At 60.7% G+C, this 56355-nt stretch carries 56 protein-coding genes (2 of these 56 cut by a window edge); 29 read left to right on the plus strand and 27 right to left on the minus strand.

What is annotated here, in order from left to right:
* A protein-coding gene (locus J2X43_RS27545) for a pilus assembly protein TadG-related protein (RefSeq protein WP_310300325.1) crosses the window boundary here: on the plus strand, nt 1–471 show its 3' portion. It extends 819 nt beyond the left edge of the window; the window shows 471 of its 1290 coding nt (coding positions 820–1290); its start codon lies off the left edge, out of view; it ends in the stop codon at nt 469–471.
* A gap of 3 nt (nt 472–474) precedes the next feature.
* Here J2X43_RS27545 and gor read toward each other — a convergent pair whose 3' ends face one another.
* From gor to rpiA, 3 genes are all read right to left on the minus strand, one after another.
* A complete protein-coding gene (gene gor / locus J2X43_RS27550) occupies nt 475–1860 on the minus strand; it encodes a glutathione-disulfide reductase (protein WP_310300160.1) in 1386 nt (461 codons plus the stop codon).
* 118 nt (nt 1861–1978) lie between these two features.
* Complete coding sequence (locus J2X43_RS27555; protein WP_310300163.1) at nt 1979–2620, minus strand: DUF2059 domain-containing protein; 642 nt, start codon at nt 2618–2620, stop codon at nt 1979–1981.
* Between the two features lie 16 nt (nt 2621–2636).
* A complete protein-coding gene (gene rpiA, locus J2X43_RS27560) occupies nt 2637–3335 on the minus strand; it encodes a ribose-5-phosphate isomerase RpiA (protein ID WP_112387201.1) in 699 nt (232 codons plus the stop codon).
* 177 nt (nt 3336–3512) lie between these two features.
* Here rpiA and J2X43_RS27565 point away from each other — a divergent pair, with 177 nt between their 5' ends.
* Nucleotides 3513–4238, plus strand: coding sequence for an HAD family hydrolase (locus J2X43_RS27565; protein WP_310300169.1), 726 nt, complete (start codon nt 3513–3515; stop codon nt 4236–4238).
* Nucleotides 4239–4302: 64 nt separating this feature from the next.
* On the opposite strand, the gene J2X43_RS27570 is transcribed toward J2X43_RS27565, so the two are convergent.
* The gene (locus J2X43_RS27570; protein ID WP_310300172.1) at nt 4303–6177 is read right to left on the minus strand and encodes a L,D-transpeptidase family protein; all 1875 of its coding nucleotides are present in this window, start codon (nt 6175–6177) and stop codon (nt 4303–4305) included.
* 392 nt (nt 6178–6569) lie between these two features.
* On the opposite strand from J2X43_RS27570, the gene fumC reads away from it, so the two are divergent.
* The 4 genes from fumC to J2X43_RS27590 all read left to right on the plus strand — a co-directional run bounded on the left by fumC (nt 6570) and on the right by J2X43_RS27590 (nt 12757).
* Entirely contained in the window at nt 6570–7961 is a 1392-nt protein-coding gene (gene fumC / locus J2X43_RS27575; protein WP_310300175.1) for a class II fumarate hydratase, read from the plus strand.
* A gap of 492 nt (nt 7962–8453) precedes the next feature.
* The gene (locus tag J2X43_RS27580; protein ID WP_112387197.1) at nt 8454–9551 is read left to right on the plus strand and encodes a porin; all 1098 of its coding nucleotides are present in this window, start codon (nt 8454–8456) and stop codon (nt 9549–9551) included.
* Between the two features lie 149 nt (nt 9552–9700).
* Nucleotides 9701–11308 (plus strand): fumarate hydratase, encoded by a 1608-nt coding sequence (locus J2X43_RS27585; RefSeq protein WP_310300180.1) that lies wholly within the window; start codon nt 9701–9703, stop codon nt 11306–11308.
* 381 nt (nt 11309–11689) lie between these two features.
* A complete protein-coding gene (locus tag J2X43_RS27590) occupies nt 11690–12757 on the plus strand; it encodes a GGDEF domain-containing protein (RefSeq protein ID WP_112387195.1) in 1068 nt (355 codons plus the stop codon).
* A 21-nt stretch (nt 12758–12778) separates the two neighbouring features.
* Here the strand turns inward: J2X43_RS27590 and J2X43_RS27595 are convergent, their stop codons facing one another.
* Together J2X43_RS27595 and J2X43_RS27600 are read right to left on the minus strand one after the other, a co-directional pair.
* A complete protein-coding gene (locus J2X43_RS27595; protein WP_310300182.1) occupies nt 12779–13390 on the minus strand; it encodes a pyridoxamine 5'-phosphate oxidase family protein in 612 nt (203 codons plus the stop codon).
* Between the two features lie 50 nt (nt 13391–13440).
* Complete coding sequence (locus J2X43_RS27600; protein WP_310300185.1) at nt 13441–14394, minus strand: alpha/beta fold hydrolase; 954 nt, start codon at nt 14392–14394, stop codon at nt 13441–13443.
* A gap of 45 nt (nt 14395–14439) precedes the next feature.
* On the opposite strand from J2X43_RS27600, the gene J2X43_RS27605 reads away from it, so the two are divergent.
* Nucleotides 14440–14907, plus strand: a complete 468-nt coding sequence (locus J2X43_RS27605) for a MarR family winged helix-turn-helix transcriptional regulator (protein ID WP_112516060.1) — start codon at nt 14440–14442, stop codon at nt 14905–14907.
* Nucleotides 14908–14910: 3 nt separating this feature from the next.
* Here J2X43_RS27605 and J2X43_RS27610 read toward each other — a convergent pair whose 3' ends face one another.
* Nucleotides 14911–16101, minus strand: a complete 1191-nt coding sequence (locus J2X43_RS27610; protein WP_310300188.1) for a low temperature requirement protein A — start codon at nt 16099–16101, stop codon at nt 14911–14913.
* Nucleotides 16102–16126: 25 nt separating this feature from the next.
* Complete coding sequence (locus tag J2X43_RS27615; RefSeq protein ID WP_112516058.1) at nt 16127–16501, minus strand: gamma-butyrobetaine hydroxylase-like domain-containing protein; 375 nt, start codon at nt 16499–16501, stop codon at nt 16127–16129.
* Between the two features lie 134 nt (nt 16502–16635).
* On the opposite strand from J2X43_RS27615, the gene moaA reads away from it, so the two are divergent.
* Nucleotides 16636–17682, plus strand: a complete 1047-nt coding sequence (moaA, locus tag J2X43_RS27620) for a GTP 3',8-cyclase MoaA (RefSeq protein WP_112539286.1) — start codon at nt 16636–16638, stop codon at nt 17680–17682.
* Nucleotides 17683–17711: 29 nt separating this feature from the next.
* On the opposite strand, the gene J2X43_RS27625 is transcribed toward moaA, so the two are convergent.
* Nucleotides 17712–17903, minus strand: coding sequence for a hypothetical protein (locus J2X43_RS27625; protein WP_112387188.1), 192 nt, complete (start codon nt 17901–17903; stop codon nt 17712–17714).
* A gap of 216 nt (nt 17904–18119) precedes the next feature.
* Between J2X43_RS27625 and J2X43_RS27630 the strand changes: the two genes are divergently transcribed.
* The 3 genes from J2X43_RS27630 to mobB are packed head-to-tail and all read left to right on the plus strand — an operon-like array spanning nt 18120 to nt 20187.
* Nucleotides 18120–19028, plus strand: a complete 909-nt coding sequence (locus J2X43_RS27630) for a DMT family transporter (protein ID WP_112539287.1) — start codon at nt 18120–18122, stop codon at nt 19026–19028.
* A gap of 8 nt (nt 19029–19036) precedes the next feature.
* Nucleotides 19037–19669 (plus strand): molybdenum cofactor guanylyltransferase MobA, encoded by a 633-nt coding sequence (gene mobA, locus J2X43_RS27635; RefSeq protein WP_310300194.1) that lies wholly within the window; start codon nt 19037–19039, stop codon nt 19667–19669.
* Nucleotides 19666–20187, plus strand: coding sequence for a molybdopterin-guanine dinucleotide biosynthesis protein B (gene mobB, locus J2X43_RS27640; protein WP_310300197.1), 522 nt, complete (start codon nt 19666–19668; stop codon nt 20185–20187). Before mobA ends, mobB begins: the two co-directional genes overlap by 4 nt.
* Before the next feature lie 50 nt (nt 20188–20237).
* Here the strand turns inward: mobB and J2X43_RS27645 are convergent, their stop codons facing one another.
* On the minus strand, nt 20238–22526 hold the full coding sequence (locus tag J2X43_RS27645) for an OmpA family protein (protein ID WP_310300199.1): 2289 nt from the start codon (nt 22524–22526) through the stop codon (nt 20238–20240).
* Between the two features lie 319 nt (nt 22527–22845).
* Between J2X43_RS27645 and J2X43_RS27650 the strand changes: the two genes are divergently transcribed.
* The 9 genes from J2X43_RS27650 to J2X43_RS27690 all read left to right on the plus strand — a co-directional run bounded on the left by J2X43_RS27650 (nt 22846) and on the right by J2X43_RS27690 (nt 29982).
* The gene (locus J2X43_RS27650) at nt 22846–23616 is read left to right on the plus strand and encodes an ABC transporter substrate-binding protein (protein ID WP_112387471.1); all 771 of its coding nucleotides are present in this window, start codon (nt 22846–22848) and stop codon (nt 23614–23616) included.
* A 112-nt stretch (nt 23617–23728) separates the two neighbouring features.
* Nucleotides 23729–24532 carry an ABC transporter permease gene (locus J2X43_RS27655; RefSeq protein ID WP_112387183.1) on the plus strand — a complete coding sequence of 268 codons (804 nt, stop codon included), beginning with the start codon at nt 23729–23731 and terminating at the stop codon, nt 24530–24532.
* On the plus strand, nt 24529–25359 hold the full coding sequence (locus J2X43_RS27660; RefSeq protein ID WP_310300202.1) for an ABC transporter permease: 831 nt from the start codon (nt 24529–24531) through the stop codon (nt 25357–25359). The genes J2X43_RS27655 and J2X43_RS27660 overlap by 4 nt, the downstream gene beginning before the upstream one ends.
* Before the next feature lie 161 nt (nt 25360–25520).
* Complete coding sequence (locus tag J2X43_RS27665) at nt 25521–25787, plus strand: usg protein (RefSeq protein WP_112387181.1); 267 nt, start codon at nt 25521–25523, stop codon at nt 25785–25787.
* 94 nt (nt 25788–25881) lie between these two features.
* Nucleotides 25882–26694 carry a methyltransferase gene (locus J2X43_RS27670; protein ID WP_112539292.1) on the plus strand — a complete coding sequence of 271 codons (813 nt, stop codon included), beginning with the start codon at nt 25882–25884 and terminating at the stop codon, nt 26692–26694.
* A gap of 87 nt (nt 26695–26781) precedes the next feature.
* Entirely contained in the window at nt 26782–28392 is a 1611-nt protein-coding gene (locus J2X43_RS27675) for a hypothetical protein (protein ID WP_310300209.1), read from the plus strand.
* Between the two features lie 92 nt (nt 28393–28484).
* Entirely contained in the window at nt 28485–29177 is a 693-nt protein-coding gene (locus J2X43_RS27680) for a glutathione S-transferase family protein (protein WP_112539294.1), read from the plus strand.
* Complete coding sequence (locus tag J2X43_RS27685) at nt 29174–29509, plus strand: metalloregulator ArsR/SmtB family transcription factor (protein ID WP_310300212.1); 336 nt, start codon at nt 29174–29176, stop codon at nt 29507–29509. Before J2X43_RS27680 ends, J2X43_RS27685 begins: the two co-directional genes overlap by 4 nt.
* Nucleotides 29506–29982: an SRPBCC family protein gene (locus tag J2X43_RS27690; protein WP_310300215.1), complete on the plus strand. Its 477-nt coding sequence runs from the start codon at nt 29506–29508 to the stop codon at nt 29980–29982. The genes J2X43_RS27685 and J2X43_RS27690 overlap by 4 nt, the downstream gene beginning before the upstream one ends.
* Nucleotides 29983–29987: 5 nt before the next feature.
* Here J2X43_RS27690 and J2X43_RS27695 read toward each other — a convergent pair whose 3' ends face one another.
* The 4 genes from J2X43_RS27695 to J2X43_RS27710 are packed head-to-tail and all read right to left on the minus strand — an operon-like array spanning nt 29988 to nt 33848.
* On the minus strand, nt 29988–30809 hold the full coding sequence (locus tag J2X43_RS27695; protein ID WP_310300218.1) for an ATP-binding cassette domain-containing protein: 822 nt from the start codon (nt 30807–30809) through the stop codon (nt 29988–29990).
* Nucleotides 30810–30819: 10 nt separating this feature from the next.
* Nucleotides 30820–31656 (minus strand): ABC transporter permease subunit, encoded by an 837-nt coding sequence (locus J2X43_RS27700; protein WP_310300221.1) that lies wholly within the window; start codon nt 31654–31656, stop codon nt 30820–30822.
* A 25-nt stretch (nt 31657–31681) separates the two neighbouring features.
* Nucleotides 31682–32851 (minus strand): FMNH2-dependent alkanesulfonate monooxygenase, encoded by a 1170-nt coding sequence (gene ssuD, locus J2X43_RS27705; RefSeq protein ID WP_310300224.1) that lies wholly within the window; start codon nt 32849–32851, stop codon nt 31682–31684.
* A gap of 28 nt (nt 32852–32879) precedes the next feature.
* The gene (locus J2X43_RS27710; RefSeq protein ID WP_310300226.1) at nt 32880–33848 is read right to left on the minus strand and encodes an aliphatic sulfonate ABC transporter substrate-binding protein; all 969 of its coding nucleotides are present in this window, start codon (nt 33846–33848) and stop codon (nt 32880–32882) included.
* Nucleotides 33849–34110: 262 nt separating this feature from the next.
* On the opposite strand from J2X43_RS27710, the gene J2X43_RS27715 reads away from it, so the two are divergent.
* Nucleotides 34111–34980 (plus strand): NAD(P)-dependent oxidoreductase, encoded by an 870-nt coding sequence (locus J2X43_RS27715; RefSeq protein WP_310300229.1) that lies wholly within the window; start codon nt 34111–34113, stop codon nt 34978–34980.
* Nucleotides 34981–35153: 173 nt separating this feature from the next.
* Here the strand turns inward: J2X43_RS27715 and J2X43_RS27725 are convergent, their stop codons facing one another.
* The 3 genes from J2X43_RS27725 to J2X43_RS27735 form a co-directional block, all read right to left on the minus strand.
* Nucleotides 35154–35642: an Lrp/AsnC family transcriptional regulator gene (locus J2X43_RS27725; RefSeq protein WP_112387170.1), complete on the minus strand. Its 489-nt coding sequence runs from the start codon at nt 35640–35642 to the stop codon at nt 35154–35156.
* Nucleotides 35643–35709: 67 nt separating this feature from the next.
* Entirely contained in the window at nt 35710–36333 is a 624-nt protein-coding gene (locus J2X43_RS27730; protein ID WP_405049650.1) for a uracil-DNA glycosylase family protein, read from the minus strand.
* Nucleotides 36324–36872: a thermonuclease family protein gene (locus J2X43_RS27735; RefSeq protein WP_310300237.1), complete on the minus strand. Its 549-nt coding sequence runs from the start codon at nt 36870–36872 to the stop codon at nt 36324–36326. The genes J2X43_RS27730 and J2X43_RS27735 overlap by 10 nt, the downstream gene beginning before the upstream one ends.
* Nucleotides 36873–36977: 105 nt before the next feature.
* Between J2X43_RS27735 and J2X43_RS27740 the strand changes: the two genes are divergently transcribed.
* Entirely contained in the window at nt 36978–38513 is a 1536-nt protein-coding gene (locus J2X43_RS27740; protein ID WP_112516042.1) for a HAMP domain-containing sensor histidine kinase, read from the plus strand.
* A 2-nt stretch (nt 38514–38515) separates the two neighbouring features.
* On the opposite strand, the gene J2X43_RS27745 is transcribed toward J2X43_RS27740, so the two are convergent.
* The 3 genes from J2X43_RS27745 to cobT form a co-directional block, all read right to left on the minus strand.
* Entirely contained in the window at nt 38516–39586 is a 1071-nt protein-coding gene (locus J2X43_RS27745) for a hypothetical protein (protein WP_310300242.1), read from the minus strand.
* A 97-nt stretch (nt 39587–39683) separates the two neighbouring features.
* Nucleotides 39684–40076 (minus strand): diacylglycerol kinase, encoded by a 393-nt coding sequence (locus J2X43_RS27750; RefSeq protein WP_310300245.1) that lies wholly within the window; start codon nt 40074–40076, stop codon nt 39684–39686.
* Between the two features lie 131 nt (nt 40077–40207).
* Nucleotides 40208–41224, minus strand: a complete 1017-nt coding sequence (gene cobT, locus J2X43_RS27755) for a nicotinate-nucleotide--dimethylbenzimidazole phosphoribosyltransferase (protein WP_112387164.1) — start codon at nt 41222–41224, stop codon at nt 40208–40210.
* 155 nt (nt 41225–41379) lie between these two features.
* On the opposite strand from cobT, the gene J2X43_RS27760 reads away from it, so the two are divergent.
* The 5 genes from J2X43_RS27760 (at nt 41380) to J2X43_RS27780 (ending at nt 46358) form a co-directional block, all read left to right on the plus strand.
* Nucleotides 41380–42162, plus strand: coding sequence for an adenosylcobinamide-GDP ribazoletransferase (locus J2X43_RS27760; RefSeq protein ID WP_310300248.1), 783 nt, complete (start codon nt 41380–41382; stop codon nt 42160–42162).
* Between the two features lie 18 nt (nt 42163–42180).
* A complete protein-coding gene (locus J2X43_RS27765; protein ID WP_310300251.1) occupies nt 42181–42393 on the plus strand; it encodes a DUF1289 domain-containing protein in 213 nt (70 codons plus the stop codon).
* A complete protein-coding gene (locus tag J2X43_RS27770; protein WP_310300254.1) occupies nt 42390–43091 on the plus strand; it encodes a TIGR02281 family clan AA aspartic protease in 702 nt (233 codons plus the stop codon). The genes J2X43_RS27765 and J2X43_RS27770 overlap by 4 nt, the downstream gene beginning before the upstream one ends.
* Before the next feature lie 90 nt (nt 43092–43181).
* Nucleotides 43182–44684, plus strand: a complete 1503-nt coding sequence (locus tag J2X43_RS27775; protein WP_310300257.1) for a UbiA family prenyltransferase — start codon at nt 43182–43184, stop codon at nt 44682–44684.
* Between the two features lie 21 nt (nt 44685–44705).
* Nucleotides 44706–46358: a hypothetical protein gene (locus J2X43_RS27780; protein ID WP_310300260.1), complete on the plus strand. Its 1653-nt coding sequence runs from the start codon at nt 44706–44708 to the stop codon at nt 46356–46358.
* Nucleotides 46359–46777: 419 nt separating this feature from the next.
* On the opposite strand, the gene tet is transcribed toward J2X43_RS27780, so the two are convergent.
* A complete protein-coding gene (gene tet, locus J2X43_RS27785; RefSeq protein WP_310300263.1) occupies nt 46778–47953 on the minus strand; it encodes a Tet(A)/Tet(B)/Tet(C) family tetracycline efflux MFS transporter in 1176 nt (391 codons plus the stop codon).
* 76 nt (nt 47954–48029) lie between these two features.
* Here tet and J2X43_RS27790 point away from each other — a divergent pair, with 76 nt between their 5' ends.
* The gene (locus tag J2X43_RS27790) at nt 48030–48644 is read left to right on the plus strand and encodes a TetR/AcrR family transcriptional regulator C-terminal domain-containing protein (protein WP_310300266.1); all 615 of its coding nucleotides are present in this window, start codon (nt 48030–48032) and stop codon (nt 48642–48644) included.
* A gap of 7 nt (nt 48645–48651) precedes the next feature.
* Here the strand turns inward: J2X43_RS27790 and J2X43_RS27795 are convergent, their stop codons facing one another.
* The 5 genes from J2X43_RS27795 to J2X43_RS27815 all read right to left on the minus strand — a co-directional run bounded on the left by J2X43_RS27795 (nt 48652) and on the right by J2X43_RS27815 (nt 54272).
* Nucleotides 48652–49413: an ABC transporter permease gene (locus J2X43_RS27795; RefSeq protein WP_112387159.1), complete on the minus strand. Its 762-nt coding sequence runs from the start codon at nt 49411–49413 to the stop codon at nt 48652–48654.
* Nucleotides 49410–50336, minus strand: coding sequence for an ABC transporter ATP-binding protein (locus tag J2X43_RS27800; RefSeq protein WP_310300270.1), 927 nt, complete (start codon nt 50334–50336; stop codon nt 49410–49412). Before J2X43_RS27800 ends, J2X43_RS27795 begins: the two co-directional genes overlap by 4 nt.
* Nucleotides 50337–50722: 386 nt before the next feature.
* Complete coding sequence (locus J2X43_RS27805; protein WP_310300272.1) at nt 50723–50971, minus strand: hypothetical protein; 249 nt, start codon at nt 50969–50971, stop codon at nt 50723–50725.
* Between the two features lie 65 nt (nt 50972–51036).
* Nucleotides 51037–52326: an extensin family protein gene (locus tag J2X43_RS27810; protein ID WP_405049651.1), complete on the minus strand. Its 1290-nt coding sequence runs from the start codon at nt 52324–52326 to the stop codon at nt 51037–51039.
* 125 nt (nt 52327–52451) lie between these two features.
* Nucleotides 52452–54272, minus strand: coding sequence for a methyl-accepting chemotaxis protein (locus J2X43_RS27815; RefSeq protein WP_310300274.1), 1821 nt, complete (start codon nt 54270–54272; stop codon nt 52452–52454).
* 567 nt (nt 54273–54839) lie between these two features.
* On the opposite strand from J2X43_RS27815, the gene J2X43_RS27820 reads away from it, so the two are divergent.
* Nucleotides 54840–55226: an acyl-CoA thioesterase gene (locus tag J2X43_RS27820; RefSeq protein WP_112516033.1), complete on the plus strand. Its 387-nt coding sequence runs from the start codon at nt 54840–54842 to the stop codon at nt 55224–55226.
* 11 nt (nt 55227–55237) lie between these two features.
* Here the strand turns inward: J2X43_RS27820 and J2X43_RS27825 are convergent, their stop codons facing one another.
* Nucleotides 55238–56355, minus strand: the 3' portion of a protein-coding gene (locus J2X43_RS27825; protein WP_310300279.1) for a DUF1501 domain-containing protein. 55 nt of this gene lie beyond the right edge of the window; the window shows 1118 of its 1173 coding nt (coding positions 56–1173); its start codon lies beyond the right edge, outside the window; its stop codon occupies nt 55238–55240.

Genomic DNA, 56355 nt, shown 5'->3' on the forward strand with positions numbered 1-56355 from the left:
CTGATGTCGATCCCTTTTCAGGGATACAACAACGACCAGCAGACCAGCTTCGACAACGCCCTGACACAGATGAAGACGATCATCGGCAATCAGGGTGACGGCAACAGCCAGACCCAGCCGCAGAAGATCCTGTTCTTCGTATCTGATGGTGTCGGCGACAGCTACAAGCCGTCAACCTGCACCAAGGCGACGACAGGCGGACGCTGCCAAGAGCCGATCGACACATCCTTCTGCAAGCCGCTGAAGGACAAGGGCATCAAGATCGCGGTCCTCTATAAGACCTACCTGCCGCTTCCCAACAACAGCTGGTACAATAGCTGGATCAAGCCCTTCCAGAGCCAGATCCCGACCAAGATGGCAGAATGCGCCTCGCCCGGGCTCTATTTCGAAGTGACGCCGACCGACGGTATCGCTCAGGCGATGAACGCCCTGTTCCTCAAGGTCATCCGCATGCCGCGCATCACCAGCTGACGATCAGACCTTCTGGCCGTCGACGATGCGATAGCTCGGCGCATACATGGTGACGAGTTCTTCGGCGGCGGTCGGATGAACAGCCATGGTGCGATCGAAATCGTCCTTGGTGCAACCCGCCTTCAACGTAATGCCGAGGATCTGCGCCATCTCCCCGGCATCATGGCCGAGAATATGCGCACCAATCACCTTGCGGCTGGCGGTATCGACGATCAGCTTCATCAGCATCTTCTCGCCACGGCCTGACAGCGTTGCCTTCAGCGGCCGGAACTGGGCGCGATAGACCTCGATCTCGCGGTATTTCTTCGCAGCCGCTTCTTCCGTCAAACCGACAGTGCCGATCTCCGGCTGCGAGAACACCGCCGTGGCGATCAGATCGTGATCCGGTTTGGTCGGGTTGTTCTTGTACTCGGTCTCGATGAAGCACATCGCTTCGTGGATGGCGACCGGCGTCAGCTGTACCTTGTCGGTGACATCGCCGAGCGCGTAGATGTTATCGACGCTGGTGCGCGAATAATCGTCGACGACGATCGCGCCCCGCTCGTTGGTCTTCACGCCCGCTGCCTGAAGCCCGAGGCCATCGGTATTCGGATCGCGGCCAAGCGCCAGCATGACGACACCGGCGTTCAGCGTGCCGTTGTTCTTGGTCTCGACAACGAGGCCTTCACTGCCCTTGGAGACCTTCTCGATCAGATCGTGGCAAAGAATGCGAATGCCCTTGGCCGTCATCGCTTCGTGCAGGCCGCGGCGCAGATCGTGGTCGAAGCGCGAGAGGATCTCCGCGCCGCGATAGATCAGCGTCGTCTCGACACCGAGGCCATGGAAGACATTGGCGAACTCGACGGCAATATAGCCGCCGCCGGCAATGACGATCGATTTCGGCAGCACTTCAAGATCGAAGGCTTCGTTGGACGAGATGCAGAGCTCGTGGCCGGGAAGCGCTGCATGCGCATTCGGCTTGCCGCCAGTGGCGATCACGATCGTCTTGGCCGTCACCGTCTTGCCGGTGTTGATGAGCCGAATGGTATGATTGTCGACAAGCTCGGCGCGGGTCTCCAGAATCTCCGCGTTGGCGGTGGAAAGTCCCTTCTTGTAGAGCCCTTCCAGCCGTGAAATCTCGGCATCCTTGGCCGCGATCAGCTTCTTCCAGTCGAAGCTGGTTTCACCAACGGTCCAGCCGAAGCCAGCCGCATCCTCGAAATGCTCATGATACTGAGAAGCATAGACAAACAGCTTCTTCGGCACGCAGCCGCGGATGACGCAGGTGCCGCCGTAACGATACTCCTCCGCGATCGCCACCTTCTTGCCGAGCGAAGCCGCCACGCGCGCGCTTCTTACGCCTCCCGAACCGCCGCCAATGACGAAGAGGTCGTAATCATATGCAGACATGAGGAAATGCTCCGGTTGGGAATCGGGAGGGAAGGCTGACAAAGCATATAGTATCGGTGGCCACGAAAACAAAAGCCCGGCGCGAGCCGGGCTTTCGTCATGGTAATCGTGAAACCGCTTATTGCGGGGTCTGCAGGTTGAGGGCCGGAGCAGCCGGAGCCTTGGCAGGTGCCTTTGCCGGAGCCTTGGCGGGCGCCTGCGCCGGAGCGGCGGAAGCATCGGCCGGTGCTGCCGGCGTGTCGAGCTGAACCGGCTCGACCTTAATGATCTTGCCAAGTTCGTCGCTGGCATTCTTCTGCAGGTCGCGGGCAATGCCCTGAGCCCAGATATCGGCCGCACGGTTGGTCTCGCGCGAAGCAATCGGGCCGTCCTTGAGCAGCTTCTTGCCGACGTCGGAGCCGTAGAAATCGGCAATCGCCTTCAGCTCTTCAACGGTGAAAGCCTTGGCATAGTTGGTCGCAGCTTCCTTTTCGAGGTCAGCGCGGCGCGGCGCCAGGGCGAGAGCGGTCGCATCGACCGTCTGCGAAATCTGGTCTTCGTAGTTCGGCGAGTCCTGGATCAGGCCGGCCTTGAGGCGCTCTGCCAGACCCGGCAGGATGTTGTCGAACTGAGCGGTGGCGCCGATCGCAGCGATTGCCGCGCGTGCTGCCTTCAGTTGCGCTTCCGTGACTTCCTGAGCCTTGACGGCAGTACCGAAAGCGAAGCTGGAGAGAATTACGGTCGCAGCGGCGATGCGGCCAAGACCTGCAAATGTCTTCATGAGTTCAATGCTCCTGTTATCTGTTCGCTTGCAGCGTGCGGGCACCGGATGGACCAGCAATGATCGCAAGTGCCGCCATATTGAGAAAAAGCCCGTGTTCAACGACACCGGGTATTGAATTCAGCTCGCTCGAAAGCGCCTCTGCATCAGGAATGCGGCCAAATGATGCATCGATAATGTGGTGGCCGCCATCCGTGGTAAAATCTCCGTCACCCGATCGGCGGATCGCAAGACTGCCGCTGAGGCCAAGCTTCGCGGCGACCTTCTCGATCGTAATCCGGGTCGAAACCAGACCGAACGGATTGACTTCGATCGGCAGCGGAAACTGGCCGAGCGTCTCGACCAGCTTGCTTTCGTCTGCAATGACGATCATCCGTCCGGATGCTGCGGCGACGATCTTTTCACGCAGCAGCGCACCGCCACCACCCTTGATCAGACGCAGCGCGCCATCCACCTCGTCGGCGCCATCGATGGTCAGATCGAGTTCCGGCAATTCATCGAGCGATTTCAGGGGTACGCCGAGTTCGACGCAAAGCCGCGCCGTGCGTTCGGATGTCGGAACGCCCTCGATCTTGAAGCCGCCTGCGACCTTCTCCGCCAGCAGCCGCACGAACTCTTCAGCCGTGCTCCCCGTGCCGATACCGAGGCGCATGCCGCTCTCCACATGGGTCAGCGCAACCGCGGCAGCCTTGATCTTCATCTCGCGGGCATCCATGCGCCGCTTACTCCGATTGTTTCGTTGGATGTGCTGTTAACACGGCTCGCATGCCAAACGAAAGTCAAAATAACCGAAGCAAACTGAAAAGCAAAAGCATCGCGGCGGGCCCGAAACAGGCTAGTCTTGACGTTGCTTTTTCACCGCCCTTCGCCTACTCCGGACCGACCCATTTTCATGAAGAGGCAACAGACCTTGACCCCTGCCCTTGTCGTATTCGATCTCGATGGCACGCTTCTCGATACCCATGCCGATCTCATCGAGAGCCTCAATCACTCGATCGGCTCGATCGGCCTCGGGCCGGTCAGCTATGACAACCTGACCCATCTCGTCGGTCACGGCGCCAAGGTGATGATCGAGCGCGCCTGCAAGCTACGCGGTCACCCGCTGACCGAAAGCGAGGCGCCGGTGCTGCTGGAGCGCTTCATCGCGCATTATACCGAAACGATGCCCGGCCAGACCAAGCCCTATCCGGGCCTAGTTGCCGCGATGGACAACCTGAAGACCAGCGGCTTCAAGCTGGCAGTCTGCACCAACAAGCTGGAATCGCTGGCGCGCACGCTGCTCGAAAAGCTTGAGCTGACCCACTATTTCGACGTGATCACCGGCGGCGATACCTTTCCGGTCCGAAAGCCCGATGCCCGCCATCTCCTCGGTACGATCGAAAAGGCCGGCGGCACGCCTAAGCGGAGCATCATGGTCGGCGATAGTTTTAACGATATCGCCGTTGCCAAGAACGCCTCGGTCGCCTCTATCGGCGTCCCATTCGGCTATTCCGACGTGCCGATCGAGAGCCTGGAACCCACCCGCATCATCCAGCATTTCGATGAACTGACGCCCGATTTCGCCAACGCGCTGATCCGCGATTATGCGGCAGGCAACAAGGCCGTACAGACCGCCTGAGCCCGCCAGCATGGCAAACAAAAAAGGCGGCCACCGGCCGCCTTTTTCATGACTATTAAAACGCTCAAATCTGAGCGCCGCGCGCCTTACTGGTGATGTCGAAGGCCTTCATCGTGTAGGTATCGCGATCATAGACGTCGTTGAAATATTCAACATTGCCGTCCTTGTTCGGCCAGGCCGTGAAGTAGGCGATATAGATCGGGATCCGCTGCGGCACCGAAACAGCCTTGTTCTGGCCACTGGCGATCTGCTTGGCGACATCATCGACCGTCGTGTTCAGCACGGCAGCCGCCATCGCCCGCGGATCGGCAAGACGCACACAGCCATGGCTCAACGCGCGCATATCACGCTTGAAGAAGCTCCGCTGCGGCGTGTCGTGCATGTAGATCGCATGCGAGTTCGGGAACAGAATTTTCAGTTCGCCGAGCGCATTGTCACCGCTCGGTGGCTGGCGCACGGAAACGTTGGCGGTCGAACCGTACCAGTCGACACTCGAAGACGGAACGGCACGGCCGTTGACGGCGACTTCATAGCCCATGCGGTCGAGATAGTTCGGATCGGCGCGCAGCTTCGGCAGCATCTCGTTGATGATGATCGACTGCGGCACGCCCCAGAACGGATTGAACTCGACGGTTTGGATCTCATCTTCGAAGAAATTGGTCTGATGCGTCGGCTGGCCGACGACCACGCGCATCGACAGCTGTTCCTTGTTGTCGTTGTGGTAATAGACCATGAAAGCAGGCTGGTTGATCATCACGTAACGCGAGCCGAGATCTTCCGGCAGCCAGCGGGCCTGCTCCATCGCGACGACGAGCTTGTTGATCTTCGCCGTGTTGCTGTCGCCGCCGGTCATGACGCGGACGGTCGCCTGACCGATGACACCATCAGGCTTCAGGCCATGCTCCTTCTGGAAGTCCTCGACCAGTGACACCACCTCGGGCGAATACTCCGAACCGCCGGTATAGGCAGCGAGCATCGCGGCATGCTGGGTCTTCAGTGCTTCCGAACCATGTTTGCCGACCGCCTTGACGATATTGGCGATCTCCGGCGAGCTGTCGCCCGGACGCAGCAGGCCGTTGAGCGAGATGGTGATCTGCTCCTGGTCGCCGCCTTCGGCCTTCAGCTTGGCAAGCTCCTTCTTCAGGATATCGAATTCACGCCCATCCGGGCTGCGGCTCGCGAGATAAGAGCCGACATCTGGGCTCATGCGCGCAAGCTTCAGCACCGGATCGAGATTGACGACCTTGCGCTTGAAATCGTGGTAACCCGACAGCTTGTTCGGATCGATACGACCGCGCACCGTGTCCTGAACATAGGCCAGAACCTTCGACGACAGCTCAAGTTCGAACTGCGTCAGCGCGTGGTCGCGAACGGTCGAGTCAGGATTGGCGGCATCGGCAGCCGGAAGATCGACGGCGTAGTCTGCCGGATCGAGACCGACGGAACCGGCGCTTGCCAGGAAGCTCATGGCGGCCTTGGCGCGATCGTTCACTTCCGTGCCGCTGACCCAGACGAGCGGGTTCTTGGTGTCGCCGTAATAGGTTTCGAGCGACTTCGCGACATTCCCGTCGGCGCGAACCTTGGCATCGGCGAGATAGCGGCGCTGAACGCCAGACTGGTCGCCCGACGTTGCCGACGCATCGACGACGGCACCGGTTACGACCGGGTCTGCAAACTTCGCCGTGTTCACCAGACGCATCGGGTCCGGCTTATATGTATAATAGGTCGGCGACGTCACCTTCGGCAGCGGCGCGTCGACGGGGGCCTGCATGGCCGGCATCTGCGCGGGATTGGAAGGATCGATGATGGTGCTCTGGGTGCGCGGCCGGTCACCGCGGATCATGTCCATCAGCGTATAGGCATGCGCGGGCGCAGCAAGTGCCGCAAAGCCGCAGGAAAGTGCCAGTGCGGAAACCGCACCCTTGAAAAACGATGTCATGCTTTTTCCAGTCCCAGTGTCATGCTGTCTTGGCGTGGGCCCGAGCCCATTCGAGATTTCTACCGCCTGGCTCACTGCTCCATTGGCAGAATCCAGCCTGCGCCGCCAGCGCCGGACGACTCAACTTTGCGTGACGTGATCCTTCGCGGCGGCGCTCCGCAGTTCACACAAAATTATGAAATTATTGGTTAATTTTTTACCCAATTTCGCGCCGCCGCCAAAGCCCGTTTTTCAGCTGTTCCGCATAAAATTCCGGCCGTGTCCCAAATACCACGCCAACCGGGCCTAAAACATGAAAATCACTCTCATATTTTAAGCCGCGAGACGGTTTTCTTGGCGGCGCTCCGGGCCTATAAGACGCCATCCTGACGACAGCAGAGGAAGGCACTGCGATGAGCACGACCCGTACCGAAACAGACACCTTTGGCCCGATCGAAGTCGCCAGCGACCACTATTGGGGCGCACAGGCCCAGCGCTCGCTCGGCAACTTCAAGATCGGCTGGGAAAAGCAGCCGCTGTCGATCGTCCGCGCACTCGGTATCGTCAAGCAGGCAGCCGCGCGCGTCAATGTCGAACTCGGCCAGCTCGACCCTGAGATCGGCAAGGCGATTTCAGTGGCGGCGCAGGAGGTCATCGACGGCAAGCTCAATGACCACTTCCCGCTCGTTGTCTGGCAGACGGGCTCGGGCACGCAGTCGAACATGAATGCCAACGAAGTGATCTCCAACCGCGCCATAGAAATGCTGGGTGGCGTGATGGGCTCGAAGAAGCCTGTTCATCCGAACGATCACGTCAATATGAGTCAGTCGTCGAACGACACCTATCCGACAGCGATGCATATCGCCTGCGCCGAGCAGCTCGCTCATCACCTGCTGCCCGCCCTCAAGCATCTGCATGCAGCGCTCGACATGAAGGTGGTCGAGTTCAATCACATCATCAAGATCGGCCGCACGCATACGCAGGACGCCACGCCGCTGACGCTGGGACAGGAGTTTTCGGGCTATGCTGCACAGGTGGGTTCAGCGATCAAGCGGATCGAGATGACGCTTCCCGGCCTCTGCGAGCTCGCACAAGGCGGCACGGCCGTGGGCACCGGCCTCAATGCGCCGGTCGGCTTTGCCGAAGCGGTTGCCGAGGAGATCGCCAAGATCACCGATATGCCTTTCGTAACGGCACCCAACAAGTTCGAGGCGCTGGCATCGCATGACAGCATGGTCTTCAGCCATGGCGCTATCAATGCCGCAGCTGCAGCGCTCTTCAAGATTGCCAACGACATCCGCCTCCTCGGCTCCGGCCCGCGCGCCGGTCTCGGCGAACTGGCGCTGCCGGAAAACGAACCCGGCTCGTCAATCATGCCAGGCAAGGTCAACCCGACCCAGTGCGAAGCGCTGACCCAGGTCTGCGCCCAGGTCTTCGGCAACAATGCCGCCCTCACCTTCGCCGGCAGCCAGGGCCATTTCGAACTCAACGTCTACAATCCGATGATGGCCTATAACTTCCTGCAATCGGTTCAGCTCCTTGGCGATGCCGCGATCTCCTTTACCGACAATTGCGTCGTCGGTATCGAAGCCCGCGAAGACAACATCAAGGCAGGCCTCGAGCGATCACTGATGCTGGTCACCGCCCTTGCCCCGACAATCGGCTACGACAACGCCGCCAAGATCGCCAAGACGGCTCACAAGAACGGCACGACCTTGAAGGAAGAAGCGCTCGCCAGCGGGCTGGTAACGTCGGAACAGTATGATTCGGTCGTCCGGCCGGAGCAGATGATCGGACCGAAGTAAGGCCGAGCAAGCAAAGCCTGTTGAACAAGAAAGGCTCGCGGAGGTCACTTCGCGAGCCTTTCGCCGTTTTTCCCGGCATAAACGGGCCTTGGGTTTGCCCGGGCGAACCTCTAGCGCCGCTCCATGACGGACGTATAAAAACGCCGTGACTTCGGAAAATAAGATTAAGATTCGAATATCGAAATGTAATTACAATATATTATAAAATATAAACTCAACATCAGGATTCATTATGATTATGTAATATATTACCTATAGTTCAGTACATTACTGTACGTTGGCGTTTATATATACATACGCGTGACAAATACGCAACATCGATACTTTACCACCCGTTGTGACAAACTTGTAATTTTGACGTTTCGTTCGCCCTGTACCCACCGCCTCGAAGTTGGGGGCATGCCACCTTCTTCTCAAAAACAAGGGCCGGGAAAGGGAATGCCGTTGGCAAAAAATCCCAGCCCAATCGAAACTTTGAATTGGAGGTTATCCATGAACATCAAGAGCCTTCTCCTTGGCTCCGCTGCAGCTCTCGCAGCAGTTTCCGGCGCTCACGCCGCAGACGCCATCGTCGCCGCAGAACCGGAAGCCGTCGAATACGTTCGCGTCTGCGACGCCTACGGCACCGGCTACTTCTACATCCCGGGTACCGAAACCTGCCTGAAGATCAACGGCTACATCCGTTTCGACGTCAACTTCGCGTTTGGCGACGGCACCGACAATCCGGCCACCGGCAAGGGCGGCGAAGACTGGAACGTCCGTACCCGCGGTCAGGTTCAGTTCACTGCCAAGAGCGATACCGAATACGGCCCGCTCACCGGCGTTATCGTTTACCAGGCCAACTATCGTGGCCCGGCAAGCAAGGACGGCGCTCTCAGCCCAAGCGGCGCTCAGAACGCAACCGTTCTCGACACCGCCTACATCGACATCGCTGGCCTGCGCGTCGGTAAGTTCGTCAACTGGTGGGATAACGACTTCTCGGGCGAATTCGACATCACCAACTCCGGCACCACGAGCTTCAACACGGCCCGTTACCAGTACGAAGCCAACGGCTTCTACGCTGGCGTCGCGCTCGAAGAACTCGGCGGTAACGGCTTCGCTTGGGAAACTGGCGGCAACGACCTCGGTATCGACGCTGCAATCGGCGGCAAGGCCGGCAGCTTCACCTACGAAGTTCTCGCTGGCTACGACGTCGATGCTGACAACTTCGCTGTTCGCGGCAAGATCGGCGCCGACATCGGCCCCGGCACGCTCGGCATCGCAGCGATCTGGGCTGACGGTCCTAGCGCCTACTTCACCAAGGGCGAATGGACTGTTGCAGCCCAGTACGCCATCAAGGCGACCGACAAATTCACGATCACCCCTGGCTTCCAGTACACCGGCAATGTCGATGTCACCGGCCTGGCTGGCGAGCAGGAATTTGACGGTGGTAGCGAGTGGCGCGCAGGCGTAACGCTCGACTATCAGGTCGTTCAGAACCTGGCAGCGAAGCTGGCCGTCACCTACGTCGATCACGACTCTGACACCTCTACGGTTGGCGCAAGCTACACCGGCGTTACGGGCTTCTTCCGCCTGCAGCGTGCATTCTAATCTGATCTGACTCCTTCGGATCGAGGCCCGTCCGGCTCTGCCGGGCGGGCTTTTTGCCGCGGCGGAACCAAGACCCTTCTCCAGCGCATTGCATTTCGCCGCGCCCGGATTTAGATCGCTTCCAAACTAGCCCATTCGAAAGGTTTCCAATGGCTGACGATCTCTTCCCGCTCGGCAAAGACACGACGCAATACCGCAAGATCAGCAGCGACTACGTCTCGGTCGACAGCTTCAAGGGTCAGGAGATCCTCGCGGTCGAGCCAGAGGGCATCCGGTTGCTGGCCGAGACCGCCTTTGCAGACATCAACCACCTGCTCCGCCCCGGCCATCTGAAGCAGCTCGCCTCGATCCTCGACGATCCCGAGGCCACCGACAACGACCGTTTCGTAGCCTACGATCTGCTGAAGAACGCCAATATTGCCGCCGGCGGCGTGCTGCCGATGTGCCAGGATACCGGCACCGCCATCATCATGGGCAAGAAGGGCCGCCGCGTCTGGACTGAAGGCGGCGATACCGCGGCGCTCTCCAGGGGCGTGCTTGACGCCTATGAAAAGAAGAACCTGCGCTATTCGCAGCTGGCGCCGATCAAGATGTTCGAGGAAAAGAACACCAAGAACAACCTGCCGGCCCAGATCGATATTTATGAAGAAGGCACCGACAGCTACGACTTCCTCTTCGTCGCCAAGGGCGGCGGCTCCGCCAACAAGACCTTCCTCTACCAGGGCACGCCATCGCTGCTGACGCATGACCGGATGATCGACTTCCTCAAGGAGAAGATCCTGACGCTGGGTACGGCAGCGTGTCCCCCCTACCATCTGGCGATCGTTATCGGCGGCACTTCCGCCGAGATGAACCTGAAGACGGTCAAGCTCGCCTCGACGCGTTATCTCGACGACCTGCCGACCGAGGGCTCGGAAAGCGGCCACGCCTTCCGCGATATCGAGATGGAAAAGGAAATCCACAAGCTGACGCAGCAGATGGGGGTCGGCGCCCAGTTCGGCGGCAAGTATTTCTGTCATGACGTGCGCGTCATCCGCCTGCCCCGCCACGGCGCTTCGCTGCCGATCGGCCTCGGCGTTTCCTGCTCCGCCGACCGTCAGGCCAGGGGCAAGATCACCCGCGACGGTATCTTCGTCGAACAGCTCGAGACCGACCCCTCGAAATACATGCCGGAGATCGACGAAACGAAGCTGTCGGAATCGATGGTCCGTATCGACCTCAACCAGCCGATGGCCGGCATTCTCGCCGAGCTTTCCAAGCATCCGGTCAAGACCCGCCTATCGCTGACTGGCACCATCATTGTTGCCCGCGACCTTGCGCATGCGAAAATCCGCGAACGCCTGGAAAATGGCGAAGGCATGCCTGACTATATGAAGAACCACCCCGTCTATTACGCCGGTCCGGCCAAGACACCGGCAGGCTATGCCTCCGGCTCCTTCGGTCCGACGACTGCGGGCCGCATGGACAGCTATGTCGACCAGTTCCAGTCCTTCGGCGGTTCGATGGTGATGCTCGCCAAGGGCAACCGCTCGCGCGCCGTGCGCGAAGCCTGCAAGAAGCATCAGGGCTTCTATCTCGGCTCGATCGGCGGCCCGGCAGCACGTCTGGCACAGGACTGCATCAAGAAGGTCGAGGTTCTCGAATATCCGGAACTCGGCATGGAAGCCGTCTGGAAGATCGAGGTCGAGGACTTCCCCGCTTTCATCGTCATCGACGACAAGGGCAACGACTTCTTCCAGGAACTCAATCTCGGCTGATGCCGGGACTACACGCATTAGCTTCCGGAGCGTTCAAAATAGCTTCGGAAGCAATGATATTGATATCTCTCTGCCGGCAGGGCAAAGCCACGTTCACAAAAGGGAGACGCCTTTACCGGCACCGTCAATGAAATAAGAACACGCTTATGCAAATTTTTTCAGAGATTTTCCGGGAAACTTTCAACCGGCCACAGCCGGAAGACAGCCTCAGGTGTGAGCATCCCTCAGATTCCTGAGTTTTTTCAATGCTATAGTATTTCTGGAATATGCAACCAGAATAATCACATGTAATCGTTGGTATATATCGTCTTAATTGTTTCCCAACGAATTTAAGCTAACCAATAGAAGATTGCTTTTCTAATTCCTTGAGGAGTATGCCGGATGAATACGGCTGCAGCGCAGAAAGCGCAGATCCCGGATGTCGCAGGCCAGATCACTTTTGCCATGCGTTCTATGGGCGTCGCGCCAATCCCGCGCAACTACGAACTCTTCTACGAAGCCTATATCGGTTCCAATCCGGCCCTGACGCGCGATCTCGCGGCACTGGGCGGACAGGCGACGCAGGAAGAACTCGACGAGCTCGGCTCGCAATACTTTACCCACTCTCCCGCCCGCGTCTTCGACGATGTCCATTCCCGCATCGCCGCCGAACTTGAGGGACTGCTCAGAGTGCTGCGCCAGGAGCAGACCTCTCTCGAGAGCTACAACAAGCTGCTCGGCGAAACCTACCGCCGCATCAACACCAAGAACACCACCAGTGTCGATCTCCTCGAAAACGCCATCACCCTGCTGACCCAGGCAACCGGCGACACCATGGCCCACGGCGAACGCACCGTCGAGAATGTCGCGCAACGCTCGCAGGAAATGGACGAGGTCCGCAAGGAACTCGACGAGTACAAGCGCATCGCCAACACCGACTCGCTGACCCGCCTGTCGAACCGCCGCGCCTTCGATGACCGGCTCGCCGCTGTTTTCGACAACGTCGCCCTGAAGCCGGTGACCGCTCTGGTGCTGGCCGATATCGACAACTTCAAGAAGATCAACGACACCTACGGCCACCCGGTCGGCGACAAGATTCTTGCCACAGTTGCCTCGGTTATCCGCGCCAATGTCCGCCGCGATATCTTCGTGGCACGCACGGGCGGCGAAGAATTTGCCCTGATTATCGACGGCAACACGCAGGAAGAGGTCATGGGCATGGCCGAGCGCATCCGCCGGACCCTCGAAGCGACGCCGTTCAAGAACTCCCGCACCCGGATCAACTATGGCCCGGTGACCGTTTCCATGGGTGTCTGCATGGCATCGCATGCCGACGACGCCGGAGAACTCTATTACAAGACCGATATCGCCCTCTACGGCGCCAAGCACGCCGGCCGCAACTGCAGCGTCCTCTATGAGGATGGCATGCAGAAGGACTTCACCAAGAGCTGGCTGATCTACAAGGCCTGACCATCGCCATCCGGTGACGCGCTACCACATCGTTTTCGCAGCCCGTCCCGCCCATTCGCGGTCATAGGTTTCGTAATCGAAATCGCCGGCCGCCGCCTTCAGCATCATACCCGGTGTCGGCAGCTTTGCCGGATCGGCGAAGGTTTCCGGGTTCCAGATCTGCGAGCGCATCAGCGCCCTGGCGCACTGGAAATAGACTTCATCGACAGTGATCACCACGACAGTGCGCGGATGCTTGCCGTCCATCTCGAAGCTTTCGAGCAGGCTCTCGTCATCAGAGACCACGCCGCGGCCATTGATCCGCATCGTCGTGTTCGATCCGGGCACCAGAAACATCAGCGCCAATCGCGGATCGCGAACGATATTTGAAAGCGAATCGACGCGATTGTTGCCGCGCCAGTCCGGAAGATGGAGGGTCTTCTCGTCGACGATCCTGACGACGCCGCCAATGTCGCCGCGCGGTGAGCAGTCGAGACCCTCAGGTCCAACTGTCGCGAGCGCCACAAACGGCGACGCCTCGATCATCTGCCGGTAGAGCGGCGTCAGCACCTTGGTGACCTTGGCAACCGAAGCCTGCGTCAACCCGCCTGCATAGATCTGGCCGAGCTCTTCCACGGTCCTGATGATTTTCATGATCGCCTGCCATCCTGGTTCACGGCTTTCATTAGCCGCCTAAGATGACGCTACAATGACGCGCGCCGCACCGGAAGCTCGAAAAGCGAAACGATCTCCGCATCGGTCTTGTCTGGCACGGCATCGAGAAACGACCTGATCTCCTGAAGCACCGATTCGGCACTGATAATCCGGCGGTGGCCGAAACCGTTGGCCCAGAAGAGTCTGACATTCGCTCCCGACGCTGCATAGCGCCGCGCATGATAGGCGTTTACTTCCTTGTCGTCTTCGGCATGGACGGCAAGAACCGGCACTGCGAGACGGCCAGCCGAAGTGCCGACATCGAAATCGGCGAGTTTGCGCCCGGTTACGCGCTGAACCTTGCGCTCCAAGGCCGCCTGCGCCTGCTTGCCAAGGCCGATCATCCGGCCGAAATCATGAAACAGCCAGGCCATCTCGCTTGGCGATCCGATGGTGAGGATCTTTTCCGCTTCCAGTTTGTGGATCTGCGGCAAGATGCCGGTCGCCGATACCATCAAAGCTGCACCGCCGAAGGAATGGCCGATGGCGGCATCGAATCGGCCGAAACGATCTTGGGCTGCCGCGATCGCCTCCACCGCCATGCCCATATGCAGCGAGCGTCCGCCGGAGATTCCATGTCCCGGGAAATCGAGCGCGATGACCTCGGCACCGTCCTTGGCCAGCATTGCGATCAGATCGGTCATATAGGCCATGCCCGAGCCCCAGCCGTGGGTTACGAGATAGCGCTTGCGCTGCCCTCTCGGTCCCCCATTGATCCTGTAGGCTCCAGCGCAGCGGCCGTTCGCAAGCCGGATCGCGATGCGTTCCGCGTCTTTCAGCCACGAGACGCCGGCCGCGTGTGCGGTCTTGGCCTTTGTCCCCTTCGGACGCAGCGGAGGCGTGCGGCAGAACAGGCGGAAGGCCGCCTCGCCCGCCAGATCGGGCGAAAGAGCCTGCAGCGCGCGAAATCCGAAGCGGGTGACCGCAAGCGCAAAGTTTGCCATAGTGGGAATCCAATAATGTTCAACACTGAACAATAAAGTACAACGATGAACAAAAATCAATCCCTTCCCTGGGATCATCCGCGTTTTCGCAGCTGGATCGCCGTTGCCCGCGCCTGCCAGCTGATGCAGCAATCGCTCGGCCGCTCGCTGGCCGAGCTCGATATCAAGACACCGCATCTCGATATCCTGATCAATCTCTACCGCTTCGAGGGCCTGACGCAGCAAGATCTGGCCCGCAAGCTGCTGGTCGGCCGCTCCAACATGAGCATGCTGCTGCCGCAGATGGAAAAGCGCGGCCTGATCGAGCGGCGCGGCGACGAGCGCGACAAGCGGGTGCTGCGGCTCTATTTGACGGAAGACGGCCGCGCGTTGACGGAAAAGGCCATGGTGATCCAGACCGACCTGATCGACCGCATGCTTTCGGATGAGCCGTTAGAGCAATGCATGGCCATGGCTGGCTCCATGGAGCGGATCATCGCGCTGCTGCAGCAGGACCTGAAGGACGACGACTGATCGTTAGTGCAGTGTCGGCGCAGGAGCCGCCGAACCCAGCGACCGGTACTCCCAGACCGCGACGATGACGAGCACCATTGCTGCCAGAATCCCCATCACGTAGATTTCGACGGCTGGCGACAGAAACGCCAGCAGGATCAGAAGGATGATGCCTGCCAGATGCGAGAGCGGCGCCCGCCCGCTGACGGCACCCTTGAACCAGAGATTTCCCGCCAAGAACAGCCCGGCCCCGCCAAGCACGGCAGCGGCAATGCCGATATCGCCAACCTCATGCGGATGCGAGAACATGAATTCCACAGCCACGGCATCAACGATGATGCCGGCCAGAATCGGGATATGCGCATAGGTGAACGCCTGGCGTGCCAGACTTCCTGGCGTCTCCTCGTGTTCGATCCGATGCGCGGCCCGCTCATGGCCGAAACGGAAATAGAGCCACCACATGGCAACGGTCGATGCAAAGCTGGTGACCAGAACGAGGCCGGTCATCGGCGAGAACGGCATTTCGGAGAATGTGCGGCCCGAGACGAGAACGGCCTCGCCGAGGCAGATGATGATGAACAGAGCGCAGCGCTCAGCCATATGCGCACCGGAAACATCCCAGTCGGCGGTGGTCGATTTGCCAAGACCCGGCACGAAGAAACCAGACGCAGGACCGGCATATTCGATGGCGAGCGCAATCACCCAGGCGATCAGTCTTGCCTCATGCTCGAGCAGTCCACCGGCGATCCAGAACACACCCGATACCGCCAGCCAGATGCTGATACGCGTGAAATTCAGATAGTTGGAATGGCTGGAATGCCGCACCGCATAGACGGTGAAAAGCGAGCGCCCCACCTGCATCAGCACATAGGCGCCGGCAAACAACAGCCCCTTGTCGCCGAAGGCTTCGGGGATCGACGAGGATAGAACGAGGCCGAGCAGCATCAGGACGATCAGCATCGCCCGCACCGGCATTTTATCGGGGTCCAGCCAGTTGGTCACCCAAGCCGTGAAGATCCAGACCCACCAGACCGCAAATGTCATCAGCGCCGCTTCGGCGGCACCGAGCGGTGTGTAGTGGGCGGCAAGCGCGTGTGAGAGCTGCGAAATCGAGAAGACGAAGACAAGGTCGAAGAACAATTCCAGAAAGGTGACCTTGCTGCCGCCCGGGCTGCCCTTCGCCCGGAGCCAGTTTCTCATCGCAGTTCCTGCCATCCATGCCCCCTATGGCTGTTGTCAATCAACGCGGCTGTTCCGCCACGTCCCGGCTCATGCCTTTTTCGGCCAGTTCCTTCTCGTAATCTGCAAACAGTTCGACACCCCGTTCGCCGAGTTCCCGCAGATAGGTCCAGGTGAAGATGCCGGTGTCGTGCATATCGTCGAAGCCGATGCGCACGGCGTAGTTCCCGGTCGGCGTCATGGCTATGATCGCCACGTTGCGCTTGCCGGGAACCGTGAGCTTTTGCCCCGGACCATGCCCCTGCACCTCCGCCGAAGGCGATAGAACACGCAGCATTTCGGCCGAGAGATCGAAGCTCTGACCATCGTTGAACGTCACGGCAAGACGCTGCCGGTCTTTCGAAACCCTGAGTTCGGTGGGCCAGATGTCGCTCATTGCTGCACTCCGTTCGCATTCGTTGAGTAGGCATTGAGGCGTTTTCTGGCAAGCTCAATCTACCGTGTGCCTGTACCGTTTACCTTGACGGCACAGTCACATATGACCACATTAACATGATTGCGGAGGTATTGGTGAACAGCAATGTCGGCACGATAGGAAGCGCTGCACCGCTCGTTGCGGATGCAAGCCCGATGATCGACCCGTTCGGACGGGCCGTCAGCTATCTGCGTGTGTCCGTCACCGACCGCTGTGATTTCCGCTGCACCTATTGCATGGCCGAGAACATGACCTTTCTTCCGAAGAAGGATCTGCTTTCGCTGGAAGAGTTGAACCGGCTCTGTTCCGCCTTCATCGCCAAGGGCGTCCGCAAGATCCGCCTGACGGGCGGCGAGCCGCTTGTGCGCAAGAACATCATGTTTTTGATCCGCGAGATCGGAAAGCAGGTCGGCACCGGCCTCGAGGAGCTGACGCTGACCACCAACGGCTCCCAGCTCGCCCGTCATGCCGAGGAGCTCTATGATTGCGGCGTACGGCGCATCAATGTCTCGCTCGATACGCTCGACCCGGACAAATTCCACAAGATCACCCGCTGGGGCGACCTGGAAAAGGTCATGCAGGGCATCGATGCGGCGCAGAAGGCCGGTTTGAAGATCAAGCTCAACGCCGTCGCGCTCAAGGATTTCAACGAGCATGAGATCCCCGGCATGCTGCGCTTCGCCCATGGCCGTGGCATGGACCTGACGGTGATCGAGACGATGCCGATGGGCGAAATCGATGAGGATCGCACCGACCAGTATTTGCCGCTTTCGGAGCTGCGCGCTTCGCTGGAAAAGCAGTTTACGCTAACCGATATCGGCTACCAGACCGGCGGCCCGGCGCGCTATGTGACGGTCGGCGAGACCGGCGGCCGCCTCGGCTTCATCACGCCGATGACCCATAATTTCTGCGAGAGCTGCAATCGCGTGCGGCTGACCTGCACCGGCACGCTCTACATGTGCCTCGGGCAAAACGATGCCGCCGACCTGCGCTCCGCGTTACGCGCCACCGAAGATGACGGTCTGCTCTATGCGGCGATCGACGAAGCCATCACCCGCAAGCCCAAAGGCCACGATTTCATCATCGACCGCACGCATAAAAAACCCGCCGTCGCACGCCACATGAGCGTCACCGGCGGGTGACCTCCTGGAATTTGCGCTAGCCGCCTGCGCTACGCCGCCCCTGCGGGATCGCCGATCGGCAGCAATGCCGGATTGGGCGGCGTCGGGTCGTTGGGGTTCTTGTTGTCGGCCGGATCCTGGGCCGGCGTCAGCGGCGGCTTCTCCTGAACACGATCCGGTATCCCGGGTGTCGGCGTTGGGCCGCGGGGCGTTTCGGCAGGGTTTGGAATTTCGGTCGGCATGATGATCTCCCTGAATTTCGAAAGCCGGCGACGTGCTGCTTTCGCTCATGAGGGAAACGCTACCGCTCCGCTTTTGTTCAAGCGGCCGTCGCGGCGCCGGACTGTTGCCCTATTGTGCACTGCGCCATCGATTTATGCACACTGTGACTTGCAATCGATTTCATTCCCGCTTCTTCCCCTCTAAAAGGGCCTCAGCATTATCGGGAATCTCTTAGCATGCCGCGGTCTCGCAATACCCAGGGCGCCATTTTCATGAGCATGGCCATGGCCGGTTTTTCGGCCAGCGACGCCCTCTCGAAATCGGTGATCGGTGACATGAATGCCGGGCAGATCATGTTCATCCGCGGCCTGTTCACGAGCGTCCTGGTTTATCTGATAGCCCGCAAGATGGGCGCCCTGCGCTCCTGGACGATCATTCTGAAGCCAATCATCATTCTGCGCGTCATCTGCGAGATGCTGGCCGCCGTCACCTACATCACGGCGCTCGGAATGATGCCGATCGCCAATGCCTCGGCGATCCTGCAATCGCTGCCGCTGGTGGTCACTTTCGGCGCCGCGCTGTTCTTCAACGAGCCGGTCGGCTGGCGCCGCTGGTCGGCGATCCTCGTCGGCCTGATCGGGGTGATGATCATCATCCGCCCAGGCCCGGAAGGTTTTACACCGGCAGCCCTGCTCTGCGTTGCCAGCGTTTTGACGACAGCCGGACGCGATCTCGCGACACGCTCGATCGATCCGGAAATTCCGTCGCTGATGGTGACTGTCGTCACCGCCATATCGGTCGCCTTCTTCGGCGCCCTCTTGATGCCGCCGCTTGGCGGCTGGCACCCGACGACATGGACCGCGCTATCCCATCTGCTACTCGCCTCTGTTCTCGTGCTGATCGGCTACCAGTCGGTGATCACGGCCATGCGGACCGGCGAAGTCTCCTTCGTGGCGCCCTTCCGCTACACGAGTCTGATCTTTTCCGGCCTCCTCGGCTTCCTGTTCTTCTCCGAACTGCCGGATGCCTGGACACTAACGGGTGCGGCGATCGTCATCGCCTCCGGCCTCTATACGTTCTATCGTGAGGCCAAGCGCCGCGTTGCACCGCTGGCGCAGGAATCCGAACCGAGAAGCCCAGTCTGAGATCCACCATGGCCGATTTCCCGCCGCAGAAGACCAACATCCCGGGCGTCATCCTCGCCGGTGGACGCTCCTCGCGCATGGGCTCCGACAAGGCCTCTGCCCATCTCGGCGGCCGCACGCTGCTGGACCACGCGATATCGCGGCTCTCGCCTCAAGTCTCGTCGGTTGCCGTCAACGCCGGCAGCGAACCGCAATGCGGCCTTGCCTTCATTCCGGATATCATCCCCGGCAAGGCCGGACCGATGGCAGGCATCCACGCTGCCATGGCCTATGCGGCGAAGCTCGAAGGCGTCAGCCACCTCGTTACCATCTCGATCGACAGCCCGTTCTTCCCGGCCGAACTGGTAGCAGATTTCATCGGTGCGCTCGATCACCCGGAAAAGATCGCGATCGCCGCATCGGAAGGCCGCAGCCACCCGGTCTTCGGCCTGTGGCCGGTCGCGCTCGCGGCAGATCTGGAATCCTGGATCGCAACCGACGAAAAGCGCCGCGTCCGCGACTTCCTGTTACGGCATGACGTTGCGGAAGTTCAATTTCCGCTCCGCCCAACTCGTGCCGCCATGCTCGATCCCTTTTTCAACATCAATACCCCTGACGATCTCATCGAGGCCGAGCGCTGGCTGCAGGCGCTGCCGTCATGAGCGGCCCGCGGGTCTTCGGCATCGCCGGTTGGAAGAACTCCGGCAAAACCGGGCTTGCCGTGCGCCTCGTCGAGGAATTCACCCGGCGCGGCTATCGCATCTCGACGATCAAACACGCCCATCATGACTTCGACATCGACAAGGTTGGCGCCGACAGCTACCGCCACCGGCAGGCCGGCGCGCATGAGGTGACGATCGTCTCCGGCACGCGCTATGCCATCATGCACGAACTGCGCGGCGAACCAGAGCCCGCCTTCGAAGAGATACTGGCTCGCCTCGCCCCTTGCGACCTGGTGCTGATCGAAGGCTACAAGCACGAAAAGATCCCGAAGATCGAGGCCCGGCGCCTGCAGGCCGCCAGGCGCGAACCGCTGGCGCCCACCGATCCCTATATCTGCGCGATCGCCGCCGACCATCCCGTCACGGATACGGCCCTGCCGCGCTTCGACCTCGACGACACGCTGGCGATCGCCGATTTCATCGCCGCAACCCTCGGCCTTCCCGCCTTTCAGCCATAGAAAAAGCCGCCAGTCGCCCGGCGGCTTTCATGTTGCCTAATTGGCCTGCCTCAGTTGTTGGAGGCGACCGGACGCACCAGCGGCGTGACGCGGCGGATGGTAACGCGGCGGTTCTCCTGGTTCGGACCTGCCGTATTGACCTTCAGATAGCGCTCGCCATAGCCCTGCGTCGCCATGTTTTCAGGCGGGATGCCATAGACATCCGACAGCACGTTGGCGACCGATTCCGCACGCTGGTCCGAGAGAACCAGATTGCTCTGGTCGGAGCCGACGGCATCCGTGTGACCTTCGATCAGGAAGGTCTCGCTCGGATCCTTCTGCAGCACCTCGTTCAGCGCATCCGCGACCTTGCGCAGGCTGCGCGCCTGGCTCATCGGGATTTCGGCACTGCCGGTGGCGAAGGTGATGGTATCGAGGTCGATACGGCGCACCTTGTCGCGGATACGGGCCGAATACTTCACTTCGTTCAGCGAGTAGACGCGCTCGACAGGCTCGACCGGCGGCTCACGCAGGAAGTCGTAATAATCGCGATCCGGGTCGCTGCTCGTATCGATGATGTAGTCGCGAACCGGGATCCGCAGACGCATCGGCGGCAGATCGGCACCCGGATCCTCGAAATAGTCCTGATCCGGATTGTCGTAGAGCTCCGGCGAGTAGTAGAGGACATACTCACGGCCGCGGCTATCGACACGCGAACGCTGGATGATGTCGCCATAGCGGTTGCGGATCGTCACGATGCGATAGCCGTCCGGGCGGTCGATCGTTTCGCGATAGCGGTCACGCGGCAGCTGCTCATACATCGGCCGTTCGCCATCGCGGATGAAGCGGCGGTCGTCGTCGCTGCGCACCACGATATTGTTGTTGATCTGCAGCAGAACGCGGTTGTCGTCGCCGACACGTCCTTCGACCTGCGCGCCGTCAGGACGCTGGAACTGCGGACGGCGGTCGAGCCGGCGGCCTTCCTCGGCGGTAACGGCTTCGATCTTGACCGGCGGACGGGCTTCGCCGCCAGCTGCGCGCTGTGCATCAGCATCCGACTTCGGCACGAAGACCGGCTGCTGCTCGTCCGCACGCTGCTTGTCGCGCTGGCGGCGCCCATCGCGGCCACCCGAGCGATCGGCATCCTTGTCGCTATCGAGAACGGCCGCACCATTCTCGACCGGCAGAACCACCGTCTCCGTGCTCTTGCTTGGATCGGCAGCGATCTGCTTGCGGCGCTCAAGCTCCTGTGGCGTCACCTTTTCAGGTGCCGGGATTGCCTGCTCGGCCACCGGCTGCTGACCGTTCACGGCGGGCTGTTCCGCAGTATTGGCACCGGGCTGCTGACCGGGAGCCGGCTGCTGCTCACCCTGCTGCGGCTGGCCTTCGACTGCAGGCTTCTGCGCTTGGCCGGGTTCTGCCGGAACCGGCGGCTTTGCCGGTACCGGCGATTCGGCCGGTACGGGTGCCTGATCGGGGGCTGGCGATTCCGTCGGCACAGGCGTCTTGCCTTCGGCAGGCTGCTCGGCCTGCTGGGCATTCTTCTTGCCGGGCTTTGCGGCAGGCTCTTGCTGCTGCTCGCCTTCGGTCGCCGGCTGCTTCTTGTCGCCCTTGCGCGGACGCTGCTGCTCGGGCTGTGCCTCTTCGGTTACTGCAGGCTTCGCTTCACCGGCCTGCGGCTTGGCCTCTTCTGTCTGCGGCTTGGCTTCTTCGGCCTTTGGCTTTGCCTTTTCTACTTCCGGCTTCGCCTGCTCTACCTGACGCTGGCCTTCGTTCTGTGCCGGAGCGGCCTCCTGCTGTTCAGGTTGCTGGTCGCGCTTGCGGCGCGGCTTCTCTGCTGGCTGTTCGGTAGGTTCTGCCTGCGGAGCTGCCTGCTCCTGCTGCTGAGCTTCGGGAGCCGCCTCGCGCTTCTTGCGGCGTGGCTGTTCTTGGTTTTCAGCTGGCTGTGCCGGCTCGGCCTGAGGGACAGCCTGTTCCGGTTCGGGGGCTGCTTCCCGCTTCTTGCGGCGCGGCTGCTGCTCTTCCGATGGCTGAGCCTGTTCCGCCTGCGGGGCTGCTTCCTCGGCCTGCGGCGCGGCTTCGCGCTGCTTGCGGCTCGGCGCTTCCTGCTGCTGCTGCTCGGCCTGCGGAGCGGCCTCCTGCTGTTGCTGCTGTTCGGCCTCCGGCTGCTTGTGGCGCTTCTTCAGCAATTCCTCTTCCGAAGGCGCATCCTGGGCAACCTCATACGAGCCGCTGATCGCCTGGGGCGACTGCGCCGCGCCGGTACCGCCGAGCGCTGACGCATGCACCGGCGTGACGGCCAATGTCAGCGAAAGCAGCGGAAAGGCAGCGCTGGCGAACAATCTCGATTTCATTCCCATAGGGTTTCCTCGTTCCTTATTGGCTTTTCAGAGTGCTTGTTGCGCGCACCCCGCATGTTGAGTCGGGACCGAAATTTCCGAGGCCCGGATTTGTTCCATGCGTTTTTTAGGAACACCTCCATTAACCCGCTATGAACACCCCGGTCCGCCTCCGTTCATCTTCGCCATAGTTTGCGACGCAACAAAGGCGCGCGGATTCCAGTTGCAATTTGCGGCAAAAAGGTTTGATTATCGCGTCAAGGCGGTGATCATGCCCGCCGCATTCTGGCCGCTGGCGGATAAAAAGAAGACGCAGCGGTCGCCAACAGAGAGGATCTCTATGCGTATCTCCAATCTCCTCGCCGCAGCGTCGCTTGCAGCGTTGTCCCTCTTCGCCGGCTCGGCAATGGCCGATGGCGAGAAGCTCGTGATCGGTACCGATTCCACCTACCCGCCTTTCGAATTCGTCGACGCCAGCGGCGAGATCAAGGGCTTCGACATCGACATCGCCAAGGCTCTCTGCGCTGAAATGAAGGCTGAATGCTCCTTCGTCAGCAACGACTGGGACGGCATCATCCCGGCTCTCCAGGCCAAGAAGTTCGACATGATCGTTTCGTCCATGTCGATCACGCCGGAGCGCTCGAAGCTCGTCGACTTCACCAACAAGTACTACAACACCCCGCCGGCAATCGCCGTGCCGAAGGATTCGACGATCACCGACGTCGCCGGCCTGAAGGGCAAGACGATCGGCGCCCAGACCTCGACCACCCACGCCAACTATGCTGAAAAGCACCTAGCCGATACCGAGCTGAAGCTCTACCCGACCGCCGACGAGTACAAGCTCGACGTTTCGAACGGCCGTATCGACGCCGTTATCGACGACGTCGTCGTTCTCTCGCAGTGGGTCAAGTCTGACGCCGGCGCTTGCTGCAAGATCCTGACCACGCTTCCCGTCGACAAGGAAATCAACGGCATCGGCGCCGGTATCGCAGTCCGCCAGGGTGACCCGCTGAAGGACAAGTTGAACACCGCGATCGCGGCGATCCGCGCCAACGGCAAGTACAAGGAAATTCAGGACAAGTACTTCGATTTCAACGTTTACGGCGATTGAGAAAAACTGTAACTGACCTGTAAAGATGATGGCGGAAGGCTTGCTCTTCCGCCATTTTTGTCTGACAACATGCTAAAGATCAAAACGGCATAAGCCGTGAGGGGAAAAGTGGATGGGCGGATTGTTTTCCGCGCTGGGCTCGCTCTGGGCCTGGATAGGGTATGTTTTCGATCCGCTATGCGGACCTGCCGGTCTTTTCACCTGGTTCGGCCAGTCGACGATCCTCGCCTGCGGCGATACCGGCTGGGGCGATGAAATCGCCGTCGGCCTGAAGACCACGGTCGCCGTCGCGCTGCTGACGCTGCCCGTCGGCCTGGTGATCGGCTTTCTGGTGGCGCTCGGCCAGCAGTCGGAAGAAAAGTCCGTACGGCTCGCCGCCGGCATCTACACCACGATCTTCCGCGGCCTGCCCGAGCTGCTGACGCTCTTCATCATCTATTACGGCATGCAGATCCTGATCCAGTCGGTGCTCGCCTCTTTCGGCTATGACGAGCGGATCGAGATCAACGCCTTCGTCGCCGGCATGATCGCCCTTTCTGTCGTCTTCTCGGCCTATTGCTCAGAAGTGCTCCTCTCGGCCTTCCGCGCCATTCCTAAGGGACAATATGAAGCAGGCGATGCGCTCGGCTTTCACCGCGGCCGCACGCTGCGGCTGATCGTTCTGCCGCAGCTGATCCGCATTGCCCTTCCCGGCATGACCAATCTCTGGATGATCCTGCTGAAGGATACGTCCTACGTCTCGATCATCGGGCTCGCAGATATCCTGCGCCAGACCGCCGTTGCCGTACGCGTCACCAAGCAGGCCTTCTTCTTCTATCTTCTCGCCTGCATCATCTATCTGGTGCTTGCAGTCATCTCCTCCTACGGCCTCAGCTATATCGAACGCTGGGCCAAGCGCTCGGAGGTTCGCCGGTGAGCGTCGCAGAAACCCTCATTCCGCCGCAGCCTGCGCCGAAGCATATCGCCAAGCCGCTCTCGGCGGCGCGCATCACCGGCACGATTCTCGTTCTCGTCTGGCTGGCACTCGCCGCGACCTTGATTTACATGGTCATCGCCGGCTGGGATCCGGACAAGTTCACGCGCTACGGGCCGCGCTACCTGCATGGCCTGATGACGACGATCATCCTGGTGGCGATTTCCGTCGTTTGCGGCGCTGTCCTGTCACTGCCGCTGGCCTTCGCCAGAATGTCGAAGAACAGGATCCTCAGCACCTTTGCCTATTGCTACGTTTACGTCTTTCGGGGCACGCCGCTGCTGGCGCAGCTCTTCCTCGTCTATTACGGCCTCGGCGGCTTCCGTCCGCAGCTCGAGTCCGTCGGCCTCTGGTGGTTCTTCCGCGATGCCTGGTATTGCGGCCTGTTCTCGATGACCATCAACACCGCCGCCTATCAGGCCGAGATCCTGCGCGGCGCCCTCGAAAGTGTGCCGAAGGGCCAGCATGAGGCAGCGGATTCGCTCGGCGTGTCCAAGGCCGTATCCTTCCGCAAGATCATCCTGCCGCAGGCGCTGATCGTCGCACTCCGCCCCTACGGCAACGAAATCATCCTGCTGATCAAGGGCTCAGCGGTCGTCGCTATCATCACCGTCCTGGACCTGATGGGCGAGACCCGTTACGCCTTCTCGCGCACCTTCGATTACCAGACCTATCTCTGGGCTGCGATCTTCTATCTGACGATGGTGGAAGCGCTGCGCCATTTCTGGAACTGGATCGAGCGCCGCCTGACCCGGCATCTAATCCGCTGACAGCTTTGGCAGCACTCGCGATGCGATGCTGCCAAACTATTGAAATCAAAGAAAAATGAATGGTTCTTTTGCCCGTTTGATGTCAATCTTCGGTTAACCACGCCGTGTTTCCATTTTAACTGCCGCTCATAGGCGGGAGTGGGAACGAAAGCGAGACTGACATGACAAAGGACATGGAAAAACAGCTCCAGGGTTACGGTCTGACGACGGCCCAGATCCTCTATCGGATGCCGGATCATCCGGCGATCCTGCAGACCTATCTCTGGCAGGAATACGACCTCGCCCCGGATTTTCCAGAGATGCGCGGCTTCCTGAAGTTCTGGCAGGAAAAGCTCGACGGCCCGCTGCACTCCGTCCGCTACATCCACCGCAAGCTGATCTCGGCGACCGAATGGCGCGCGCTGCGCGGCGAATTCATCATTCACTGAGCGGCCCGCCGCGTTCCATCACCGTCACGCTTGCCATTGCCAAAGCCGCCTCGCCGCCTTAGAGGCATCCATAAAGCGAAAAGGTGGACCGGCAATGGCAAAGAAGATCGACGAAGACGCACTGGCAGAAGCCTATAACCGCGCGCTCGCCCTCGAAAAGGCAGGCGACGTCGATGCGGCCGTCAAGGCCTACGAAGACGTACTTGCAATCGATCCCGACGACCACGGCGGTGCTGCCGTCCGCATCGCCTCGATGGGCCGCGGCGAAACGCCTGCAAAGGCGCCGGACGCCTATGTCGAGACCCTGTTCGACCAGCATGCCGAAGTCTTCGAAGACGTGCTCGTCGAGCAGCTCGGCTACCACGTGCCGATGATGGTGCGCCAGCGCCTGCAGGAGCTCAAGCTCGGCCCCTTCAAGCGCCTGCTCGACCTCGGCTGCGGCACCGGACTGACCGGCGGCACGCTGCGCGATCTCTGCGAAGACATGACCGGCATCGATCTCTCCGAAAACATGGTCGAGATCGCCCATGAAAAGGATCTCTATGAGACGCTGTTCGTCGCCGAGGCCGAGGATTTCCTCGAAGACAACGACGAAGACGCCTTCGACCTGATCACCGCCACCGACGTTCTGCCCTATCTCGGCGCCCTCGAACCGCTGTTCTTCGGCGCCGCCGAAAACCTCACGCCGCGTGGCCTCTTCATCTTCTCCTCCGAAAGCCTGCCCGCCGTCGACACCCGCCCCTACGCCGTCGGCCCGCACCAGCGCTTCCTCCACGCCGATACTTACATCCGCGAACGCCTCACGGCGACCGGCTTCGAATTGGTCGAGATGACCGAGATCAATGTGCGCATGCAGGAAGGCGAGCCAAGCCCGGGGCATTTGGTGATTGCACGGCTGGCTGGGTGAACGCCAAAGACCAGTCACAACTTAGGCGTTTATGACGTTGGTGGACGGCAGGCTTTAAACGACGGAAGCTCCTCCTGGGATGGGGGAATGTCCATGTTCGAAGACTTGTATGCGGTTTGGGAAAAAGCCGGCGTCCTCGGCCTTTTAGATTCGGTATGGCAATCAATTGCGACGATGAGCTGGGCGGCGCTTCTTCTGGCGCTTTTCGTTCCCGTACTTCTGATCTATTGCCGGAATGAAATACGAGTTCGCCGGCTGCGGCTCATAGCCGATTTCGTGCTCTCCTATCCGACGACGCGTGACAAGCGATCGGCCACATCCTCGGCAGGGCTTGAACCAGCAAGCAATCCGTCGCTTGAGCTGGTCACGGCGAAATACCTGGCCGATCTCGGTGACCCCGACTACAAACTCTCTCGCTCGAACTCCATGGAACTCGTCGAAGAGATCGAGCGGCGCATCCGGTCTTCTCGAATTTTCGGGAACCTCGGTGACTATAGACTGCTCGCCGCCTCGGCAGGCTTTGCTGTCCTCTGCTATTTCGGCTTCCTGAACCTGTTCAGCGTCGTAACCAACGGTTTCGAGATCCTGACGGCTTCCGGTGGCCGCGTATGCAGTATCGCCGCCGGTGCAACCACTTGCTGCCCGGAAGGTAGCGTCAACAGCCAGCTTCAAATAGTCGGATCACTCGCCTTTGCTGGGGCCTTCATTGCAGCATCTCGCCAGTTCGTCCGCAGTCTCGCGGTCTTCGACCTTTCTGCCTACACCTTCCTTTGGCAGACGGTCGAAATCTTCGCCTCGGTCATCATCGTGATCTTCCTCTACGAAGCGTTCGAAGACCCTTCAAAAGCGATTGAAGCGATCGTCGCAGGCGGAGACGCAGCGGCACGTCAGTGTGACGAAGTGCCTTGGATTTGGATGGCGCTGGCGCCGCTTCTTGGATTACTGCCGCAGAGCGCAACAAAATTTCTGTTGTTGAAGATGCAGTCACTCGTGGCTTGGGTCAAAACGGACGATGACCGCTTCAACGCGGTAACGCGCCTGACGCCGCTGGATGTAATTGATGGCATCGATTACCCGACGCGTTTCAGGCTTGAAGAGTGCGGCATCTACGATGTTCAGAACCTCGCGACCTATAATCCGATCATGCTGCATGTCGAGTCACCCTACGGGATCTATCAGACGATCGATTGGGTCGGACAAGCGCAGCTTTGTAACATCCTTGGCCTCGACAAATTCCTGCTGTTGAAACAGATGAACATCCGAACCGTTTTTGACCTTGAGAGGTCGCTGGATTTCTGGAGCATCGACGAGCGTCGATGGCGACCGTTCGAAGGACCGGACGAGTTCGATAAGATTTATGCCGGTGTCCTCTTTGCTGCGACAAACGCAATGCTGAAAATCGGCGAGGTGAGCGGCATTCAGCCACTCGTCAGCAGACAACCCAAAGCCGACTTACCTCCAGTGATCGAAGCCGTAGGCATAGATGCCTACTGCATCTGGGCACGCGAAGTTATCACCGCCGATCCGGCAACCACAAAGCGTTGCATCGAACACTTGATGGGCTGGATTGCCGACGATCTCCATGTCAGACGCTTGCGGCGTATTTGGCAGGAAATGTCGGATGACCTCGGAGAGCGTTCCAAGCGCATGGATACCTCATTCGTTCTTCGCCCTCCCGCGCCGGAGCCCGCTCAATAGTTACCCAATCAGCAAACTATCCCTTGCCACATCCATCCCATCCTGATACTTAGCCAATCAGCAAAGTTTTATCCCAGCTGAAAGGCCGCCTCATGTCGCTCGTGCTTTACGGACATCCGCTCGCCTCCTTCTGCCACAAGGTCCTGATCGCGCTTTACGAGAACGGCACGCCCTTCGAAGACCGGCTAGTCGATCTCTCGGACGAAAGTTCGCGGGCCGACCTCTTCCGCTACTGGCCTGTCGGCAAGATGCCGATCCTCAGGGATGAAGCGCGTGACAGCACCATTCCCGAAACCAGCATCATTATCGAATATCTCGACCGGCACTATCCCGGCGAAGCGCATCTGATCCCGGTTGATCCGGACCGCGCCCTGCAGGTCCGTCTGTGGGATCGTTTCTTCGATCTCTATGTCCAGACGCCGATGCAGAAGATCGTCGCAGACACGATGCGCGCCGCCGATTCGAAGGACCCGCAGGGCGTTGCCGACGCCCGCGGCACGCTTGAGATGGCCTATGACATGATCGAGCGGCAGCTGGCGGGCAATCTCTGGATATCAGGCGATGCCTTCACCATGGCCGATTGCGCTGCCGCCCCGGCGCTCTTCTACAGCGAGACATTGGTGCCCTTCGGTACGGAACGGCCGAAACTTGCCGGCTACTACCGCCGGCTCGTCGAGCGCCCCTCTTTTTCCCGGGTGTTGAAAGAGGCGCTGCCCTATTTCAAATTCTATCCCTACAAGCACCAGCTGCCCGAGACGATCCGCAAGGCGATGCCCGCCGAATGATCATCGAAGCCGCCACACTCGACCGGATGTTCCACGCGCTCTCGGATCGCAGCCGCCGTGGCATGATCGATCGCCTCGGCCGCGGCCCGGCATCGGTCACGGAACTTGCCGAACCCCTGACGATGGCATTGCCAACGGTCCTGAAACATCTGAACGTGCTTGAAGACAGCGGCCTTGTTCAATCTGAAAAGACCGGCCGCGTCCGCACCTACCATCTGCGGCAGGAACGGCTGGCAGAACTCGAGCGCTGGATCGGCGAGCGCAAGGCCGAATGGAACGCTGCCTTCGACCGCCTGGACCAGTTTCTTGGGGAAGAGGAACCGACACCGTGACCCAGCCATCCGCAACGCATACGACCTTCACGATCGAGCGTCAGCTGAAGGCGAAGCCCGAGCGCGCCTTTCGCGCCTGGGCCAATCCGGCCTCGAAGCAGACCTGGTTTGCCTGCCATGACGGCTGGGTGACGATCGAATACCGGCTGGATTTTCGCGCCGGCGGCAGCGAGCGCAATCACACCGCTGATGGCGAAGGGTTGCTGCATGCCTATGACGCCCATTATCTCGACGTCGTCGAGAATGCCCGCATCGTCTACGCCTACGAGATGAAGCTCGGCGAGACCCGCATCTCCGCGTCCCTTGCCACCGTCACTTTCGAGCCGTCAGCGGCGGGCACCCGCATGCTGTTTACCGAGCAGGTGGTGTTCCTCGACGGCTATCCCGATGATGGCCTGCGCCGCCAAGGCACCGAAATCGGCCTCGACAATTTCGAGGCCTTCCTGGATCGCGAGGCAAGCGGCACGCATTGACGCCTTCAGCGGCCGGTGCCCAGAATGGCGCCAAGCAGCTTGCCTTCGAGTTCGGCGAGCTCCGGATTGCCATGACGGCGCGGATGCGGATACGGAACCGCAACATCAAGCGCGATCCGTCCCTCTTCCAGCACGATCACCCGGTCGGCCAGATGCACGGCTTCGCTGACGTCATGGGTCACCAGCACGCTGGTAAAGCCGAGTTCGCGCCAGACGCGGTTGATCAGTTCCTGCATGCTGATGCGGGTCAGCGCATCGAGCGCGCCGAGCGGCTCGTCTAGCGCCAGAACGCCGGGCTTGCTCACCAGCGCGCGCGCCAATGCCACGCGCTGACGCTGCCCGCCGGATAACCGCGAAGGCCATTCCTTCGCCTTCTCCGCCAGCTGAACTTCGGACAGCACGGCCGCGGATTCTGCAAGTGCCCGCCGCTTATCGACGCCGTCGCCAAGGCCGACCGCAACATTCTCGACAACGCTCAGCCACGGCAGAAGCCGCGGCTCCTGGAAGACAATGCGAGCGTTCGGCTGGCTTTCCTCGCCATTGCTGCTTTCGAAGCGGATGCTGCCCGCCGTCGGCTGGTCGAGGCCCAGCAGCACGCGCAGCAGCGTACTCTTGCCGCAACCGCTCTTGCCGATGACCGCGATAAATTGACCGGCCGGGATATGCAGGTTGATGCCGCGCAGCACGCGGTTGCCGTCAAAGCTCTTCTCGAGCCCCGTCAGGGTGATCGCGGCAGCAGTCCCCGGTGCGATCCGGGCGGCGTCGATGTCTGCCTCGTATTCGGCCTCGACAGGCTCGCGGAAGCGTTCGTGGGTGATCACGGTCATCGTCTCGCTCCTATTTCTGATAGATCGGGTTCCAGGTGAGCGTGCGCCGCTCCAAAGCCCGCGCCACGACATCGGCGAGCTTGCCGAGCACCGCATAGATCACCAGCGCCAGCACCACGACATCGGTCATCATGAACTCGCGGGCATTGTTGGCCATGTGGCCGATGCCTGCCGAGGCAGCGATCGATTCCGAGACGATCAGGGTCAGCCACATGATGCCGAGCGCATAGCGCAGGCCGACGAAGATCGACGGCAGCGCGCCCGGAAAGATCACCTTGCGGAACAGCGTCCAGTTGCCCATGCCGTAAACCCTGCCCATCTCGATCAGATCGCGATCGACATTGCGCACGCCATGATAGGTGTTGAGGTAGACCGGGAAGAGCACGCCGAGCGACGTGAGAAACAGCTTCGATTCCTCGCCGATCCCGAACCACAGGATAACGAGCGGGATCATTGCCAGATGCGGGATGGTGCGCAGCATCTGCAGCGTCGTGTCGGTCAACTGCTCGGAGAGTTTCGAAACGCCGTTGGCGATGCCAAGCAGGAAACCGATCGAGCCGCCCACCAGCAGGCCGGCAAAGGCGCGGCCGGCGCTGACCAGCACGTCATGCGGCAGCTGGCCCGAGGTCGTGGTCGACCAGAAGGCGACGGCGACATCGGCGGGAGACGGCATGATGCGCGAGGAGATGAGCCCTGCCGACGACGCGATCTGCCAGCAAATCACGATTGTCACCGGCAGAAGATAGGGCAGCAGCGCGGAGCCGTCAGGCAGCCGCGGCAGCGCCCGGCCCTTCCGGCTTGGCTGCGCTGCGGCGACGCGCGCCAGCGGCGTTTCGAATACCGACATGCTCATCTCCTCGCTATCATCCGGATCACGAACCCGAAACGACCTTCAGGTTGCCGCCATGGCTGCCGCCGCCGAAGACCTGCTTCGAGCCGAAATCATTGCGGAGACCGTGACGCTGTTCGCTCTGGCCAAGGCCGAGTTCTGGGAAGAGCAGTTCCGCGACGCGGTAGGCTTCTTCGAGATGCGGGTAACCGGAGCCGATCACCGTCTCGATGCCGAGCTCCTGATATTCGCGAAGCCGCGCAGCAACCGTCTTCGGCGAGCCGACAAGCGCCGTTCCGGCACCGGCGCGCACCAAGCCGACACCGGCCCACAAGTTCGGAGAAACCTCCAGGTTGTCACGGCGGCCGTTATGAAGCGCTGCCATGCGGGCCTGGCCGACGGAGTCGGATTCTTTGGCGAAGCGCGCCTGCGCTTCCTCGATCGTCGCATCGTCGAGCTTGGAGATCAGCCGGGCGGCGGCGGCCCATGCCTCCTCGTCCGTCTCACGGACGATGAAATGCAGGCGGATGCCGAAGCTGACTTCGCGGCCCACTTTCGCGGCAGCCGCACGCACGCGCTCGATCTTCTCGCCGACCTGTGCCGGCGGTTCGCCCCAAGTCAGATATTTATCGACGCGGCCAACGGCAAAATCGATCCCGGCATCGGAGGAGCCGCCGAAATAGAGCGGCGGGCGCGGGTTCTGGTAGGACGGGAAGCCGAGGCGCGCATTGGTCGCCTTGATATGCTTGCCATCGATGCTGGCCACACCCTTTTCGAGAAGCTCTTCCCAGACGTCAAAGAACTCGTTGGCATGGTCGTAGCGCTCGTCATGTGGCAGGAAAATGCCGTCGCCCGCCAATTCTGCGGGGCTGCCGCCGACAACGATATTGAGCAGTACGCGGCCGTTCGAGACCCGGTCAAGCGTCGTCGCCAGACGCGCGTAGTAGGCCGGCGACGCCGTGCCGGGACGGATCGCCACCAGGAATTTCAGCTTCTCGGTATGCTGCGAAAGAGCCGCCGCCGTGACGAAAGATTCCTCGCAGGCAACGCCGGTCGGCAGCAGAACGCCAGAAAAACCAAGACGGTCGGCCGCCTGGGCGATCTGCGTCATGTAGCCGATTTCAGGCGCGCGCGTCTGGTCAGACGAACCGAGATAGGCGCCGTCACCTGAGGTCGGGATGAACCAGAGAAAATCGATTGGTTTGGAAGTCATGAAATTTACCTCTCTTCAAAAAAACGGATCAGCTGGCCTTCGGGCGCCAGACGATATCGCCCGTCGTCAATTTCTTCGGCACGATGCCCAGCGCGTAGAACTCGTCGGCCAATGCCTGCTGATAGGCAGCCGCGCCATCGGTGATCGTCGTCACCGCGCCGAGATCGGCGCCGGGACGGCTGAGCGTCACCCGGGTCACCTCGGCAGGCACTCCGGTGATCTCGGAAAGCTCCTTGGCCGTCTCGTCGAGCTTGCCCTGCGCCGACTTGCCGACCTTGGCGAGTTCGTCGATGACATCGACGATCACCTGGCCGTTGTTGTCGGTGAAATCCTGGTTCGCCAGGAAGAAGCTGTAGGAATCGACGAGGCCTTCAGCCGTCGTCAGGATCCGTGTATCCGGATCGGCCTCGGCGATCGCCAGATAGGGATCCCAGATCGACCAGGCATCGATGCTGCCGGTCTTGAAGGCGGCTGCGGCATCCGGCGGCGACAGATCCAGCGCCTGCACGTCTTCGACCTTGAGGCCGCCCTTGCGCAGCGCCTTGACGGCAACGTTGTGGGCGCTCGATCCGCGCTTGAAGGCCAGCTTCTTGCCCTTCATATCCTCAAGCGTCCGAATCGGTGAATCCTTGTGCACCAGGATCGCGGAACCAGCCGGGCTGCCGCGATAGGTGCCGACATAATAGAGATGGCCACCGGCTGCCTGGGCAAACAGCGGCGGAACGTCACCCGTCGCACCGAAATCCAACGCACCGGCGCCAAGCGCTTCCAGCAGCGGCGGCCCGGAGGTGAATTCCGACCAGCTGACGGTGATCCCCTTGTCCGCAAGCCGCTTTTCCAGCGCCCCGCGGCGTTTGGCCAGCGCCAGCACGCCATTCTTCTGCCATCCGATGCGAAATTCCGTTGCAGCGGCGGCGCGCGCTGGCTTGATGGACGGAAGGGCGCTGGCAGCAACAGCCGCACCAAGGAGACCGAGGGTCTGACGGCGTGAGATCATGGCTTTCCCCTTTTCGGCGGCAGTGCAGACGGCGTGCCTGCGCGTTGTGATGGCTGATAATGAGAAACTCTATAAATTAGATCGACATTTATATTTGTGAGTTTTGTCCCAACGGAAACTTTCCTCACCTCAAACCGGCGATCCCGCAGAATTTTATTCCCCGGCAGCCGGAAGCGGGCCGTACCGCGCTTGCCCGTGACGACTTTTCAGCAACGGCGGTTTCCGCTAAGCATGCCCCCACATCACGAAAAGGATCTGGCATATGGCAAAAGTCGCTTTCATCGGTCTCGGCGTCATGGGTTTCCCGATGGCGGGTCATCTGAAAACGAAAGGCGGCCACGACGTCACGGTCTATAACCGCACTGCCGCCAAGGCCGCCGATTGGGTCGCCAAGTTCGGCGGCACCTCCGCACCGACCCCGGCCGAAGCTGTCGTCAGTGCCGATTTCGTCTTCACCTGCGTCGGCAACGACGACGATCTCCGCTCGGTGACCACGGGCAAGGGCGGCGTTTTCGAAGGCATGAAGAAGGGCGCGATCCTGATCGATAACACGACGGCCAGTGCCGAAGTCGCCCGCGAACTCGATGAAGCCGCCAAGGCCAAGGGTTGCGGCTTCATCGACGCCCCGGTTTCCGGCGGCCAGGCCGGTGCCGAAAACGGCGTGCTCACCGTCATGTGCGGCGGCGACGAAGCCGTTTTCGAAAAGGCCAAGCCCGTTATCGACGCCTATGCGCGCATGGTCGGCCTGATGGGACCAGCCGGTTCCGGCCAGTTGACGAAGATGATCAACCAGATCTGCATCGCCGGCGTCGTTCAGGGTCTCGCCGAAGGCATCCATTTCGGCAAGCGCGCCGGCCTCGACATCGAGAAGGTTGTCGACGTCATCTCCAAGGGTGCTGCAGGCTCCTGGCAGATGGAAAACCGCCACAAGACGATGAACCAGGGAAAATACGATTTCGGCTTCGCCATCGACTGGATGCGCAAGGATCTCGACATCGTGCTGACCGAAGCCCGCCGCAACGGCGCCAAGCTGCCCGTCACCGCGCTGGTCGACCAGTTCTACGGCGACGTTCAGGCGATGGGCGGCAATCGCTGGGATACGTCCTCGCTGCTCGCCCGCCTGGAAAAATGATCGGGCTTTCGTCCAGCGCAGCGGAGTTGATCACGCTGCGCAGGACCTGCCACGCGCAGGCGCTAAAACTGGCTCGCCGCCTTGCGGATGGCTCCGGCAAGACGGCGAGATGGAGCGGCAAGGATGCAATGCGCGAGCTGACGAGCGATGCAATATCGCCCGCCTGAAATAGCTCAGTCCTCGTTGGACTTGGCGCTGTCGAGCAGCATGTAGTCGAGCGGCAGCTGCGTCGAATACTTGATCTGTTCCATGGCGAAGGCCGAGGAGACGTCGCGGATTTCGATCTTGGCGATCATCCGCTTGTAGAAGGCGTCGTAGGCGGCGATGTCAGGCACCACGACTCGCAGCAGATAATCGACATCGCCGCTCATCCGGTAGAACTCGACCACTTCGGGGAATTCCACCACGACCTCGGAAAAGCGCTTGAGCCATTCGATCGAATGGGTCGCCGTGCGGATCGAGACGAAAACCGTGACCTTGGTGTTGACCTTCTCGGGGTCGAGGATAGCAACACGGCGCTTGATGACGCCATCTTCTTCCATCTTCTGGATACGGCGCCAGCAAGGCGTTGTCGAAAGGCCGACCTTCTTGGCGAGATCAGCAACCGCCAGGGTCGAATCTTCTTGCAGCAGGCGCAGTATCTTACGGTCGAGACGGTCCATATGCGAAAGCCCTTTCGAATTATATTCTCTGTATATCGCGATTCCGGCGCGGGAAAAGAATTTTGTTTCAGTTTATAAGCAGTTTAATTCTACTGCGAAGAACTGGAAGCAACTCTTCCTCGAACCATGGATTGCGCTTCAGCCAGCCGCTGTTGCGCCAGCTCGGATGCGGCAGCGGCAAGACCGCGGGTGACCGGTTCGAAAACAGCGTGTCGCGCCACGCCTTGACCGTATCGGTCATATTCCCCTTGGCCGCACCGGCCATATGCCAGTTCTGCGCATATTGCCCGACCGTCAGGATCAGCTCGATCTGAGGCATGACAGCCATGGCCCTCTGGCGCCAAACCGGCGCGCATTCCCGGCGCGGCGGCAGATCGCTTCCTTTCTCGTCATATCCCGGAAAACAGAAGCCCATCGGCACGATCGCAAAACGGCTTGCATCGTAGAAGGCCTCGCGGCCGACCTGCAGCCAGTCGCGCAGGCGATCGCCCGAGGCATCGTTGAACGGAATGCCGCTTTCATGGACGCGAAGGCCAGGCGCCTGCCCCGCAATCAGCACGCGCGCGGTTGGCGACAGGATGACAACAGGACGCGGCTCATGCGGCAAAGGTTTCGACGGATCAAGAGGCGCATCCCGGCAGATGCGGCAGCCGGCAATCTCGCCGTGCAACGTCTCGATCGTCATTCCCATCCGACCGCCTGCCCGATCATCCTGACGATGCCGCCGGAATGCAGTCTCTCGTCATCGCGAAAATCCCGCGGCCTCTCGAATGTCCCGGCCCAGAGACCCGAACGCCTGGCGCGTGCCTCGTCCTCCTGCCGCCGGTAATCGCCATAGGAAACCGCCATGCCGGTTCGAACCATCTCGCCATTGATGTCGAGAGTGCCGCTCCGGCAGATCACCAGCAGCCGTTGATACTGGTCGCGCTCGGTCCCGCCGCATTGCGTGTCAGCGCCGGCGACCAGCCGCTGCAGCGCATCCCGGGCCTCCCGGCCACATGACCACGGCCTGCCGTTCCGCTCACAGCTCTGCACGAGCTCCGGCGCATCGATGCCTTTCAGCCGCATGCGTTCGCCGCCGATCGCCAGACTATCGCCGTCCGCCGCATGAAACGCGCCGCTATGCACCGTTTCCGGCTGATCGTTGAGCTTGGCCGCGATCAGCCAGATCAGCGCCAGCATGGCAAAGGCAGTCACTACGTCGCGTATCGTCCTGAAGCCGCGCGTCACGCTTCCGCCTCCTTCAAAAACAAATCCTTGAGAGAAATGGCAAACACCTTCTTAAGATTTGCCGGTTACGGTGGAAACACCCGCGGATCAAGTATTCAAGTGCAAATGAGTAACGGCGTCAGCACATCGACCGATAAGATTATCGTCGACAAGTCCCGCAGTCACCGCAACAAGCCCGTTTCCAAGGCTGTTCGGCAGACACGCGAGCGCTTGCAGTCCGGCCATTCCTCGACCGCAGCTTTCGACCGCGACGTCCTGCGCATGTATATGACGGCCTTCACGCAGGGTGCCGCCCTGATGCCGCTCTTCGTAATCATCATCGCCGCTCTCGGCATCTATTTCACCGGCGACACACAGATCTTCTTCTGGGCGGTCGCAACGCTGGTCGCCTATGCCGCCAACGTCTATCTCGTCCGCCGCGCCCGCAAACAGGAAATGACGGCAGAATCCGCCCGGAAATGGCGCCGCGCGCTTCTCGCCGGCCAGTTGCCGATCGGACTTGCCTGGGCCTTTTTCGCCTTCCAGAGCTGCCCTGCCTGCGAACCCTCCAGCTTCATTCTCTACAAGGGTGCGACGCTGCTGATCGCCTTGTCGGTGACGGCAATGTCGAATTTCATGCTGGCGCCATCGGTGCTCGTCACCTTTACGCCTGCGATCATAGCGCTCGCCGCCAAGGCCGGGATTTCCCGCGACGTCCTCGAACTCAGCCTCACGGCACTCTTCACCACCACCGTTATCTTCTTCAGCTATATCAGCGACCGTCTGTTCAAGCAGAATCTGCGCATCCTCTCCTTCCAGTCGGAAAAAGACGACCTGATTGCCGAGCTCGAAGTTGCCAAGTCGATGTCGGACGAAGCGCGCCGCCGCGCCGAGGAAGCGAACCTTGCCAAGTCCCGCTTCCTCGCCTCGATGTCGCATGAGCTGCGCACGCCGCTGAACGCCATCCTCGGCTTTTCCGAAGTCATGTCGTCGGAGGTGATGGGTCCGCTCAACAACCCGACCTACAAGGAATATACCGGCGACATCCACCGCTCCGGCCAGCATCTGCTGAACCTGATCAACGAGATCCTCGACCTCTCCCGTATCGAGGCCGGCAAGTACGAGCTCAGCGAAGAGGCGATCTCGCTGCTCGATATCTCCGAGGATTGCATCGGCATGGTGCAGCTGCGCGCCAGCGGCAAGAACATCACCATCAGCCAGCAATTCGAGCCAGAGCTTCCCTCCGTCTGGGCCGACGAGAAATCGATGCGTCAGGTGGTTCTCAACCTTCTTTCCAACGCCGTGAAGTTCACGCCCCAAGGCGGCGAGATCCACGTCAAGGTCGGCTGGACGGCAGGCGGCGGCCAGTACATCTCGATCAAGGATAATGGTCCCGGTATTCCCGAAGAGGAAATCCCGATCGTGCTTTCTGCCTTCGGTCAGGGCTCGATCGCCATCAAGAGCGCAGAACAGGGCACCGGCCTCGGCCTGCCGATCGTCCAGGCGATCCTCGCCAAGCACGACGGTCAGTTCGTGCTGAAGTCCAAGCTCCGCGAAGGCACCGAAGTCATTGCCATCCTGCCCGGCAAACGCGTGCTGCAGAGCCTTCCTGCTGTCGAGGAAGCGCATGCCGTGTCCCGTAAGCGCAAGAGCTTCGCCTAAGGTCAGCCCGCGAGCAACGCCAGGAACGCCGGGTCATCGCGGAAGTCTCCGAGGTCGTTGTCGATACTATCCAACCGCGTCAGATTTCTCAGATTTTCCTTGTAGGATGGGTCGAGCAGGATCGCCTGCTTTGCGGCACTCAGCACCGCCTTCTTCGTCTTCGCCAACTCTTCGGGAGCAGCCTCGCTGACGCGCAGTGCGCGATGCCTCTGCCCGTAGGCCGCAGCCATCAGGAACCAGAACTGGGCGATCTTCGAGGCCGGTGTGCTCGCAAGCTTAGTGCCGATCGCGATCGCCTGTTCATAGCCGCCGGGCTGATAAAGCAGGTCGAAAATGATCTCGATCCCCTGATTGACGGACAGACGGTCACTGCTCGTCAGGTAGGACAGAAAGGCGTCTCGATCCTCGACAGGCACGCTATCGACGATCTGCTTTGTCGTCTGCTCGCCGAGCTTCTGCTCACCCGGATCCTTATCCAGCAGGATTTCCACTTGTTGGAACAGCGGCGACAGATAGATCCTCGTGTAGAGGTAGAAGAATATGAAGCCGGCGATAAGCCCGAAGACAAGGAGGAAAGGCGACGAGACGGTGACCGCATTCAGCAGCGGCGCATTGGCTCCGGCAAAGAGGCCACCGGCCTGCTTGTCGATAAAATCGGCAAATGAATTCAGATGCGAGGGCAGACTCGCCACCTGCGTCAGCCCGACGCCGACCAGCATCGTTGTCAGCCATTCCGAAATTCGCTCAAGGTTGGTATTCGACGCCAGCAGCCTCTCGCGCCGCGGCGACTTCAAGCCTTCCGCGCCGGCCTTCACATCCGCAGTTGGAACGGCAGGCGCCTCTTTCGTCATGATACGCGGCACGGAAAACAGAAATCCCATGACGCCGCCGACGGCGGCCGAGGCCGCAACGATAAGCCCGCCGATACCGATCGCCGACGAGACGCCGCCCTGTTGAGACAGCCATAAGAAGAGAAAAGTCAGGCCAAGCGCCGCCAGCCCCATATAGCCAAGGTCTCTGGCCTTCTCGCCGCCTTCAACCTGCTGAACCGCATTCGCCTGAAGATGTGCCAATGGTCGCCCCCGTATGCATCTGCCGCGCAGAACGGAAACAACCTAAGAGTACAATTATTATTTACACAACCTTAATATTTAAGGGTCAGCCTGAATATCAGCCGAAGACGATGGCGATCAGATGCTTGCCGATCGTGAACAGCAGGAAGAGCCCGCAGGCGCTGAGCGTGCAGAGCACGGCGAAAGACCCGAGGTCTTTGGCATGCTTGCCGACCATCGAGATTTCAGGCGAAATACGGTCGATAACCTCTTCGATCGCCGTGTTGAGTGCCTCGACGGCAAACAGTGCCAGCAGCAGGATCACCGCGATCACCAGCTCGGAAAGCGTGGCGCCGACAGCGATCAGCAGGATCAGCGAAACGGCGCCGAACAGCAGTTCCTGCCGGAAAGCAGATTCCTTGATCAGGCGCTGGAATCCAGCCCAGGAATAGCTCGCGGCAGCAAAGAAATGGCTGACACCGGTCAGCTTTCGAACGGCAGGTTTTTCCAAGGCGTCCTCGTCTTGCGGTCGGGGACGGCGTCTCTCCGCCGTCCATCAGTGAAAATGCGAATACCGTTTCCCGGCCCGCGCCGCAAGCGTCCGTCATCAACCTGTCACAAAGCTGAACGCGAGCCGCCCAATCAATGCTTGTTGGTGACACCTGCCTGCGCGAAGGTCGCCATGCCGGAATGGCAGGCGGCAGCCGCCTTGACGATACCGGCCGCCAAAGCTGCACCGGTGCCCTCGCCGAGCCGCATGCCAAGCGCCAGAAGCGGCGTCTTGCCGAGCATTTCGATGGCCCTGAGATGGCCGGGCTCGCCCGAGACATGGCCGATGAGGCAGTGATCGAGCGCCGAGGGATTGGCGGCCTGCAGGATAGCACCGGCAGCCGTCGCCACATAGCCGTCGATCAGGACGGGGATCTTCTCGACGCGCGCCGCCAGGATCGCACCGGCCATCGCCGCGATCTCGCGGCCGCCGAGGCGGCGCATGATCTCCAGCGGATCGTCGAGATGATCGCGGTGCAGCTCGACGGCGCGCTCGACGGCGGCCACCTTGCGCTCCAGCATCTCGCCTTCCGAACCCGTACCCGGACCGACCCAGTCGCGTGCCGAACCGCCGTAAAGGGCGTAGTTGATCGCTGCCGCAATCGTCGTGTTGCCGATACCCATCTCGCCGATGCAGAGGAGGTCCGTACCGCCGGCAATCGCCTCCATGCCGAAGGCCATGGTGGCGGCGCAGTCGCGCTCGGAAAGTGCGGCTTCCTGGGTGATGTCACCGGTCGGGTAATCGAGCGCCAGATCGAACACCTTGAGGCCGAGATCGTAGGCAACGCAGATCTGGTTGATCGCAGCACCGCCGGCCGCGAAATTCTCGACCATCTGCTGCGTCACCGACGGCGGGAAGGGTGTGATGCCCTGGCGCGCAACACCGTGATTGCCGGCAAAGATCGCTACCAGCGGCCGGTTGACGGCAGGCGCCCTGCCCGTCCATGCCGCCAGCCAGAAGGCGATTTCCTCAAGGCGGCCGAGTGCACCCGGCGGCTTCGTCAGTTGCGCGTCACGCTCGCGCGCCGCAACCAGCGCCCGGGCATCCGGACCCGGCAGCTCGCGCAGCAGCGCGCGGAAATCGTCGAACGGCAGGCCTGAAACGCTCATGAAGGGACTTCCTTGTATTCTGTTTTCTCCCGGCTTCCCGGGGCCAACTTGTCTTTTCGCAGCAAATCGGCTTCTTTCGTCGCGACTCTCTTAAAGCCAGCGGCAGAGGCGAACAACTCCAAAAGCGCCGCAGCTTCCATGCATGAAGTGGGGACATGATCATCAAGGCCTATGCGCTCGATACCGCCCGCGCCGTCGCGTTCCTGAGCCGCGTTCCCATGCCGTCCTTCGTCTTTGCCGGCGATGACGGCAAGCTCGGCCGCACGGCGCGCGCCTTCCCGCTGGCCGGCCTGCTGATCGGCATTATTCCTGCTGCGATTTTCTTGATGATGCTGGGGCTGCGCGCCGACCGGCTGATGTCGGCGCTGGTGGCGATCGCAGCGCTCACCGTCATCACCGGCGCACTGCACGAGGATGGCCTGGCGGATGCCGCCGACGGCGTCGGCGGCGGACGTGACCGCGACCATGCGCTCGTCATCATGAAGGATAGCCGCATCGGCAGCTACGGCGCCATTGCGCTGATCATCTCAATTGCGCTTCGCGCCGCAGCACTCGCCGCCATCGCCCGCGAAGCATCGGCCTTCGAGGCCGCGCTCGCCATCCCGGCCGCCGCCTGCCTCGGCCGCGCCGCGCTCGTCTGGCACTGGCATCGCCTGCCGCCGGCCAAGACCGACGGGGTTGCCGCCTCCGCTGGCAAGCCCGGCGAAGGTGCGATGCACACGGCGCTCGTCTCGGGATGCCTGCTCGCCGCCCTCATCATCTGGCCGGCACTCGGTCTGCTGCCCTTTGTCTGCAGCCTGCTGGCCTCCGGAATCTCCGTCCTCGCCGTCACCCTCTATATCCGCCGAAAACTCGGCGGCCATACCGGCGACACGCTCGGCGCCGCCGAACAGATTTCCGAGATCGCCGCGCTCTGCGCCCTTGCCATGGCCTTGTGAAACAACGATATATCCTTCATGCAAACACCCTGCATCCATGTATGCGCCATCGATCCTGCAACCGGTTTTTGCACGGGTTGCGGCCGTACGATCGACGAAATCGGCGCCTGGATGCGCTATTCCGATGCCGAACGCGCCCGCCTGATGGCGATTCTACCTGCCCGGCTTTTCGAAGGCGAGGCGCACGCGGAGAGTAGCCGGCAAAGCATCACTGCGGAGCAGCTTGCATGAGCCGTCTGACGATCTTTCTGCTGATCCTCGGCATCGGCCTCGCCATCCTCGTCTTCAACAACGGCAACGATCGCATCATGGGCATGGAGACCGACGATTTCGGGCGCATGGTCTATCTTCTGCCGATCGCGCTGATGCTCTCGGCGGGCATCTGGGCGAGCCGCCGCAATATCGGCGAAACGATGCGCAACCTGATGATCTGGCTTGTCATCATACTGGCGCTCGCCACCGTCTATCTCTACCGGCAGGATATGCTGGGCGTCGGCAACCGGCTATTGGCCGGGCTCGTCCCGGGCCGCGCCGTCGTCGTCACCACCAGCGAAGGCGGCAGCGAGATCATCCTGCACAAGCTGCTCAACGGCCATTTCGAGGCCGACGTCTCGGTCAACGGCCAAACAATCCAGATGCTGGTCGACACAGGCGCCAGCATGGTCGCGCTCTCGCGTGCCGACGCCGAACGCATCGGCATCATCCCCGAAAACCTCGACTACTCGATGACCGTCATGACCGCCAACGGCCGTACCCGCGCAGCACCCGTCACGCTCGACCGTGTCGCTATCGGCCCCATCGTCCGCACCGGTGTTGCCGCCAGCGTCGCCGAAGACGGCAAGCTCGACCAAAGCCTGCTCGGGATGAGCTTCCTGGAAACGCTGGGCTCGATGCAGATGCAGACAGACGAACTGCGCCTGCGGGATTGAGAGCGGGTAAGGCAAGGCTTTAGTAGCGGCACCCACGATTTGATTAATCTTTTTCGCCGATTATAGCCCCGTTCCTTTGGTGGTCGGCGCATGATGAGTCACGAATTCAAGACAAACGCCGAATACGGCGCACCCTTTACGGGCGATGAGACCGGCATTGATCGCCCGGCCGAAGACACCAATATCGCGCTCGTCGTGGATCTCGATGGTACGCTGGTGCGTTCGGATCTCTTCCTGGAAAGCATATTCGACTCGATCGCCAGAAATGGCTGGCGTGCCCTTCTCCCATCGAACTCTGCGATAGGCTCCAGAGCCGGATTAAAAGCGCATTTCGCCGGGCTATCGCAGATCGACTACGCCAGGCTTCCATTCAGCGAACAGGTGCTGGCATCGATCGTCGCCGCCAAGGATCAGGGGCGCAAGGTCTATCTCGCAACGGCGGCTAACCGGCAGCATGCAGAAGCCGTGGCCGCACAAATGCCGCTTCTTCTCGATGGGATCTTCGCTTCGGATGAAGCGATCAATCTGAAAGGCCAGCGGAAAGCCGATGCGCTGATCGCCGCGTTTGGCCGCAATGGCTTTGACTACATCGGCAATAGCGGCGATGATTTTCATATCTGGCCGCATGCCCGCACGGCACTCAGCATCGGCTTATCGGCCCGTCAGTCGAACCGGCTTGATGCCGCGCATCCCTCGCATGTGAAACTGGCACCCCGCCATGATGGATACCGCGCGCTCTGGGCGGCAATGCGGCCGCATCAATATGCCAAAAACGCCCTGATCTTCGTTCCGGCCCTGACGTCGCACGAATTTACACCTGCGGCCTTATTGGCCGCAACACTCGCATTCATCGCCTTCTCACTCTGCGCCTCGGGCGTCTATCTGCTGAACGATCTGCTCGATCTGCAGGCCGACCGGGCTCACCCAAGCAAGCATCTGCGGCCGTTTGCTGCCGGCAGGGCATCCCTGGCATCAGGGCTGGCGCTCATACCTGCACTGACAATCGCAGCATTCGCCGTCGCGTCGCTGTTGCCGCCGCTATTTCCGCTCCTTCTGGCAGTCTATTTCGCCGGAACGCTGATCTATTCGCTGTCCCTCAAGAAGAAAATGATCGTCGATGTGGTAACATTGGCGATCCTCTACACGATCCGGATCTTTGCAGGTGCAGCGGCGATCGACGTCGTCGTATCGGAATGGCTGTTCACGTTCTCGCTTATGATTTTCGCCGCGCTGGCGTTGACGAAGCGGCATATCGAACTCGCCGCGCGCCTCGACAACGGCCTCGCTGATCCGGACAATCGCGACTACCGTCTTACCGATCTTCCGGTGATTGCGGCACTTGCAGCCGCAGCCGGAATGAACTCGATCACCGTTCTCGCTCTCTATGTGTCGTCACCAGAGGTGGCCAGCCTTTACAGCCATCCGCATATCCTCTGGGGTCTGTGCCCGCTCTTCCTCTACTGGACCAGCAGGACGCTGATGCTTGCCCATCGCCGCATGTTGCACGACGACCCGATCACTTTCGCGCTGCGTGATCGCAAGAGCTGGCTGGTAGGATTTTCCATCATTGCCGTCATCCTTGCCGCCCGTTGAGACACGCCTGTGGATAGCCAAGTGGTGACCCGATCTCGCAATCCCCTCGCCCGCATCCTGAGCTGGCACCCTTGCTCAGTGGTTTTGCTGGCAACTGTGCTCAGCTTTCTACGCACTGGCTATCTGCCAATCGATAACAACAACGTCTATCATTTGCCGATACTGATGAATTCGTTTGCGCTGCCGCAGTTTGCCAGCGATCCCTTCATCCAGTCACTGCAGCACTTTTCGTCGGGTTTCTGGATCGTCTTCACCGGCGCCGGGCAGATTATCAATCCAAAACTGTTCCTGGCATTTTGGCTTGCCGCAACGCATTTTTCGCTGCTGGCTGCCGCGCTGCATTTGGCACGAAGCTTCGGATTCCACGAAAGACGGGTGCTCAATATCTACGTGTTGCTGCTCGCCATGGCTGCCTGCCTGCAAGGCACGACAGTGGGTGGCGCCGGCGTGATGCTCAACTATTTCACCCATTCCGAGCTTGCGAACGCGCCCTTGATCCTCGGCTTTTCCTATGCCGTGCGCGGCAGATATGCGCAGGCCGCCATTGCCACGGCCCTGACATTCTTTCTCAACGCCTTCATGGCGGTGTGGATGATCCTGCCGCTTTGCTTTCTGGCGGCCTATCAACTCCGCACCGGCGCCATCTCGTGGCGTACATTGATGGTCCGCGGCCTGCTCGGATCACTGATCGGCGGCGTGCTCCTGGTGCCGCCGCTGCTCAACGTCCTGTCGAACCACCAGATCCTTGAAGCTCCAGCCTTCTCCTACAGGCAGTTTCTAAGAGGGTTCTATCCCGCTCACTTCTTCCTCGACGGCAACAGCTGGCTGGAAGTGGTTGCCTTGGCCGCTGCCGCCCTGTCATGCTTTCTTGCCGCCGCGCAGCTCGGCCGTCAGGCGAACGCCTTGCGACATCTGGCGGGAGGCGCGAGTGCGCTGCTTGTCATCGGCGCAGCAGCGCCGCTCGTCACCGATTCAGCCTTGGTCTTGAACCTGCACCTTATTCGCAGCGCCGTGATGATCATGATGCTTTCGACATTCGCTGTCGCACTGCTCGCTGCCGCATGGATGGCGGCGCCAGACCGAGCAGTTGCTTTTCGCGGACTGACCCTTTCCATCGCGCTCGTCGCCGTCTGGTTCAGCGCCGCCTTCGCTTGCGTGCTGCTTGCCTTCTATCGAGCGGCAAACCGTCGTGGAAAGGATGAGGATCGGCAAGGAAAGCATACCGTTGCGATCGTAGCCCTTTGCACGATTGCCGTGATGACCGTGATCTTCTTGTCTTATCCAACATACCTCTACCAGCGTAAAAACCTTGAAGTGAGCCATGAATGGCAGGCGCTGGGCAGTTGGGCCGATCAGCAGCTTCCTCCGGATACAAAGTTCCTGATCTGGCCGAAACGGCTGCCCGAAATCGCGGCGCTCGGTTTCGAGTATACGTCTCGGCGGCAGCAGATATTCGCGACCAAGTTTGGCGCGGCCGTCATGTGGTCGCCTGCCTATTTCGATATATGGGACGGAAGCGAGCAACTGCGCCGCAAGTCTGCGTCCTCCCAGGATATATTAGCCTATGCGAGCACACACGGCGCCGCATATCTGGGTACGGATTGTGATCCCGTCTTCGGCGAAATCGTTCATCAGGAAGGCGATAGCTGCGTTTATCCAGTGAGCAACCGCTAGTCGCGGCATCCTTCCGTTCAACCCTCAGCTCAACTGGAAGCCGAGAGCCAGAGGAAGCCTGAGCTTCCGTTGGTGTGGCTGTCGCTTGTCTTCGAATGATTGTAGCTGACCGCAAATGCCAGCGAACACATCGCAACCATGAACGCGACGGCGAATAAAATGTGAAGTCTGATCATAATCGGCGTCCGTATTCTAATGGCGGTAGAATATCGAAGCCCACCAGGTTGGCGGGCCAGGAACGGAAACGCTAGCGATCCCCTCGCTTCGCAGGGCTTATTAAGCACACTATCGATAAGCTTGTCGCGTGACGAAGGCGTGACATGGTGCGATTTCCACACCTCTATCGCGATTTACGCCACCATAGGTGAAATATTCCCTGCCGGTATCAGATATTGCACAGCCATGCATTGCAAAATGGCTCATGACGGGACAGCAGGGCGGCGGCTGAAAATCAGCGGCAGAAGCCCCAGATAAACGGCAGCACCAAGCACCCAGACAAGCCCCGGAAAGACGTCCCGTGAGGCGAAATAGATGGTGCTGATCGCCAGCGGCCCGGCGATCGAGGCGAGGCTGACCATGCTTGCCAAAAGGCCCTGGACCCTGCCCTGCGCCTCCGCATCTGCATTCGCCGTGACGAGCGATTGCAGCGCCGGCGCGCCAATGCCGCCTAGGCAAAACAACGGCATCAGGAAAAACACCATCCACCCCTCGCTCAGGAAGGCGATCGTCACATAGGCGATACTGTCGGCAATGACGCCAATCAGCACTGCGCGCCGCTCTCCCCAGCGTTCGCTGACCGGTCCGGCCACGAAAGCCTGTACCACCGCATGGAAGAATCCGAAGGCGGCCAGCGAAATGCCGACCATCATCGCCGACCAAGAAAACTTGTCCTGGCCATAGAGAACCCACACGGTGCCGCCGACTTCGCCGATGAAAGCCAGCAGGAAATAAGCCGCCATCAGCGTCATTAGCGGCTTGAAGCTGAACAACCATTTGAAATGCGTGAAGGGCGACAGCGGTTGCCCCTCCTCTCCCTCGCCGCGCTTGCGGGTTTCCGGCAGCAGGAAAATCGCCACGGCAAAGTTCAGAGCGTTCAGCACCGCGGCGGCAATAAACGGCAGCCGAACGGAATATTCGCCAAGGATCCCGCCGATAGCAGGCCCGGCAATGAAACCGACGCCGAAGCAAGCACTCAGCTGTGCGAAGCGGCGCGCGCGCTCATGTTCTTCGGTTACATCCGTGACGCAGGCCGCCGCAACGGCATTGCTCGCGCCGGTAAAGCCGGCAATCGCACGGCCGAGAAACAGCATCCAGAGTGCCGGAGCCAAGGCTATAAACACATAGTCGATGGCAGCACCCGCAAGCGAGACGAGCAGAACAGGCTTGCGTCCGAACCGGTCGGACAGCGACCCCAACACGGGCGAAAACAGAAATTGCATCAGCGCATAGAGCGCCAGGAAGGCGCCGAAACGCCATCCGAGATCGTCCGTATGGCCGACATCGCGCAGAAGACGCGGAAAAATCGGCAAAGTCAGGCCGATCCCCGCCGCGTCCAGAACCACGGTGGCATAGACGACGCTGAGCGCTTTCTTCATATCGTTCACCAAAATTTATCAGTGATAAGTTACTTATCGCTGATAAGGTGAAAACGCAACTAGGATTGCCAACGAGATGAAGATCGACCGCCAGCGTATCGTCGATGAGGCGCTTCTGCTTTTGAACGAAGCGGGATTGGACGCACTCTCCACCCGTGCGCTGGCCGAGCGCCTCGGCATCCGCCAGCCAGCACTTTATTGGCATTTCAAGGGCAAGCGCGCGCTGATCGACGCGATGAATGCCGAGATTCTGAGACGCGGGCATACGCATGCGGCACCAAAACCCGGAGACGTGTGGAGCGCCTATCTGCTCGCCAACTGCCGCAGCTTTCGCAACGCGCTGCTTGCCTATCGTGATGGCGGGCGCGTGCATGCAGGAACGGAGGCCGACCCGCAGGATCTTGCCAAGGTCGAAACTCAGATCGGCCTGCTCGTGGATGCCGGGATGACGCCGGAGACAGCGATGGAGCTTCTCGTCGCCCTCGGGCGCTATACGCTCGGCTGCGTGATCGAAGAGCAGGCGGAGCCGCAGCCCAACGCGAAGCAGCTTGACGAGGCAGCCGCCGATTATCCGCTGACGAGCCGCGCCGTTCTGCACTACCGTGACAGCGGCCCCGAGATTTTCTTCGAGGCCGGTGTCACCCTGATGATCGAGGCCGCGGCGATGCGCCTGGCAAAGCGACAGGCTTGATCCGGCGTCAGTTTCTCAGCCGGTAACCGGTCCTGAACATCCAGCCGAGTGTGCCAAGGCAGATCGCCAGGAACAGCGTGATCATTCCGAGGCTGATCAACGGATTGACGTCGGCGATCCCGTAGAAGCTCCAGCGAAAACCGCTGACGAGATAAAGTACCGGATTGAAGTGGCTGACCGCCTGCCAGAAGGGCGGCAGCATGTTGATCGAATAGAAGCTGCCGCCGAGGAAGGTCAGCGGCGGGACCACCAGCATCGGGATCAGGTTCAGCTGCTCGAAATTGCCGGCCCAGATACCGATCATGAAGCCGAACAGGCTGAAGGTGATCGCCGTCAGCAGGAAGAACAGCATCATCATGAAGGGATGCTCGATGCGGACCTCCACGAAGGCATTGGCCGTCAGCAGGATGATCAACCCGATCAGCAATCCCTTGGTGGCCGCCGCCCCGACATAGCCGAGCAGGATTTCGGTCATCGCAACAGGCGCCGACAGCACCTCGTAGATCGTCCCGGTGAATTTCGGAAAGTAGATGCCGAAGGAACCGTTGCTGATGCACTGGCCGAGCAGCGTCAGCATGATCAGGCCGGGGGTGATGAAAGCGCCGTAGGAGACACCTTCCACCGTCTGGATGCGCGAACCAACGGCGGCGCCGAAGACGATGAAATAGAGCGAGGTCGAGATGACAGGCGACACGACGCTCTGCAGCAGCGTACGGCGCGTACGGGCCATCTCGAAGAAATAGATGGATTTGACGGCTTCGATATTCATTTGGCGCCTCCCACGAGTGCCACGAAGATATCCTCGAGCGAGCTTTGCCGCGTCGAGAGATCCTTGAAATGGATGTTTTCTGCTGAAAGCCGGGTCAGAAGCGCCGCAATGCTTTCCTGCTCGTTATGCGCATCGAAATTGTAGACCAGCCGCGTGCCGCCCTGTTCCAGCGACAGGCCGTTTCCGGCAAAATGCTCCGGCAGCTTTTCAAGCGGCTCGGTGAGTTCGAGGATCAGCTGCTTGCGGCCGAGCTTGGCCATCAGCGCCGCCTTGTCTTCGACGAGCAGCAGCTTGCCACCGTTGATGACGCCGACGCGATCGGCGATCTCTTCGGCCTCTTCGATATAGTGGGTCGTCAGAATGATCGTGACGCCCGAGGCGCGCAGCTGCTCGACGACGCGCCACATGTCCTTGCGCAGCGTCACATCGACACCGGCCGTCGGCTCGTCGAGGAAGAGGATTTCCGGCTCATGGCTCAGCGCCTTGGCGATCAGCACACGCCGCTTCATGCCGCCGGAAAGCTGCCGCAGCGTGTTGTCCTTCTTGTCCCAGAGAGACAGGTCGCGCAGCACCTTCTCGATATGCGCCGGATTCGGCTTCTTGCCGTGCAGACCGCGTGAGAAGCTCACCGTGTTCCAGACGGTCTCGAACTGGTCGGTCGTCAGCTCCTGCGGAACAAGGCCGATCATCGTCCGCGTCGCGCGGAAATCCTTGACCACGTCGTGGCCGCCGACGAGCACCTCGCCGCCGCTCGGATTGACGATGCCGCAGACGATCGAGATCATCGTCGTCTTGCCTGCGCCATTGGGGCCGAGCAGCGCCAGGATTTCGCCCTTCTCGACATCTAGATCGATGCCCTTCAGCGCTTCAAATCCATTGGCATAATGCTTGGTGAGATTGCGGATCGAAATGATGGGTGTCATGCGGCTTTTGGATGTTTCCTCTTATTGGGCCGCTATATAGCCCCTTTGTGACACTTTGACATCCCGTACCCCGTGAACACACTATTCAGCGGGCCAGCCATAGTGGCGCGAAGAAAGGCGGCCAGCGGAAAATCGTCTTTCCACCGCCCTTGTCATCAACCGGTGATCTTCGCGGAGGATAACCGCCACAGAGGCAAGCAACGGTTTCCGCCCCGCCGCCCATCCCTTTGCGGAACCGTCAACGGGCGCTCGTTACGCCCATATTTCCGCTGCCTCTATTTGTAGAGAAATGCCGCCGTAAGCACGAACACTTTTAGAATCCGGTCGATTTCCCCTGAAGACCGGTCAGTCTGAGCCGGCGTTTCGCCGGCTTTCTTTTTGAACGCTCACCACTGTCCGTTGAGGCCGCAGCCATAAGGCGGCAACGTCTTGCCTTCGAAACGGCTCTTCAGCATGCCGCAGCCGATCTCGCGGATGGGTCCCGGCATCATCGTGTTGAGGCTGATCCCGACCTCGTCGAAGGGATCGCTCGCATAGGCGACATAGAAATACCAGCGCCCACCGAAAACGGCGGCTGCGGCAATCACCACCACAAGAAAAAGCATGACGAAATTCGGGCGTCTGCGGTCTGCCATCTCTGCTCTCCTCTTCCAGGAGTGCCCGTCAGATCAGATTCCCCGGCATGCGCCAAGAAGGTACGCTAGCTGCAATAGACCCGGCCGCTCTTGCGGTCTCTCAGATCGAAGTGGAAATGATTCCAGTGTTCGGGGTTGCTGCCGGGGCCAAGCACCGTGTTGAAATACTTGCAGCTGTCGCTGCGCACGGCTTTCAGCAGCCGCCCTTCGCGGAAGGAGAAGAGCCCCTTCTTGCGGATATCGATCTCGTGGCCGTTCTTCAGCACGAACTTGCCGACATCGATCGCATTGCCATGCGCATGCTCCGACATCGGATTGTACTTCTGCCGGCTGTTGTTCATGCGCCGGCAGGAATAACCGCCGAGCGGCTCGATCGTCTTGATGCCCGACCAGTAGCGAAAGCGTGCCGAGGGCGCGAGCTCGTTCTTCACCCACTTGGCGAAGGCGAGCGTCACCTGGCAGTTCAGCGTCACAGCAGGCCGGACGCCGATATTGCCGGAAAGCCCCTGCAAGGAGATTGGGTAAGGCACCTGGCAGGCGGGACCATTGGAGATCGCCGGCTTGTCGGTGAAGACCACGCCCATGCGCTTCAGTTCGCGGCGGCAGGAAAGCTCCGAGGCCGGCATCACGCTGGGATCGGCAGGCATGGCCGGCGTGCTCATCATCGGATCATTCGGCCGCAGCATCGCCACTTCCTGGCTCTCGTCCTCTTCGGGAACGCGCTGCGGGGCCACGACTGCGCTGCCATCATTCCAGACGGCGGCCTGGTTCATCTCGGCCTGCGCGGCCGGGCGCGGCATACGGCGCTGGTTGGTCTGAACAGGCGCATCTGTGCCGATGCCATCGACAACGGGCTCGGCCGTTTCGCCTTCGGCGATCTGCTGCTGTTGCTCCTGGGCAAGACCGACGACCGGTTCGGCGCCGAGTTCGGAATCCATGTTGACGCCGCCCTCAGGAACCGAAAGCTGGCGCGTGCCGCCCCAGTTGCCGGGCTCATTCTGAGAGCGCGGCACCTGTTGCTGGGCAAGCGCCTCGTCACTATCGATCATCGGCAGCTTGCGGCCGGGCGCCGGAACGGCATCGCTGGCGGAACGTCCCTCGCCTGCAAGGTTTGGCGTATCGAGATAATCGACCGATCCGCCGGCGCGTGAGACGGGCGCCGAAGCGGGATAGGACTGCGCCGTTTCCATCGGTGCCATGCGCATGGCGGACTGTCTTGGCGGAGAAATGGAGCTGACTTTGGTTCCGCGATCGACATTGGCAGGCGGCACGAGGCCGTCACTGATGGAACAGGTCGTGAGCGCCGTGGAAACCAGCGTGGTCAGCACGATACGCCGCAGAAGAGAGACAGACACAATACCCTCCATCGCCCCGCAGCCCTGCTTGCAACCTGAAGAATTCAAATCAAATTTAAATAAAACTGGTGAAGGAAAGCTTACCCCTGGTGGAAAAGGCGGTTTCCCGCCTTTCCCGGATGTTATCAGGCCGCCCGGTTATAGGCGCGCGGCGCCGTCGCCTGGCTCTGGCCGAGACGGAAATTGGAAAGCAGGGTGCGCAACTGATTGCTCTCGGCGGCCAGCGTCTGGCTGGCTGCGGTCGTCTCCTCGACCATCGCCGCGTTCTGCTGCGTCATCTGATCCATGTGATTGACAGAGGTGTTGATCTCCTGCAGCCCGGTTGCCTGTTCGCGTGCCGCAGTGGCAATCGAATTCACGTGGTCATTGACCTTGTTGACCAGCGCCTCGATCTCGACAAGCGCGTCGCCGGTCGAGCGAACCAGCGACACGCCGTTGCCGACTTCGGCAGCCGAATTGCTGATCAGGGTCTTTATCTCCTTGGCGGCGTTGGCCGAGCGCTGCGCCAGCTCGCGGACTTCCTGCGCGACGACGGCAAAACCGCGGCCGGCCTCGCCCGCACGCGCCGCCTCGACGCCTGCATTGAGCGCCAGAAGGTTGGTCTGGAAGGCGATCTCGTCGATGACGCCGATGATCTGGCCGATACGGCTGGACGAATCCTCGATCCGGCTCATCGCCGCAACGGCATTGCGGACGATCTCGCCCGACTTGCCGGCGCTGGTCTTGGTCTCGGACACCATCTCGCGCGCTTCCGTCGCCCGCTCGGAGGCCGTGCGGACGGTCGCGGTGATCTCATCGAGCGCAGCCGCCGTTTCTTCCAGAGCGGCCGCTTGCTGCTCGGTACGCTTCGAAAGATTGTTGGTCGCTTCGCTGATATTGGCGGCGCTGTCGTTGACAATATGGCTCGATTCCGAAATCGCCTGGATGACGCTGCTGAGTGCACCGGCAGCCGCATTGAAGTCCGAACGCAGCTTGGCATATTCCTCGCCGAGATCGCCGACCGTAACCGTCAGATCGCCGGCCGCGAGCCGCTCCAGCCCCTGGCCGAGCGCCATCATCGCGTGGTTCTGGCGTTCGGCGGAGCTGCGCATCCGCTGCTCGCTGCTGCGTCGCTCACCATCCAGCTCGCGCTGACGGGAATCCTCGCGTGATCGCATCTCGCTACGCTCGATCATCGAGTCCCGCAGGACAAGCAGAGCCTTGGCCATGTGGCCGATCTCGTCGCGGCGTTCGCTGTCGACGACTGCCGCAGCGGAGTCGTCGGCAGCAATGGCATGCATCGCAGCACCGATACGCGCAACCGGACCGGTGACGCTGCGGACGATCGCATAGGCAATGAGCAGGGTGACGATGGCGCCCGCACCACAGAGCAGCGCGGCCCAGAGTGCGTTCTGGCGGTAGAGCGCGGCAAGGTCGTCGCCATAGACGCCGGTGCCGACAACCCAGCCCCAGGGCTCGAAGCCGGCGACATGCGAGTATTTCAGAACCGGCTGCTCGGCGCCCGGCTTGGGCCAGTAGTAATCGACGAAGCCCTGGCCATGCGCCTTGACCGTATTGACGAACTCGACGAACAGGAACTTGCCGTTCGGATCCTTGTTCTGCGACAGGTCGGTGCCATTAAGCTCCGGCTTGATCGGATGCATCACCATCGTCGGATGCATGTCGTTGATCCAGAAATAGCCGCTGTCGCCGTAGCGCATGGAGGCGATGACGTCCTTGACCGCCGTCTGCGCCTGCTCGCGCGTCAGCGTGCCGTCCTGCTCCATCTTGTAGTATTTCTTCATGATGTTGATGGCCGTCGCATCCATCTGCGCCAGACCGGCTTTCCGCTCGGCCTCAAGCTCCGAGTAGGAATAGTTCAGGAAGAAAGCCATCACGCCGACGAAAATCGCCAGTGTAAGCCCGACAAGCCCGTACAGACGGGTCGAAATCTTTGTATTGCGCACGAAGTCCCCTCGCATTCACGCACTGATGATCGGCGCAAATTCTGCAGGGCATGTCTTACCGGCCAGTGAAGCATTATTAGCTCGGCTTCACATAACGTAACGGAAATAACCTCCCTGAACCGCCACGCAAGAGATAAATATATGAATTCTATTATATTTAAGCTCAGCGAATTTTTTGCGGGCTACCAAGAATAAAAATTGTCCGGTCAGCCGTGGGAGACACGCGGAGCACTGTTCCAGCCGTGGGATCCCAAGATCTTACGATACCGCGCCTCCCCCATTTTGAGTATTTCGCTCGCCATCCTAACGCGTCTTGGCGGACACGAAGGGATTGGGGCTCGCGTCTGGGGTCGCGAGCCCCTTTTAACCACGAGGGGGAGCTCCCATGACGCAACGCGCAATCGGTTTTCTGGTAGCCGCCGAGCTTTCGGCGCTCTTCTGGGCCGCACTCTTCTTCACGCTCGGCCGTCTCTGAGAATCCCTCCCTGCATAACCACCGCATTGCCCTTGCCATCCGGCGGTCAAGCCTGCCATCTTCACTCTCCGTGACATGACAAGGACTTGATGATGAACGACAGCCCGAAGCCGAAAGGTGAACTGACCCTCCGCACGCTCGCCATGCCCGGCGACGCCAATCCGGCGGGGGATATTTTCGGCGGCTGGGTCATGGCGCAGATGGACTTGGCAAGTGGCATCCGCGCCGCCGAGCGCGCCCGCGGCCGCGTCGTCACCGCCGCCGTCAAGGAAATGGCTTTCGAACTGCCGGTCAAGATCGGCGATACTCTCTCCGTCTATACCGACATCGACCGCGTCGGCCGCACCTCGATCACCCTCTGCGTCGAGGCCTGGGCGCACCGATCGCGCTACAACAAGATGGAGAAAGTCACCGCCGGTACCTTCATCATGGTGGCGCTGGACGAGAATGGAGCGCCGAAGCCTGTCCCTGCCGAGTGACTTGGCTCTCATCAGGCTCGCAGGAACTGCGAGCCCTTGTCAAAACTCAACCCAGGAAAGATCTTCGCCGTCAGGTCTTCGGCAGTAACATCGAACTGCCGGTAAAGCATCGCCGCAGCGATTTCCCGGACATCGGCCGTCGGCATCAGATCGCGATCGTCGAGCAATTGGGCATCGCCGATGCCCGGCCATTTACCGAGGATACAGCCGCCGTTGATAGCTCCGCCCGCAAGCAGCGCGCAACCGCCCGTCCCATGATCCGTGCCGCCCGATCCGTTCTGGCGGACGGTGCGGCCGAACTCGGTCATCGCAAGGACGACCGTCTTCGACCAGATATCAGCGCCTAGCGTGGTTTTCAGTGTATTGATCGCTTCCGCCAGATCCTGAACCGGCCGCTTGAACTGCGCGGCTTGCCCGACATGCGTATCCCAGCCGGTTATCGAGAAACTGGCGATCCGGTAGTCGCCCTTTAGCATGTTGCCAGCAAGTGCGGCGACATCGGCGATCTTCTCGCCTCGCTTGCCGTCCGGTTCGGCAATCATCGCCGCGCCATTGGCCCGAGTCGCCTCCTCCATCGCCTTCGCAAAGGCGGGGTCTCCGGCATAGAGCCGCATCAGAAACTGCATTTCGTCCTTGGCGGTGCCGAGATTGGAATCCGATGCCCACACATCGACATTGTTCGGACCTGAAAGGATCAGCTCCGTCGATGTGTTCACATCGATCGCCTTGCGCGCATCCGAGCGCGGGATGACGGCAAGCGCCCTGTTGAGCCAGCCCGTCTTTTCTTCAGCCACATGCTCGCCGCCCGATTCCAGCATATCCTGCCCGTCGAAATGGCTGCGCTGGCCGCGATAGGGCGTCGAGACCGCATGGACGAAGGCCAGCTCCTTCGATTTCCACAATGGCAGAAGATCCGCGCCCGCCGGATTGAGGCCGAAATGACCGTCGAGATCGATGAGCCCGTTGTCCGGCGTCAGCGCCAGCGTTGGCCGGAAAGCCGCAAATCCCGGATCGCCATAGGGCTGCACCAGATCGAGGCCATCCATGGCGCCGCGCAGCACGATGGTGACGAACCTGTTGTCGCCCGGCATAGCGGCGAAGGTGACGGGCGTGAAAACCGGGGCAGCGG

This window comes from Rhizobium sp. BE258, assembly GCF_031457345.1.
Lineage (GTDB): Bacteria > Pseudomonadota > Alphaproteobacteria > Rhizobiales > Rhizobiaceae > Rhizobium.

Bases quoted from the DNA above. Each gene is read 5' to 3' on its own strand.
- fumC (WP_310300175.1), top strand. From the start codon at position 6,570: ATGAGCACGACCCGTACCGAAACAGACACCTTTGGCCCGATCGAAGTC.
- J2X43_RS27695 (WP_310300218.1), bottom strand. From the start codon at position 30,809: ATGACCGTGATCACCCACGAACGCTTCCGCGAGCCTGTCGAGGCCGAA.
- mobB (WP_310300197.1), top strand. From the start codon at position 19,666: ATGAGCGGCCCGCGGGTCTTCGGCATCGCCGGTTGGAAGAACTCCGGC.
- J2X43_RS27610 (WP_310300188.1), bottom strand. From the start codon at position 16,101: ATGGCAGGAACTGCGATGAGAAACTGGCTCCGGGCGAAGGGCAGCCCG.
- J2X43_RS27805 (WP_310300272.1), bottom strand. From the start codon at position 50,971: ATGGCAGACCGCAGACGCCCGAATTTCGTCATGCTTTTTCTTGTGGTG.
- J2X43_RS27630 (WP_112539287.1), top strand. From the start codon at position 18,120: ATGCCGCGGTCTCGCAATACCCAGGGCGCCATTTTCATGAGCATGGCC.
- J2X43_RS27820 (WP_112516033.1), top strand. From the start codon at position 54,840: ATGAACGACAGCCCGAAGCCGAAAGGTGAACTGACCCTCCGCACGCTC.
- J2X43_RS27650 (WP_112387471.1), top strand. From the start codon at position 22,846: ATGCGTATCTCCAATCTCCTCGCCGCAGCGTCGCTTGCAGCGTTGTCC.
- J2X43_RS27680 (WP_112539294.1), top strand. From the start codon at position 28,485: ATGTCGCTCGTGCTTTACGGACATCCGCTCGCCTCCTTCTGCCACAAG.
- J2X43_RS27770 (WP_310300254.1), top strand. From the start codon at position 42,390: ATGAGCCGTCTGACGATCTTTCTGCTGATCCTCGGCATCGGCCTCGCC.
- J2X43_RS27570 (WP_310300172.1), bottom strand. From the start codon at position 6,177: ATGACATCGTTTTTCAAGGGTGCGGTTTCCGCACTGGCACTTTCCTGC.
- J2X43_RS27730 (WP_405049650.1), bottom strand. From the start codon at position 36,333: ATGGGAATGACGATCGAGACGTTGCACGGCGAGATTGCCGGCTGCCGC.
- tet (WP_310300263.1), bottom strand. From the start codon at position 47,953: ATGAAGAAAGCGCTCAGCGTCGTCTATGCCACCGTGGTTCTGGACGCG.
- J2X43_RS27615 (WP_112516058.1), bottom strand. From the start codon at position 16,501: ATGAGCGACATCTGGCCCACCGAACTCAGGGTTTCGAAAGACCGGCAG.
- J2X43_RS27725 (WP_112387170.1), bottom strand. From the start codon at position 35,642: ATGGACCGTCTCGACCGTAAGATACTGCGCCTGCTGCAAGAAGATTCG.
- J2X43_RS27600 (WP_310300185.1), bottom strand. From the start codon at position 14,394: ATGGCAAACTTTGCGCTTGCGGTCACCCGCTTCGGATTTCGCGCGCTG.
- J2X43_RS27625 (WP_112387188.1), bottom strand. From the start codon at position 17,903: ATGCCGACCGAAATTCCAAACCCTGCCGAAACGCCCCGCGGCCCAACG.
- J2X43_RS27710 (WP_310300226.1), bottom strand. From the start codon at position 33,848: ATGATCTCACGCCGTCAGACCCTCGGTCTCCTTGGTGCGGCTGTTGCT.
- ssuD (WP_310300224.1), bottom strand. From the start codon at position 32,851: ATGACTTCCAAACCAATCGATTTTCTCTGGTTCATCCCGACCTCAGGT.
- J2X43_RS27595 (WP_310300182.1), bottom strand. From the start codon at position 13,390: ATGAAAATCATCAGGACCGTGGAAGAGCTCGGCCAGATCTATGCAGGC.
- J2X43_RS27565 (WP_310300169.1), top strand. From the start codon at position 3,513: ATGAAGAGGCAACAGACCTTGACCCCTGCCCTTGTCGTATTCGATCTC.
- gor (WP_310300160.1), bottom strand. From the start codon at position 1,860: ATGTCTGCATATGATTACGACCTCTTCGTCATTGGCGGCGGTTCGGGA.
- J2X43_RS27700 (WP_310300221.1), bottom strand. From the start codon at position 31,656: ATGTCGGTATTCGAAACGCCGCTGGCGCGCGTCGCCGCAGCGCAGCCA.
- J2X43_RS27605 (WP_112516060.1), top strand. From the start codon at position 14,440: ATGAACAAAAATCAATCCCTTCCCTGGGATCATCCGCGTTTTCGCAGC.
- J2X43_RS27555 (WP_310300163.1), bottom strand. From the start codon at position 2,620: ATGAAGACATTTGCAGGTCTTGGCCGCATCGCCGCTGCGACCGTAATT.
- cobT (WP_112387164.1), bottom strand. From the start codon at position 41,224: ATGAGCGTTTCAGGCCTGCCGTTCGACGATTTCCGCGCGCTGCTGCGC.
- J2X43_RS27760 (WP_310300248.1), top strand. From the start codon at position 41,380: ATGATCATCAAGGCCTATGCGCTCGATACCGCCCGCGCCGTCGCGTTC.
- J2X43_RS27665 (WP_112387181.1), top strand. From the start codon at position 25,521: ATGACAAAGGACATGGAAAAACAGCTCCAGGGTTACGGTCTGACGACG.
- J2X43_RS27670 (WP_112539292.1), top strand. From the start codon at position 25,882: ATGGCAAAGAAGATCGACGAAGACGCACTGGCAGAAGCCTATAACCGC.
- J2X43_RS27655 (WP_112387183.1), top strand. From the start codon at position 23,729: ATGGGCGGATTGTTTTCCGCGCTGGGCTCGCTCTGGGCCTGGATAGGG.
- J2X43_RS27765 (WP_310300251.1), top strand. From the start codon at position 42,181: ATGCAAACACCCTGCATCCATGTATGCGCCATCGATCCTGCAACCGGT.
- J2X43_RS27675 (WP_310300209.1), top strand. From the start codon at position 26,782: ATGTCCATGTTCGAAGACTTGTATGCGGTTTGGGAAAAAGCCGGCGTC.
- J2X43_RS27715 (WP_310300229.1), top strand. From the start codon at position 34,111: ATGGCAAAAGTCGCTTTCATCGGTCTCGGCGTCATGGGTTTCCCGATG.
- J2X43_RS27585 (WP_310300180.1), top strand. From the start codon at position 9,701: ATGGCTGACGATCTCTTCCCGCTCGGCAAAGACACGACGCAATACCGC.
- J2X43_RS27795 (WP_112387159.1), bottom strand. From the start codon at position 49,413: ATGAATATCGAAGCCGTCAAATCCATCTATTTCTTCGAGATGGCCCGT.
- J2X43_RS27800 (WP_310300270.1), bottom strand. From the start codon at position 50,336: ATGACACCCATCATTTCGATCCGCAATCTCACCAAGCATTATGCCAAT.
- J2X43_RS27685 (WP_310300212.1), top strand. From the start codon at position 29,174: ATGATCATCGAAGCCGCCACACTCGACCGGATGTTCCACGCGCTCTCG.
- J2X43_RS27740 (WP_112516042.1), top strand. From the start codon at position 36,978: ATGAGTAACGGCGTCAGCACATCGACCGATAAGATTATCGTCGACAAG.
- J2X43_RS27790 (WP_310300266.1), top strand. From the start codon at position 48,030: ATGAAGATCGACCGCCAGCGTATCGTCGATGAGGCGCTTCTGCTTTTG.
- J2X43_RS27775 (WP_310300257.1), top strand. From the start codon at position 43,182: ATGATGAGTCACGAATTCAAGACAAACGCCGAATACGGCGCACCCTTT.
- mobA (WP_310300194.1), top strand. From the start codon at position 19,037: ATGGCCGATTTCCCGCCGCAGAAGACCAACATCCCGGGCGTCATCCTC.
- J2X43_RS27590 (WP_112387195.1), top strand. From the start codon at position 11,690: ATGAATACGGCTGCAGCGCAGAAAGCGCAGATCCCGGATGTCGCAGGC.
- J2X43_RS27580 (WP_112387197.1), top strand. From the start codon at position 8,454: ATGAACATCAAGAGCCTTCTCCTTGGCTCCGCTGCAGCTCTCGCAGCA.
- rpiA (WP_112387201.1), bottom strand. From the start codon at position 3,335: ATGGATGCCCGCGAGATGAAGATCAAGGCTGCCGCGGTTGCGCTGACC.
- J2X43_RS27645 (WP_310300199.1), bottom strand. From the start codon at position 22,526: ATGGGAATGAAATCGAGATTGTTCGCCAGCGCTGCCTTTCCGCTGCTT.